This is a genomic window from Nocardia sp. NPDC005746 (assembly GCF_040630785.1).
GTDB lineage: Bacteria > Actinomycetota > Actinomycetes > Mycobacteriales > Mycobacteriaceae > Nocardia.
The window spans coordinates 1-56,394 of the sequence record NZ_JBEXYE010000007.1 but is presented as its reverse complement, the minus strand read 5'-3'; the positions used below and the strand labels follow the sequence as shown (position 1 = coordinate 56,394).

At 66.3% G+C, this 56,394-nt stretch carries 57 protein-coding genes and 1 pseudogene (1 of these 58 only partly in view); 33 read left to right on the top strand and 25 right to left on the bottom strand.

Annotation, left to right across the window (positions count from 1 at the left end):
- Positions 1–510 carry the 5' portion of an alpha/beta fold hydrolase gene (locus ABZ412_RS15295; RefSeq protein WP_357281024.1) on the bottom strand. The gene continues 429 nt to the left of window position 1, outside the view, so the window shows 510 of its 939 coding nt (coding positions 1–510); it begins with the start codon at positions 508–510; its stop codon lies off the left edge, out of view.
- The gene (locus tag ABZ412_RS15290) at positions 507–1,877 is read right to left on the bottom strand and encodes an NAD(P)-binding domain-containing protein (RefSeq protein ID WP_357281021.1); all 1,371 of its coding nucleotides are present in this window, start codon (positions 1,875–1,877) and stop codon (positions 507–509) included. Before ABZ412_RS15290 ends, ABZ412_RS15295 begins: the two co-directional genes overlap by 4 nt.
- 103 nt (positions 1,878–1,980) lie before the next feature.
- Between ABZ412_RS15290 and ABZ412_RS15285 the strand changes: the two genes are divergently transcribed.
- From ABZ412_RS15285 to ABZ412_RS15265, 5 genes are all read left to right on the top strand, one after another.
- Positions 1,981–2,631: a TetR/AcrR family transcriptional regulator gene (locus tag ABZ412_RS15285; protein ID WP_357281019.1), complete on the top strand. Its 651-nt coding sequence runs from the start codon at positions 1,981–1,983 to the stop codon at positions 2,629–2,631.
- Between the two features lie 9 nt (positions 2,632–2,640).
- Complete coding sequence (locus ABZ412_RS15280) at positions 2,641–3,093, top strand: flavodoxin family protein (RefSeq protein ID WP_357281016.1); 453 nt, start codon at positions 2,641–2,643, stop codon at positions 3,091–3,093.
- Between the two features lie 115 nt (positions 3,094–3,208).
- On the top strand, positions 3,209–3,877 hold the full coding sequence (locus ABZ412_RS15275; protein ID WP_357097276.1) for a response regulator transcription factor: 669 nt from the start codon (positions 3,209–3,211) through the stop codon (positions 3,875–3,877).
- A complete protein-coding gene (locus ABZ412_RS15270) occupies positions 3,874–5,163 on the top strand; it encodes an ATP-binding protein (protein ID WP_357281013.1) in 1,290 nt (429 codons plus the stop codon). Before ABZ412_RS15275 ends, ABZ412_RS15270 begins: the two co-directional genes overlap by 4 nt.
- Complete coding sequence (locus tag ABZ412_RS15265; RefSeq protein WP_357281010.1) at positions 5,150–6,193, top strand: hypothetical protein; 1,044 nt, start codon at positions 5,150–5,152, stop codon at positions 6,191–6,193. Before ABZ412_RS15270 ends, ABZ412_RS15265 begins: the two co-directional genes overlap by 14 nt.
- A gap of 41 nt (positions 6,194–6,234) precedes the next feature.
- On the opposite strand, the gene ABZ412_RS15260 is transcribed toward ABZ412_RS15265, so the two are convergent.
- Positions 6,235–6,672 (bottom strand): MarR family transcriptional regulator, encoded by a 438-nt coding sequence (locus ABZ412_RS15260; protein WP_357281008.1) that lies wholly within the window; start codon positions 6,670–6,672, stop codon positions 6,235–6,237.
- A gap of 72 nt (positions 6,673–6,744) precedes the next feature.
- Between ABZ412_RS15260 and wrbA the strand changes: the two genes are divergently transcribed.
- From wrbA to ABZ412_RS15245, 3 genes are read left to right on the top strand one after another with little or no spacing between them, the layout of a single operon-like run.
- Positions 6,745–7,368, top strand: a complete 624-nt coding sequence (gene wrbA / locus ABZ412_RS15255; RefSeq protein WP_357281006.1) for an NAD(P)H:quinone oxidoreductase — start codon at positions 6,745–6,747, stop codon at positions 7,366–7,368.
- Positions 7,365–8,768 (top strand): MFS transporter, encoded by a 1,404-nt coding sequence (locus ABZ412_RS15250; RefSeq protein WP_357281003.1) that lies wholly within the window; start codon positions 7,365–7,367, stop codon positions 8,766–8,768. The genes wrbA and ABZ412_RS15250 overlap by 4 nt, the downstream gene beginning before the upstream one ends.
- Positions 8,769–9,404, top strand: a complete 636-nt coding sequence (locus ABZ412_RS15245; RefSeq protein ID WP_357281001.1) for a DUF3558 domain-containing protein — start codon at positions 8,769–8,771, stop codon at positions 9,402–9,404. It abuts the gene before it with no gap.
- A gap of 5 nt (positions 9,405–9,409) precedes the next feature.
- Here the strand turns inward: ABZ412_RS15245 and ABZ412_RS15240 are convergent, their stop codons facing one another.
- The gene (locus ABZ412_RS15240; protein WP_357280999.1) at positions 9,410–9,853 is read right to left on the bottom strand and encodes a toxin-antitoxin system HicB family antitoxin; all 444 of its coding nucleotides are present in this window, start codon (positions 9,851–9,853) and stop codon (positions 9,410–9,412) included.
- Between the two features lie 146 nt (positions 9,854–9,999).
- On the opposite strand from ABZ412_RS15240, the gene dapA reads away from it, so the two are divergent.
- Together dapA and ABZ412_RS15230 are read left to right on the top strand one after the other, a co-directional pair.
- The gene (gene dapA / locus ABZ412_RS15235) at positions 10,000–10,908 is read left to right on the top strand and encodes a 4-hydroxy-tetrahydrodipicolinate synthase (protein ID WP_357280997.1); all 909 of its coding nucleotides are present in this window, start codon (positions 10,000–10,002) and stop codon (positions 10,906–10,908) included.
- On the top strand, positions 10,905–12,995 hold the full coding sequence (locus ABZ412_RS15230) for a ribonuclease J (protein ID WP_357280994.1): 2,091 nt from the start codon (positions 10,905–10,907) through the stop codon (positions 12,993–12,995). Before dapA ends, ABZ412_RS15230 begins: the two co-directional genes overlap by 4 nt.
- Positions 12,996–13,252: 257 nt before the next feature.
- Here ABZ412_RS15230 and ABZ412_RS15225 read toward each other — a convergent pair whose 3' ends face one another.
- Together ABZ412_RS15225 and ABZ412_RS15220 are read right to left on the bottom strand one after the other, a co-directional pair.
- Positions 13,253–13,813: a hypothetical protein gene (locus ABZ412_RS15225; protein WP_357097261.1), complete on the bottom strand. Its 561-nt coding sequence runs from the start codon at positions 13,811–13,813 to the stop codon at positions 13,253–13,255.
- 19 nt (positions 13,814–13,832) lie between these two features.
- Entirely contained in the window at positions 13,833–14,222 is a 390-nt protein-coding gene (locus tag ABZ412_RS15220; protein ID WP_357280991.1) for a DUF4189 domain-containing protein, read from the bottom strand.
- 245 nt (positions 14,223–14,467) lie between these two features.
- Between ABZ412_RS15220 and ABZ412_RS15215 the strand changes: the two genes are divergently transcribed.
- The 4 genes from ABZ412_RS15215 to ABZ412_RS15200 all read left to right on the top strand — a co-directional run bounded on the left by ABZ412_RS15215 (position 14,468) and on the right by ABZ412_RS15200 (position 20,353).
- Entirely contained in the window at positions 14,468–15,085 is a 618-nt protein-coding gene (locus tag ABZ412_RS15215; RefSeq protein WP_357280989.1) for a TIGR03085 family metal-binding protein, read from the top strand.
- 160 nt (positions 15,086–15,245) lie between these two features.
- Positions 15,246–17,843 carry a DNA translocase FtsK gene (locus ABZ412_RS15210; protein ID WP_357280987.1) on the top strand — a complete coding sequence of 866 codons (2,598 nt, stop codon included), beginning with the start codon at positions 15,246–15,248 and terminating at the stop codon, positions 17,841–17,843.
- Positions 17,844–17,900: 57 nt separating this feature from the next.
- Positions 17,901–19,001 (top strand): DUF5919 domain-containing protein, encoded by a 1,101-nt coding sequence (locus ABZ412_RS15205; protein WP_357280984.1) that lies wholly within the window; start codon positions 17,901–17,903, stop codon positions 18,999–19,001.
- Between the two features lie 50 nt (positions 19,002–19,051).
- Positions 19,052–20,353: a lysine 2,3-aminomutase gene (locus tag ABZ412_RS15200; protein WP_357280982.1), complete on the top strand. Its 1,302-nt coding sequence runs from the start codon at positions 19,052–19,054 to the stop codon at positions 20,351–20,353.
- 39 nt (positions 20,354–20,392) lie between these two features.
- Here the strand turns inward: ABZ412_RS15200 and ABZ412_RS15195 are convergent, their stop codons facing one another.
- A complete protein-coding gene (locus ABZ412_RS15195; protein ID WP_357280979.1) occupies positions 20,393–20,605 on the bottom strand; it encodes a DUF397 domain-containing protein in 213 nt (70 codons plus the stop codon).
- Entirely contained in the window at positions 20,602–21,786 is a 1,185-nt protein-coding gene (locus tag ABZ412_RS15190) for a helix-turn-helix transcriptional regulator (RefSeq protein WP_357280977.1), read from the bottom strand. Before ABZ412_RS15190 ends, ABZ412_RS15195 begins: the two co-directional genes overlap by 4 nt.
- A gap of 68 nt (positions 21,787–21,854) precedes the next feature.
- On the opposite strand from ABZ412_RS15190, the gene ABZ412_RS15185 reads away from it, so the two are divergent.
- Positions 21,855–22,325, top strand: a complete 471-nt coding sequence (locus tag ABZ412_RS15185) for a hypothetical protein (RefSeq protein WP_357280974.1) — start codon at positions 21,855–21,857, stop codon at positions 22,323–22,325.
- Positions 22,326–22,776: 451 nt separating this feature from the next.
- Here the strand turns inward: ABZ412_RS15185 and ABZ412_RS15180 are convergent, their stop codons facing one another.
- Positions 22,777–23,169 (bottom strand): DUF4259 domain-containing protein, encoded by a 393-nt coding sequence (locus ABZ412_RS15180; protein WP_357280972.1) that lies wholly within the window; start codon positions 23,167–23,169, stop codon positions 22,777–22,779.
- Positions 23,170–23,587: 418 nt separating this feature from the next.
- Between ABZ412_RS15180 and ABZ412_RS15175 the strand changes: the two genes are divergently transcribed.
- Entirely contained in the window at positions 23,588–24,079 is a 492-nt protein-coding gene (locus ABZ412_RS15175; protein WP_357280969.1) for a DUF4334 domain-containing protein, read from the top strand.
- Between the two features lie 187 nt (positions 24,080–24,266).
- Here the strand turns inward: ABZ412_RS15175 and ABZ412_RS15170 are convergent, their stop codons facing one another.
- The 3 genes from ABZ412_RS15170 to ABZ412_RS15160 all read right to left on the bottom strand — a co-directional run bounded on the left by ABZ412_RS15170 (position 24,267) and on the right by ABZ412_RS15160 (position 26,975).
- On the bottom strand, positions 24,267–24,830 hold the full coding sequence (locus tag ABZ412_RS15170) for a S1 RNA-binding domain-containing protein (protein ID WP_357280966.1): 564 nt from the start codon (positions 24,828–24,830) through the stop codon (positions 24,267–24,269).
- A gap of 326 nt (positions 24,831–25,156) precedes the next feature.
- Positions 25,157–26,044, bottom strand: coding sequence for an LLM class flavin-dependent oxidoreductase (locus ABZ412_RS15165; protein WP_357280964.1), 888 nt, complete (start codon positions 26,042–26,044; stop codon positions 25,157–25,159).
- 271 nt (positions 26,045–26,315) lie between these two features.
- Complete coding sequence (locus ABZ412_RS15160; protein WP_357280962.1) at positions 26,316–26,975, bottom strand: GAP family protein; 660 nt, start codon at positions 26,973–26,975, stop codon at positions 26,316–26,318.
- Positions 26,976–27,163: 188 nt separating this feature from the next.
- Here ABZ412_RS15160 and ABZ412_RS15155 point away from each other — a divergent pair, with 188 nt between their 5' ends.
- Entirely contained in the window at positions 27,164–28,078 is a 915-nt protein-coding gene (locus ABZ412_RS15155) for a hypothetical protein (RefSeq protein WP_357280960.1), read from the top strand.
- Positions 28,079–28,489: 411 nt separating this feature from the next.
- On the opposite strand, the gene ABZ412_RS15150 is transcribed toward ABZ412_RS15155, so the two are convergent.
- Positions 28,490–29,143 (bottom strand): hypothetical protein, encoded by a 654-nt coding sequence (locus ABZ412_RS15150; RefSeq protein ID WP_357280958.1) that lies wholly within the window; start codon positions 29,141–29,143, stop codon positions 28,490–28,492.
- Positions 29,144–29,437: 294 nt separating this feature from the next.
- Here ABZ412_RS15150 and ABZ412_RS15145 point away from each other — a divergent pair, with 294 nt between their 5' ends.
- On the top strand, positions 29,438–30,076 hold the full coding sequence (locus tag ABZ412_RS15145; RefSeq protein ID WP_357280955.1) for a TetR/AcrR family transcriptional regulator: 639 nt from the start codon (positions 29,438–29,440) through the stop codon (positions 30,074–30,076).
- Here the strand turns inward: ABZ412_RS15145 and ABZ412_RS15140 are convergent.
- Entirely contained in the window at positions 30,073–31,338 is a 1,266-nt protein-coding gene (locus ABZ412_RS15140; protein ID WP_357280953.1) for an IS256 family transposase, read from the bottom strand. The genes ABZ412_RS15145 and ABZ412_RS15140 overlap by 4 nt on opposite strands.
- A gap of 320 nt (positions 31,339–31,658) precedes the next feature.
- Positions 31,659–32,174 carry a hypothetical protein gene (locus ABZ412_RS15135; protein ID WP_357280950.1) on the bottom strand — a complete coding sequence of 172 codons (516 nt, stop codon included), beginning with the start codon at positions 32,172–32,174 and terminating at the stop codon, positions 31,659–31,661.
- A 94-nt stretch (positions 32,175–32,268) separates the two neighbouring features.
- On the opposite strand from ABZ412_RS15135, the gene ABZ412_RS15130 reads away from it, so the two are divergent.
- Positions 32,269–33,993 (top strand): alpha/beta fold hydrolase, encoded by a 1,725-nt coding sequence (locus ABZ412_RS15130; RefSeq protein WP_357280947.1) that lies wholly within the window; start codon positions 32,269–32,271, stop codon positions 33,991–33,993.
- A gap of 198 nt (positions 33,994–34,191) precedes the next feature.
- Here ABZ412_RS15130 and ABZ412_RS15125 read toward each other — a convergent pair whose 3' ends face one another.
- Both ABZ412_RS15125 and ABZ412_RS15120 read right to left on the bottom strand, forming a co-directional pair.
- Positions 34,192–34,764: a hypothetical protein gene (locus ABZ412_RS15125; protein WP_357280945.1), complete on the bottom strand. Its 573-nt coding sequence runs from the start codon at positions 34,762–34,764 to the stop codon at positions 34,192–34,194.
- Positions 34,765–34,973: 209 nt separating this feature from the next.
- On the bottom strand, positions 34,974–35,840 hold the full coding sequence (locus ABZ412_RS15120) for a class II glutamine amidotransferase (protein ID WP_357280942.1): 867 nt from the start codon (positions 35,838–35,840) through the stop codon (positions 34,974–34,976).
- A gap of 493 nt (positions 35,841–36,333) precedes the next feature.
- Between ABZ412_RS15120 and ABZ412_RS15115 the strand changes: the two genes are divergently transcribed.
- Positions 36,334–37,410 carry a pentapeptide repeat-containing protein gene (locus ABZ412_RS15115; protein ID WP_357280939.1) on the top strand — a complete coding sequence of 359 codons (1,077 nt, stop codon included), beginning with the start codon at positions 36,334–36,336 and terminating at the stop codon, positions 37,408–37,410.
- Between the two features lie 123 nt (positions 37,411–37,533).
- On the opposite strand, the gene ABZ412_RS15110 is transcribed toward ABZ412_RS15115, so the two are convergent.
- Entirely contained in the window at positions 37,534–37,848 is a 315-nt protein-coding gene (locus ABZ412_RS15110) for a hypothetical protein (RefSeq protein ID WP_357280937.1), read from the bottom strand.
- Positions 37,849–37,994: 146 nt separating this feature from the next.
- Positions 37,995–38,948 (bottom strand): GlxA family transcriptional regulator, encoded by a 954-nt coding sequence (locus tag ABZ412_RS15105; RefSeq protein ID WP_357280933.1) that lies wholly within the window; start codon positions 38,946–38,948, stop codon positions 37,995–37,997.
- 99 nt (positions 38,949–39,047) lie between these two features.
- Here ABZ412_RS15105 and ABZ412_RS15100 point away from each other — a divergent pair, with 99 nt between their 5' ends.
- From ABZ412_RS15100 to ABZ412_RS15080, 5 genes are all read left to right on the top strand, one after another.
- On the top strand, positions 39,048–39,728 hold the full coding sequence (locus ABZ412_RS15100; protein WP_357280930.1) for an HD domain-containing protein: 681 nt from the start codon (positions 39,048–39,050) through the stop codon (positions 39,726–39,728).
- An 840-nt stretch (positions 39,729–40,568) separates the two neighbouring features.
- The gene (locus ABZ412_RS15095) at positions 40,569–41,573 is read left to right on the top strand and encodes a metallophosphoesterase family protein (protein ID WP_357280927.1); all 1,005 of its coding nucleotides are present in this window, start codon (positions 40,569–40,571) and stop codon (positions 41,571–41,573) included.
- A 270-nt stretch (positions 41,574–41,843) separates the two neighbouring features.
- The gene (locus ABZ412_RS15090; RefSeq protein WP_357280924.1) at positions 41,844–42,209 is read left to right on the top strand and encodes a hypothetical protein; all 366 of its coding nucleotides are present in this window, start codon (positions 41,844–41,846) and stop codon (positions 42,207–42,209) included.
- Positions 42,210–42,387: 178 nt separating this feature from the next.
- Positions 42,388–42,876 carry a hypothetical protein gene (locus ABZ412_RS15085; protein ID WP_357280922.1) on the top strand — a complete coding sequence of 163 codons (489 nt, stop codon included), beginning with the start codon at positions 42,388–42,390 and terminating at the stop codon, positions 42,874–42,876.
- A 179-nt stretch (positions 42,877–43,055) separates the two neighbouring features.
- Positions 43,056–44,033: a hypothetical protein gene (locus ABZ412_RS15080; RefSeq protein ID WP_357280920.1), complete on the top strand. Its 978-nt coding sequence runs from the start codon at positions 43,056–43,058 to the stop codon at positions 44,031–44,033.
- A 124-nt stretch (positions 44,034–44,157) separates the two neighbouring features.
- Here the strand turns inward: ABZ412_RS15080 and ABZ412_RS15075 are convergent, their stop codons facing one another.
- Both ABZ412_RS15075 and ABZ412_RS15070 read right to left on the bottom strand, forming a co-directional pair.
- Positions 44,158–44,658: a hypothetical protein gene (locus ABZ412_RS15075; protein WP_357280917.1), complete on the bottom strand. Its 501-nt coding sequence runs from the start codon at positions 44,656–44,658 to the stop codon at positions 44,158–44,160.
- A 109-nt stretch (positions 44,659–44,767) separates the two neighbouring features.
- Positions 44,768–44,983, bottom strand: a complete 216-nt coding sequence (locus tag ABZ412_RS15070) for a winged helix-turn-helix transcriptional regulator (protein ID WP_357281624.1) — start codon at positions 44,981–44,983, stop codon at positions 44,768–44,770.
- Positions 44,984–45,024: 41 nt separating this feature from the next.
- On the opposite strand from ABZ412_RS15070, the gene ABZ412_RS15065 reads away from it, so the two are divergent.
- Positions 45,025–45,792: a hypothetical protein gene (locus tag ABZ412_RS15065; protein WP_357280915.1), complete on the top strand. Its 768-nt coding sequence runs from the start codon at positions 45,025–45,027 to the stop codon at positions 45,790–45,792.
- A gap of 118 nt (positions 45,793–45,910) precedes the next feature.
- Here the strand turns inward: ABZ412_RS15065 and ABZ412_RS15060 are convergent, their stop codons facing one another.
- Positions 45,911–46,327 (bottom strand): hypothetical protein, encoded by a 417-nt coding sequence (locus ABZ412_RS15060; protein WP_357280912.1) that lies wholly within the window; start codon positions 46,325–46,327, stop codon positions 45,911–45,913.
- Positions 46,328–46,997: 670 nt separating this feature from the next.
- On the opposite strand from ABZ412_RS15060, the gene mraY reads away from it, so the two are divergent.
- Positions 46,998–48,074 (top strand): phospho-N-acetylmuramoyl-pentapeptide-transferase, encoded by a 1,077-nt coding sequence (mraY, locus tag ABZ412_RS15055; RefSeq protein ID WP_357280909.1) that lies wholly within the window; start codon positions 46,998–47,000, stop codon positions 48,072–48,074.
- Positions 48,075–48,884: 810 nt separating this feature from the next.
- On the opposite strand, the gene ABZ412_RS15050 is transcribed toward mraY, so the two are convergent.
- Positions 48,885–49,394: a hypothetical protein gene (locus ABZ412_RS15050; RefSeq protein ID WP_357280906.1), complete on the bottom strand. Its 510-nt coding sequence runs from the start codon at positions 49,392–49,394 to the stop codon at positions 48,885–48,887.
- Between the two features lie 9 nt (positions 49,395–49,403).
- On the opposite strand from ABZ412_RS15050, the gene ABZ412_RS15045 reads away from it, so the two are divergent.
- From ABZ412_RS15045 to ABZ412_RS15025, 5 genes and pseudogenes are all read left to right on the top strand, one after another.
- Positions 49,404–49,937, top strand: a complete 534-nt coding sequence (locus ABZ412_RS15045) for a hypothetical protein (protein WP_357280904.1) — start codon at positions 49,404–49,406, stop codon at positions 49,935–49,937.
- A gap of 694 nt (positions 49,938–50,631) precedes the next feature.
- Positions 50,632–50,760: pseudogene (locus ABZ412_RS15040) on the top strand (DoxX family protein); the annotation flags it as partial.
- A 73-nt stretch (positions 50,761–50,833) separates the two neighbouring features.
- Entirely contained in the window at positions 50,834–51,337 is a 504-nt protein-coding gene (locus ABZ412_RS15035; RefSeq protein WP_357280901.1) for a hypothetical protein, read from the top strand.
- Positions 51,338–51,459: 122 nt separating this feature from the next.
- A complete protein-coding gene (locus tag ABZ412_RS15030; RefSeq protein WP_357281623.1) occupies positions 51,460–51,921 on the top strand; it encodes a DoxX family protein in 462 nt (153 codons plus the stop codon).
- Between the two features lie 932 nt (positions 51,922–52,853).
- The gene (locus tag ABZ412_RS15025) at positions 52,854–54,008 is read left to right on the top strand and encodes a cytochrome P450 (protein ID WP_357280898.1); all 1,155 of its coding nucleotides are present in this window, start codon (positions 52,854–52,856) and stop codon (positions 54,006–54,008) included.
- Between the two features lie 122 nt (positions 54,009–54,130).
- Here ABZ412_RS15025 and ABZ412_RS15020 read toward each other — a convergent pair whose 3' ends face one another.
- Entirely contained in the window at positions 54,131–54,655 is a 525-nt protein-coding gene (locus tag ABZ412_RS15020; protein WP_357280896.1) for an integrase core domain-containing protein, read from the bottom strand.
- Positions 54,656–54,719: 64 nt separating this feature from the next.
- Between ABZ412_RS15020 and ABZ412_RS15015 the strand changes: the two genes are divergently transcribed.
- Positions 54,720–55,292, top strand: coding sequence for a hypothetical protein (locus tag ABZ412_RS15015; RefSeq protein WP_357280894.1), 573 nt, complete (start codon positions 54,720–54,722; stop codon positions 55,290–55,292).
- 329 nt (positions 55,293–55,621) lie between these two features.
- On the opposite strand, the gene ABZ412_RS15010 is transcribed toward ABZ412_RS15015, so the two are convergent.
- Positions 55,622–56,394 (bottom strand): IS701 family transposase (locus ABZ412_RS15010; protein ID WP_357280891.1); only part of this gene is annotated, 773 nt, incomplete at its 5' end.

Sequence of the window (56,394 nt, the reverse complement as noted above, 5' to 3'; positions counted from 1 at the left end):
CACGCCCGCGGCGGTGGCCTTGACCGAATTGATCGGCGAGACCGCGAGGGTGGAGGCGATGCCGTCGGTGAAGGGGCACTGCGCGATCGCCGCGACCAGTCCGGCCGGGCGTTTCGCGGCGGTGTGAATGACATGCCCGCCGCCGAAGGACGTGCCCCAGGCGATGATCCGGGCATTGTCGACCTGGGGCAGGTGCCGGGCGAACGACAGTGCGGCGATCCAGTCCGCGCGCTGTTCACGGGTCGAGAGCAGATAGCGGGGTGCGCCGTCGCTGTCGCCGAAGTGGCGGTAGTCGAACACCAGGCAGGCGTACCCGGCGGCGGTGAACCGCTCGGCATAGGCGCCCAGGCCCATGGCGCGGATCGCGCCGAGTCCGTGCGCCATCACCATCACCGGCGGGCGGGTGCCCGGGCGAGGCTCGGGCAGGTAGAGGGTCGCGGCGCAGTGGTCGCCGTTTCGGGAGGGGAAGCGCACGTCGTATGTGGTTGCGCCCGTGTGGTTTCCGCTCATCGCGCGACCACCTCGGCGGCGCGGCGGGCGGGGTGGTCGGCGGCCGACAGCCCGGCGGGCCGGCGGGCGCCGCGTTCACGCTCCAGGCGCAGATCGCGCATGTAGTCGTCGAAGTCGACCTGGATGGTGTGCCGTTTGGAGGCGACGTAGCGGCGCTGGATGCCGCGCCGGTGCGCGGCGATCTCACTGTCCATGTCGGCGGCGCTGGGCAGGTGGTACCGGCCCTGGAGGTGGTCGGCGATCAGCTGGGCCTGGCGTTCGGCGATCGGCATGATCGCGCCCAGCGGCTGCACCAGGCCGACGAAGTACAGGCCCGGCACCTCGGGATGGAACACGCGCCGGTACAGGCGGATTCGATTGTCACCGGACGGGTCGAGGAAGTCGTGGTCGAAGAACGGGAAGCTGATCTTGTAGCCGGTGCAGAACACCACCAGGTCGGCGGCCACCCGGCGGCCGTCGGTGAACACCACCTCGTCGCCGTCGAAGTGATCGATGTTCGGGACCGGCGTGATCGCGCCGTGCGCCAGCCGGTCGAGGATACGGCTGGACATGGTCGGATGCGCCTGGGCGAACTTGTGATCGGGCTCGGGCAGCCCGTAGCGGGACATCGGCCCGGTGGCCGCGGCCATCAGCCTGCGCGCGAACGGCCAGCGCAGGAACGACGGGAACCGCTCGGCGGCCCCGAGGCGGTCGTAGGGGCGGCCCCAGACGTACTTCGGGATCACGTGCACGCCGCTGCGGGCCGAAAGATAGGTCTGCTCGGCGTGATACGAGGCGTCCACCGCGATGTCCATGGCGGAGTTGCCCATCCCGAGCACCACCACCCGCTTCCCGGTCAGCTGCGCTTCCTCGGTGTAGGCGTGCGAGTGCATCAGCTGCCCGCGGAACTCGCCCGCGCCGGGGAACATCGGTTCGGGCAGGCGGGGATCCCAGTGGTGACCGTTGGCGACCAGCACCGCGTCGTAGCGCAGGGTTTCGCCGGTCGAGATCGTCACGTCGAAGCCGTGGTCGGCGCGCGGCGCGACGTGCAGGACGCCGGTGCGGAACCGGATCCGGTCGGCGAAGTCGAAATGCCGCACGTACGAGTCGAAGTAGTCGGCGATCTGATCGTGGCGCGCGAAGTCGGGCAGATGCGCGGGCATGGGGAAGTCGCTGAACTCCATGCGCTGACGCGAGGTGTTGATGTGCAGCGACTTGTAGGCCGCGGACACCCCGTTGGTATTGCCGAACACCCAGTTGCCGCCGACCCGGTCGGACAGCTCGTAACAGTGCACGTCGAGGCCGCGTTCGGCGAGCACCTTCACCGCCGCGATACCTGCCGACCCCGCGCCGATGACGCAGACCTTCGGACTCGAATTGATGGACATCGATCGGACTCCTTTATGACCAGTGGTCATATGACCACTGGTCACTGTAGGATCGAAACGGTCACGACGTCAATAGGCCGCAGGTAGTCAGAGGAGATCGGTGATGCCGACAGGGACATGGGATCGGCTGCCCGCGCCGCGTCGCGCCGCCGTGGTGGCCGCGGCCGAGGCCGAGTTCGCCGCGCGCGGATTCAGCGGCGGCAGCCTGAACACCATCTGCAAGGAGGCCGGCGTCTCCAAGGGCAGCCTGTTCCAGTACTTCACCGACAAGGCCGACATGTACGTCTACCTGGCCGAACTGTCGAGTGAGCGGATCCGCGCCAGCATGGAGGCGGTGGTGCGCGAATTGCGCTGGGACACCGACTTCTTCGGTTCCTTCGAAGCCCTGCTCGAGGCGTGGGTGCGCTACTTCTACGACCACCCGCTCGAACGCGCCATGACCGCCGCGGCCAACCTCGAGCCGGACCCCGTCGCCCGCACCGCCGTCCGTGAATCGGTCAACGTCCACTACCTCGCGGTCCTGCGTCCCCTCTTCGACGCCGGGGTCGCCACCGGCGCACTGCGCCCCGAAACCGACACCGAGGCGCTGCTGGCCCTGCTCCTACTGCTGCTGCCGCAGATCGCCCTCGCCCCGCACGTCCAGGGCCTCGACCCGGTGCTCGGCCTCGCCGAGGGCGATGCCGACCACGCCGTCGCCACCGCCCTGCGTCTGGTCCACGTCGTGGTCGACCCCTATCGCGGCCAGGGATCGTAGGCTCGCACCGTGCCCACACTGCTGATCGTTCACCACACTCCGTCGCCGTTCATGCAGGAGATGTTCGAGGCGGTGCTGGCGGGCGCGACCGATCCGGAGATCGAGGGCGTCGAGGTGATCCGCCGCCCCGCGCTCGGCGTCACCGCCAGCGATGTCCTCGCCGCCGACGGCTATCTCCTCGGCACCCCGGCCAACCTCGGCTACATGAGCGGGGCGCTCAAACACGCCTTCGACACCTTCTACTACCCGTGCCTGGATTCGACCAAGGGTCGCCCGTATGGGCTCTACATCCACGGCAACCAGGGCACCGAGGGCGCGGAACGCAGCGTCGAGAGCGCGACCACCGGGCTGGGGTGGGAGAAAGCGGCCGCGCCGGTGATCATTTCGGGCAAGCCCGAGAAGTCCGATATCGAGCGGTGCTGGGAGCTGGGCGCGACCGTCGCGGCGCGATTGATGGAGTGAGACTCGGGTGCCCCCGAATTCTGGTGTCTGACACATTCGCGGGTGGTCCGGTCATACTCGAGGGGGCGTTCTCCGGGAACGCTCAATATGAGTGTGGGAAGAGGTGACGGCCGCCGTGGAGGCGCAAGAGTCGGGGACACGCCGTATCGGGCTGGTCGAGGACCATGAATCGGTGGTGCTGGGGTTGTCGGCCATGCTGGCCCCGGAAGCCGATCTGGAATTGGTGATCACCGCGGGAACCGTCGCGGAACTGCTGGCGGCCGGGCCGGAACTGGATCTGGTGGTGCTGGATCTGCGGCTCGCCGACGGCTCCTCGCCCGATGACAATGTGCGCGCGCTGCGCGAGCGGGGGATCGAGGTGCTGGTGTTCACCGGGGCGGACAATCCGTTCCTGGTGCGATCGGCCGCCCGGGCGGGCGTGCTGGGTGTGGTGCGCAAGTCCGAGGACGCGGCGACCGTGGTCGCCGCGGTGCGCCGGGCCGCGCATGGCGAACAGGTGGTCACCACCGACTGGGCCGCGGCCATCGACGGCGACCCGCAATTGCAGGACGTCGGGTTGAGCCCGCGTCAGCAGCAGGTGCTGCAGCTGTACGCCTCGGGGGAGAAGGCGTCGCGGGTGGCCCGCATGACCGGGCTGTCCGAGCAGACCGTCAACGACTATCTGGGCCGCATCCGGCAGAAGTACGCCGACGCCGGACGCCCGGCCCCGACCAAGACCGACCTCTACAAGCGGGCCGTCGAGGACGGGTGGCTGCCTGTTCCGGAGCGGAGTCCGCGGGCATGACCGCCACGAGCGCCCTCGACTCGACGGCCGCTCCCCGGTCCATGCCCTCGCTCGCGGCGCTCACCCGGCGGGTGCGTGCCCGTGTGAAGGCGACCGAGGATCCGGCTACCGCCGCCTATGACCGCATCATGCGTCGGCTCGGCATCTCCATCGGCATCGCGGGCGCCATCATCGGCGGCGGCGAACTGCCGGAGGTCGCCGAACAGGGCCGCTACGCGTCGGTGTGGTGGTCGGTGGCCGCGATGGCGCTCGTGTTCGGCTGGTATCCGATCATCGGCGTGGTGTCGGCGGTATCGGGGACCAAGGCCATCAAGTTCGTGTGTGGTTGCGCCGCGGTCAGTTTCCTCGGCGCGCTCGCCACCATCCCGCTCGGGTTCGCCCCGCACACCGTCGACGCCACCAATATCTGGCCGTATCGGGTGACCGCGCTCGCGGTGAGCGCGGGCGTGCTGGCCTGGTCGGGCCGGACAACGCTGGTCTATCTGCTGGCCGCGTCCGCGTCGGCGGCGCTGGCCACCGTGTACACGGTCGGCGAGGTGACCCCGCAGCACATCATCGAGAACTTCCTGCGCTCGGCGGGATTGGCCGCCCTGTTCCTGTGGTGCGGTACCGCCGCCGTGGGCGCTGCGGCCCGCGTCGACCGCGAATCCGCCATCGCCAGCCGCCGCGCCGCCGCCCAGGCCGCCGCCCAGGCGCGCGACCGGGAACGCTCGCGCTTCGCCGCGCTCATCCACGACGCCGTGCTCTCAACGCTTTTGGAGGCTTCGCGCGCCGGCGCCGAATCCGATGTGGTGCGGCGGCAGGCCGAGCGCACCCTGGAACAACTCGACGAATACCGTGGCGCGGAACGCGATCCGGACCTGCTCGACGCCCGTTCGGCGCTGCTGTTCCTGCGCGCCGCGGTGCAGGAGATCAATCCGAGCATCCGCTTCGCCACCCGCACCTGGCCCGGCTTCGACGACCTGCGCATGCCGGTGCATTCGGCCAGCACCATCGCCGCCGCGCTCACCGAGGCCGTGCGCAACAGCCTGCGCCACGCCGCGGTCCCGGGGCGCGAGGTGCGGCGCACCGTGACCGCCACCGTCAGCGCGGGCAGCATCCGGATCGTGTTCAGCGACAACGGGGCCGGATTCGACCTGGCCGCCGTGTCCGCCGATCGGCTCGGCATCTCCATGAGCATCCTGGGTCGCATGCGCCAGCTGGCGGGCGGCTCGGCGTTCGTGGAATCCCAGCCCGGCGAGGGCACCACCGTGACCTTGGTGTGGGGTGGCGATGGCTCGCGCTGACGGCATCGACCTGGACCCCCGTTTCGGGCTGCGCGATCTGCTCGGGCTGCGGGGCAGTACCGCGTGGTGGTTCCTGCTCATCCTGGAAGCCGTCATCGCGCTGTACATGGCCCGCAATTTCGGGCAGGCCCCGCTGTGGGCGGCGCTGGCCGCACTGGTGCTGATGCTCAGCGCGGGCGCGCTGGTCACCGCGATCCCGGTCGACCCGCTGCCGATTCCGGTCGCCCTGTACGGGGCCGCCGCGCCGCCGATCGCGACCGCCCTGACCGTTATGACCCCGGTGCGCGATCTGCCGCACGAGTCGGTGTGGTCGGCATTCGCCTCGTCCTACGTGCTCGGAGTCCTGGTGCTGCGCGGGCGGGCTCGCACCGCGTGGGCGGGTGTCATCGCCGTGGCCGCGGTCCTGGTCACTCTCGGCTTGGGCGGTTCGCACCTGGATCCGGGCACTCTGATCGGTTCCATGGTCCCGGTCGGCACGATCACCGCCATCTCGGTCTTCACCGCCATCATGCGCCCCATGCAGCGCTCGCTGCGCATCCTGCGCGAGGACGCCCTCATGCGCGCCACCGCCGAGGCCACCATGGCCGCCGCCGACAGCGAACGCACCCGCCAGCTCGCCCGCCTGGACCGCGTGGCCCGCCCGATCCTCGAGCGCATCGCCGACGGCGCGCAGCTCACCGCCGCCGAACGCGAGGAATGCCGCCTGCTCGAGGCCGAACTCCGCGACGGCCTGCGCGCACCCCAACTGGTCACCGACGAACTCAGCGGCGCCGCCCGCGGCGCCCGCGGCCGCGGCGTCGAAGTGATCCTCCTCGACGACGGCGGCTTCGCCGGAGTCCCCGAATGGGTCCGCCGCCGCGTGATCGATGCCGCCACCAAGGAATTGGACGCGACCAACGCGGGCCGGGTGACTATCCGAGTCCTGCCCCTGGGCCGCCCGGTCCTGGCCACCGTCCTCGCCACCGCCCCCACCCAGGACCGCCGAACCGAGATCGACCAGGACGGCCGAGTCACCACCATGACCGACTAGGTACGAGAACCGTTGTATCGAGCGGGGGCGGTCCCTGCTCGTCACCGCTGCCTGCTGTCCACATTCCCTGTCAGGGTCGCCAACAGCGCGGGCAGTTCCGCCACGGTTCGCTCCGGCAGTCCGGCCACGGTCTCCTCGGCCAGATCCCGCCACAGCCGCTTCACCTTCTCGGTCAGCTCCCGCCCCCTCTCGGTGAGTTCGACGACACTGGCCCGCTTGTCATTCGGCGCGGGCGCCCGCCGAACATGTCCGGACGCTTCGAGTTTCTTCGTCATCAACGTGACACTGGGCGGCTCACACCCGAGCGCGCCACTCAACTGCGCCTGAATCATCGGCCCACTCCGAGCGAGCTCGAGCAACAGCGCCTCCTGCCCGGTATGCAGCCCCAGCGGCGCCAATAGCGCTGCGGCTCTTGCTCGGTGGCGCAGGGTCAGCAGGCGTATGGCCTGGTTGATGGCATCGGCTTGCTCGAAGTCCACGGGTCTCCTTGACAGGATAGTTATCCGCATAACATTATGCGGATAACTAATTCTAGCAATCCTGGAGTCGCCATGCTCGTGAAGGTCGCCGTCATCTACTACAGCGCGACAGGAACCGTCCACGCCCTCGCGCAGGCCGTCGCGGCGGGAGCCGAAGCGAACGGAGCCGAGGTGCGCCTGCGCCGCGTCGCCGAACTCGCACCCGCCGCGGCGATCGATCAGAACCCGCTGTGGCGCAAGCACGCCGATGCGACGCGATCGGTCCCCGAGGCCTCGCTCGAGGACCTGGCGTGGGCGGACGCGCTCGCGTTCGGGACGCCGACGCGGTTCGGCGCACCGGCCGCACAGCTCAAACAGTTCATCGACCAGACCGGCGGCCTGTGGCGCGAGGGCGCGCTGGCCGACAAACCGATCACGGCCTTCACCTCGGCCTTCAACCGGCACGGCGGCAGCGAGGCGACGATTCTGTCCCTGGCCAACGTGTTCTACCACTGGGGTGCGCTCATCGTGCCGCCCGGATTCACCGATCCGGCGGTCTCCGCGGCGGGCGGAAATCCCTACGGCACTTCGTATGTCACCGGACCGGACGGTAACGGGCCCGACGAGGCCGCGCTGGAGGCCGCCGCCTACCAGGGGACGCGATTGGCCCGGATCGCGGCGCGGCTGCACACCGGCGTCCTGGTGGGTCGGGAATGAACGCCTTCGCCGACACCAGTGCCGACACATCAAGGGATGGAACGCATTCCGGGCGCGCGCGGTTGATCCTGGCGCTGGTCTGCGCCTGCCAGTTCATGGTCATCCTGGACTCGTCCATCGTGAATGTCGCGCTGCCCTCCGTGCAGCGGGATCTCGGATTCAGCGCCACAGGCGTGGCCTGGGTGGTCAACGGCTATCTGCTCGCCTTCGCCGGGTTCATGCTGCTCGGCGGTCGCGCCGCGGACCTGTTCGGTCAGCGGCGGATGCTGATCATCGGGCTGACGGTGTTCTCCGCGGCGAGTCTGATCGGCGGCGTCTCCACCGCGGCGGAGCTGCTGGTGGCGGCCCGGTTCGCGCAGGGGATCGGGGCGGCGCTGCTGGCGCCCGCGACGCTGGCGGTGATCAACACCGAATTCACCGAGACCCGCACGCGTGCACGGGCATTCGGGGCGTGGTCGGCGGCGGGCGGGATCGGCGGAATGGCCGGTGCGCTGGCGGGCGGGGCCATCACCACCGGGCTGTCGTGGCGGTGGGTCTTCCTCATCAACGTGCCGATCGGTGTGGCCTTGACCGGACTGGCCCTGCTGTCGTTGACCGATGGACGCCGTGGCCACCGAGAATCTTTGGACCTCCTCGGCGCGGTCACCGGGACCGCCGGGCTCGCGGCCGTCATCTTCGGTGTCATGGGCAGCACCGATCACGGCTGGCTGTCGGGTATGGTCGCCGGTCCGGTCGCCCTGGGCGTCCTGTTGCTGATTGTCTTCCTCACGGTGGAAGCGCGTTTCGCCGCCCGGCCACTGGTGCCGCTGCGGTTGTTCCGGATTCGGCCGGTCGCCGTCGGCAACACCCTGCTGCTGTTGTTCGGCGCGATCGGCATCGCCATGTGGTACTTCACCTCGCTGTTGCTTCAGAACGTGTGGGGCTACAGCGCATTACGCACCGGGCTCGGACAGGCTCCCGCCGCGGTGACGTTCCTGGTGTTCGCGCGAGTGTCCGCCACCCTGCTCCCGCGAACCGGCGCCCGCCCGCAGATCCTGGCCGGAAGCGCCTGCCTCCTGGTCGGATTCGCCTGGCTGACCCGCGCCGGTGCCGGCAGCGGCTATCTCCTCGGCGTCCTCGGCCCGACGCTGCTCATCGCCGTCGGCATCGGCCTGACGTTCCCGACTCTCATGGCCGTGGCCACTTCGGACGCGCCGGACGGTGATGCGGGGATCGTCGGCGGCTTGGCGGGCACTGCCAATCAGGTCGGCGGGGCGATCGGCTTGGCGGTATTCGCGACGATCGCGGGCTCGGCGGCGGCCTACGGCCGGGTCTTCGTCGTGGCAGCCGGAATCGCGGTGGCGATCGCGGTGATCGCCACCGCGCTCATGAAAGCATCCGAATCGGAAAGGGTTTCCTGAATGTCCGCGAGAACCTCCGTCATCGGAGTCCTGGTCTCATGCTCGGCCCTGCTGCTCGCGGGCTGCGATGACGCGACGGTGGTCGACCGGCCATCGCCGAGCGTCACCGTCACCACGGCGAACGCGACCGTCGGCGCCGCGACCCCGAGCCTCACGGCCCCGGCCGGCCCCGATGTCGAAACCGCCTCGAAGGCTCCGACCCCGCTCCCGGAGTCGACCCCACCCGCCCTCTGGAATCCGTGCGGCCTGTCGGATGCCGCGATCTCGGCCGCGGGCCTGAACACCGCTTCCAAGACGAAGCTCGACAACCCCGGTGTGCCCGATTCACGGAGCTGCCGGTGGCAGAACAACGCGAGAACGGTGGAGCTGACCATCGTGTCGAGCCCCGACACGCTGGCGGATCTCCAGGCCGGTGGCAAGTACGTGCAGTTCACCCCGGTGACGCTGGGCGGCAGGCAGGCGGTCGCGTACCGCGCGGCCCAGGACACCCATCACCTGGGCTGTTATGTCACCACCTTCACCGGTGACGGCAGCGTCGCCTTCGTCGCCAAGACGCTGCGGGTGCAGCAGGACGGCTTCGACTCGTGCGCCGACGCGCGCACGTTCGGTGCGGCGCTGGCGGGCCAGTTGCCCTGACGGGATCAGGACTCGTCCCAGCGGCCGCCCTTCCTCATCTGATCGCGGAGGGCGGACTGGACGGTGGAGGACAGCCAGGAGTTGAGGGACACGCCGCTCTGGGCGGCGGCTTCCTCGGCGCGGGACTTGAGCTGTTCGACCAGGCGGAGGGTGACGCGGCTGATGTCGCCGGTGACCTCCTCGAAGGTGGGGTGCTCGTCGGTGGCTGCGGTCTTGCGCACGTCGACGTGGGCGTCGGTACCGTCGACGGAGACGTGGACGGTCCGGTCGGGGAGGGTGGCGCTCACCTCGGCGGCCAGCTCGGAGAGGGCGGACAGCAGGATGAGGCGGGCGGAGTTCTCGGTGGCGGCGGCCAGGGCGGCGGCGGTGGCCTGGGTTTTCTCGTCGCCGAGGGCCGCGGCGGCGATGAGGTTCTCGCGGAGTTGGGCGGTGTACTTGTTCAGATCCATGACACCAGTGTGACGTCATGGGTGGTGTCATTCAAGGAAACTTCTGACGCCAGAAACGGGCGCTCGAGTCGAATCGCCAACCTGCCGGGCGCGGTTCGGGTATAACGATGCAAAACCCGTTCCAGCGACGCTGTAGCCTTCTGACTATGACGAACGGTGAATCGACGCGAACCGAGCTGCGCGCGTCCGGCACAGTAGGTGTCGCGATGGTGACCCCCTTTACCGCCGAAGGCAAGCTCGACGTCGATGCCGGTGTCGCGCTGGCCGCCCGTCTGATCGACGGCGGCGTCGATCTGCTCGCGATCTCCGGAACCACCGGCGAGTCGCCCACCACCACCGAGTCCGAGAAGTTCGACCTGCTGCGTGCCGTCGTGGACGCCGTCGGTGATCGCGCCACCGTCATCGCGGGCGCCGGCACCTACGACACCGCACACAGCATCGAGCTCGCCCGCAACGCCCAGCGTGCGGGCGCCCATGGTTTGCTGGTCGTCACCCCGTACTACTCGCGCCCCAGCCAGGACGGGCTGTTCGCGCACTTCTCCGCCGTCGCGGACTCGACCGACCTGCCGGTCACCCTCTACGACATTCCGCCGCGCTCGGTGGTCCCCATCGCGACCGACACCATTCGCCGTCTCGCCGAGCACCCGAACATCGTCGCCGTCAAGGACGCCAAGGGCGATCTGGGCGCGGGCGCGGAACTGATCGCCGAGACCGGGCTGGCGTTCTACTCCGGTGACGACGTGCTCAACCTGCCGTGGCTCTCGATCGGCGCGACCGGATTCATCAGTGTCATCGGCCATCTCGTGCCGGACCGCCTGCGCGCCCTGATCGACGCCTACCAGGCCGGGGACGTCGCCCGGGCGCGTGAGATCAATGTCAGCATGGCCCCGCTGAACCGCGCCATGGCGCGCCTGGGCGGTGTCGCCATGACGAAGGGCGCGCTGCGCCTGCTCGGAGTCGAGACCGGAGAACCACGCTTGCCACAACTCATGCCGAACGGCGACCAGCTCGACGAGCTCGCCGTGGACCTGCGTGCCGCGGGGGTGATTGCGTGACCAGCCCCGCTCGCCGCCCCCGTCGCAGTGCCAGTCGCGCCGCCGGCGCCCCGGCTCCCGCTCCCGCGCAGCCCCCTGCCGCCGAGAAGCCCGCTGCCACCGAGAAGCCCGCTGCCGCCGAGAAGCCCGCTGCCGCGCCCGAAACCGTGAGTTCGGCTGCCGCGCAGCCGGAACCGGCGCAGGCCGCCCCGGCCCGCGCGGAAGCCGAGCCCGCCCGCGAGCGCGCGGTTCGCGGCCGCTCCTCGGACCGCGGCAAGGCCCAGTCCAGACCGGCCGACGAGGCCCCCCGTTCCCGTCAGGACGAATCCCGTTCGCGCCAGGACGATTCCCGCAACCGTGGCGACCGCAACCGCCGCGGCGGTGGCCGTTCCCGGCAGGGCGGCCGCGATCAGGCTCCGGCCCCGCGCGATCCGCACGCCATGGGCACCCCGCCGAAGGCGCCAAAGGGCGGCCTGCGGGTGTTCGCGCTCGGCGGTATCGGTGAGATCGGCCGCAACATGACCGTTTTCGAGTACGACGGCAAGCTGCTGATCGTCGACTGCGGTGTGTTGTTCCCCGAGGACCAGCAGCCCGGCGTCGACCTGATCCTGCCCGACTTCGGTCCCATCGAGGACCGCATGGACGACATCGCCGCGGTGATCCTGACCCACGGTCACGAGGACCACATCGGCGCGGTGCCGTTCCTGCTGCGCCTGCGCCGCGACATCCCGGTGATCGGCGCCAAGTTCACCCTCGCGCTGGTGGCGGCCAAGTGCCGCGAGCATCGCTTGCAGCCCAACCTGACCGAGGTCACCGAGGGCGAGCGCACCCAGCATGGCGCGTTCGAGTGCGAGTACTTCGCGGTCAATCACTCGATCCCCGACGCGATCGCGGTGGCGATCCGCACGCCCGCGGGCATCGCGCTGCACACCGGCGACATCAAGCTGGATCAGCTGCCGCTCGACGGCCGTCTCACCGACCTGGCCGGTTTCTCCCGCCTGGGCGACGAGGGCGTGGACCTGTTCCTGGTCGACTCCACCAATGCCGAGGTGCCGGGCTTCGTGACGCCCGAGCGCGAGATCGGCCCGGTGCTCGACAATGTGATCGGTAAGGCCAAGGGCCGGGTCATCGTGGCCTCCTTCGCCTCTCACGTACACCGCATCCAGCAGGTGGTGGACGTGGCGCAGCGCTACGACCGCCGGGTCTGCTTCGTGGGCCGGTCCATGGTCCGCAATATGCAGATCGCCCAGGACCTGGGCTACCTGGAGATCCCGGACAACCTGGTGGTGGATCTGGATCAGGCCGCCAACCTGCCGGTGCACAAGCTGGTGCTGATCTCGACCGGTTCGCAGGGTGAGCCGTTGTCGGCGCTGTCGCGCATGGCGCGCGGCGACCACCGTCAGATCAATATCCGCGCCGACGATCTGGTGGTGCTGGCCTCCTCGCTGATCCCCGGCAACGAGAACGCGGTCTTCGCGGTGGTGAACGGCCTGGCCCGCCTGGGCGCGACGGTCGTCACCCAGCAGAACGCGAAAGTCCATGTCTCCGGCCACGCTTCGGCGGGCGAGCTGCTGTACCTGTACAACGCGGTCCGTCCGACCAACGCCATGCCCGTGCACGGCGAGTGGCGGCACCTGCGCGCCAACGGCGCCCTCGCGGTGGCGACCGGCGTCCCCGAGGAGCGGGTCATCCTGGCCGAGAACGGCGTCGTGGTCGACCTGGTCGACGGCATCGCCACGATCTCCGGCCGGGTCCCCGTCGGCCAGGTCTACGTCGACGGCCTCTCGGTCGGCGACGTCGGCGAGTCCACCCTCTCGGACCGCCTGGTCCTGGGTGAGGGCGGCTTCATCTCCATCAATGTCGCCGTCGACTCCGCCACCGGCAAGGCCGTCAGCACCCCCGAGGTCAGCGGCCGCGGCTTCTCCGACGACCCCGAGGCCCTCTCCGGCGCCCAGGAACTCGTCGAGAACGAACTGCACCGCCTGGCCGTCGAGGGCGTCACCGACACCCACCGCATCGCCCAGTCCGTCCGCCGCGTCGTCGGCCGCTGGGTCGCCGAGAAGTACCGCCGCCGCCCCATGATCGTCCCCACGGTCATCGGCGTCTGACCCCAAAGGTCCAGCAGCGCAACAGAAATCGCCCCGACAGCAAGAAGCTGTCGGGGCGATTGCATTCTGCCGCCGAACGATCCGCCCGGAACGGCGACCAGCCGCGCCGCTGGCGTGAGGTCCGCCGCTGGCGTGAGGCCTGCCGCCGGCGGAGGCCCGCCGCAGGCGAACTTGCCTGCCGCAGGCGGCAATCCCGCCGCAGGCGATTACCCCTGCCGGAGGCAGTACCCCGCCTGGGGCGGGAACCACAAGAGTTTCTACTTATCCTGGCAGGCGGCCGAGTCGAGCTTGGCGGCCTTGACGATGCTGCAGGCGTAGTTGTGGTCGATCTTCCAGTCGGTGCCGTCGGCGACGAAGGAGACGGTCGCGTTCTGGACCGGCTTGCCGTCGATGGTGACGTCGGCGTCGGCCTTGAGCTTGCCCTCGGCCGGGTCGCCCACGTTGGTGATCTTGATCTTGACGTTGTTGGCCTTGGCGGCGTCGACCAGCTTCTGGGCGAGCTGCGGGTCCAGCCCGGCGTTCTCGATCCAGTCGGTCTTGGTCTTGGAGTCGATCGAGGGGTCGAACGCCTTGGTGACCTTGTCGTTCAGGTCCGCGACCGAGGGCTTGGGCAGGTCGGCCACGGTGGTGGGGGCCGGAGCCGCGCCGGTGACCTTGGCGTCGCCGCCGTCGGTGCTGCCGTCGAACTTGCCGGCGGGGGCGGCCGAGGTGGTGGCGGCGGCCTTGGTGGTGTCATCGGACTTGCTGCAGGCCACCAGGCCGAAGGCCGAGGTGGCCAGCATCAGCGCGGCGGTCGCGCGGAAAACGGTGTGCTTCAACGAAATTCTCCCCGTGATTTCAGAGCTGGTAACCGGTGGTGCAGTTCCAGTGAATGATGGTGGCGCCGGCGGAGTTCCGGTTGAGCGCCTGGTTCTTGGCGGCGATCCGCGAGGACGCGGCGCCGAAGGTGTAGTAGCCGTCGCGCGAGGAGTAGGCGACCGCGCCGCAGCCGTTCGAGAAGCGCGCGACGATCTTGCAGTCGTCGTAGGTGCACGAGCTCATGGCGGCGTTCTGCGCCGCGGGGCTGTCTGAATAGTCGTAGGAGTAGCCGATACGACCGGTCGACACCGACAGCGCGATGGCGCCGTAGTTGTAGTCCTGGTAGGCGTTGGCCGGAGCGGCGGTCCCAGCGAGCAGGGAACCGACGGCCGCGACCATCACGGCTGCGCCGCTGACGATCTTCTTCAAGGTGTTGCCCTTCTTGTGCTTTCGGGTCCACGACCCTATGGACCGAGGGATCAAGTTACCGATCCGGAAGTGTTGACGCCAACCGGCATCTGTGGTTTGTGCGGCGGCAGCGCGTTGCGGGCCGCCTCCGGCTGTGTTGTCACATCCGGTGCCAGATCATGATCAGCGGCGGCGCTTATGGGAGACCGTGTGGTTTCCTTAACGCCCCGGTGCGAACCCGGACAACCCGGACTAGGGTCCCCCTTATGAATATGGCCCAACGTGAGCGCCAGGCCCTGGTTCAGGCGATGGCCGAAGCCGGTCCCGACGCGCCGACCCTGTGCGGGGAGTGGACGGCCCGGGATCTGGCCGCGCACTTGGTCGTTCGTGAGCGTCGTCCGGACGCCGCTCCCGGCATCCTGCTCAAGCCGTTCGCCCCGTATCTGGACAGCGTGCAGCGCAAGGTCACGCAGCGCCCGTTCACGCAGCTGCTCGACGAGGTGCGCTCCGGCCCGCCGTTCTACCTGCGCCCGGTCGACGCGTTGATGAACACCACCGAGATGTTCGTCCACCACGAGGACGTCCGCCGCGGCGCGCCCGGCTGGGAGCCCCGCACCCTGTCCGCGGCCGACGAGGACCGGCTGTGGAAGGTGCTGACGGGCCTGGCCCGCATGGCCTATCGCAAGTCGCCGATCACCATCGCGCTGGCCACGCCGGACGGCCGTCGCACGGTGGCGCGGCAGGCCGGGGATCGCACGGTCGTGCTGGCCGGTCCGCCCTCGGAGCTGCTGCTGCACGCTTTCGGGCGCAACGCGGTCCGTCTGGAGGCGACCGGCGCGCCGGAGGATGTCGAGTTGGTGCACGCGCTCGATCGCAGCGTCTGATCTGCCCCGAGGGGTGGTTGGCACCCCGCTGACCCGGTCGTTTCCCGCCTGATCGCGGCGTCGACGGCGGTTTTTCGTTGTGATCGCCACAGTTTCTGATTCGGGTGGGCCGGGTGTTGCGGATGGTCCGGGTGGTGCTGTTGCGGCTAGCCTGGGACGCATGGCAGGTAAGGCCCGCACCGGAACGTCACGTACGCGAGCGGGGGCCACGCGGGGGCAGACTCCCGCGCAGTCCCGCGCGCGCACCCAACGCACCCCGGCCAAGGGCCGCGGCACGGCGGCACGCAAGGCTCCGGCCCGGCGTCCCGCACCCCGGCGCGCGCAGTCCAATACGGCCCCGCTGGCGGTGGTCCGGCGTGGTGTGACCAGCGGCTGGACCATGATGGCGCGGGGCCTGGGCGCGACGACGCGGGCGGTCAGCCGGGCGGGGGAGATCGAGCACGGCCACCGGCGTGACGGGATCGCGCTGGGCCTGGTGGCTTTCGCCTTCCTGATCGTGGCGGCGGTGTGGCTGTCGGCGGGCGGCCCGGTCGGGCACTGGGTCGATACCGCGGTGCGGGCGGTGTCCGGATCGGCTTCGGCGGCATTGCCGTTCGTGCTGGTGGCGATCGCGGTGATTCTGATGCGCACCGAGCCGCAGCCGGAGATCCGGCCGCGGCTGGTGCTGGGCGGGCTGATGGCGGGTCTGCCGATCCTGGGTTTGTGGCATCTGGCCGCGGGTTCCCCGTCGGACGCGCACGGTCGCGCGCATGCCGCCGGTTTCGTCGGTTATGTGGTCGGCGGTCCGCTCTCGGAGGGTCTGTCCGCGTTCCTGGCGGTGCCGCTGCTCATGCTGGCCATCGGTTTCGGCCTGCTGCTGTTGACCGGCACCCAGGTCCGGGATGTGCCCGAACGCCTGCGGGAGATCTTCGGCACCGGCGCCGGCGGCGACGAATACGACCGCTACTCCGATGACCCCTACGATCCGTCCAACTACGACGCGGACGGTTTCCCGCTGCACGCTCCCGAGGTGCGCAAGCGTCGCGGCCGCACCCCGTCGGAGAACTATCCGGCCGACGAGTTCGGCGGGTCGGACGCCATCACCGAGATCATCGGCGAGCCCCCGTTGCAGGACGCGAAGGAGATCGTCCAGCCGGAGGAGAAGCCGCGGCCCGCCCCGGCGAAGGCCAAGCCCCCCAAGCCCGTTCCCGCGGTGGTCGATCAGACTCCGCCGCCGCCGGAGCAACTGGAGTTCGTGACCGACCGCGAGGTGGACGGCGATTACACACTGCCGTCGCTGTCCCTGCTGACCGACGGCGATCCGCCGAAGAAGCGCAGCGCGGCAAACGAATCCATGATCGAGGCCATCACCGAGGTGCTGGTCCAGTTCAAGATCGACGCGGCGGTCACCGGTTTCGTGCGCGGCCCGACGGTCACCCGTTACGAGGTGGAGCTGGGCCCGGGCGTGAAGGTCGAGAAGATCACCGCGCTGGCCCGCAACCTGGCCTATGCGGTGGCCACCGAGAACGTGCGTCTGCTGGCTCCGATCCCGGGCAAGTCGGCTGTCGGTATCGAGGTCCCCAACGCCGACCGCGAATTGGTCCGCCTGGCTGACGTATTGAAGGCTTCCAGCACCCGCAACGACCACCATCCGCTGGTGATCGGCCTGGGCAAGAACATCGAAGGCGAGTTCGTCACCGCGAATCTGGCCAAGATGCCGCACTTGCTGGTGGCCGGTTCCACCGGTTCCGGTAAGTCCAGTTTCGTCAACTCGATGCTGGTCTCGCTGCTGTGCCGCGCCACCCCCGAGGAGGTGCGCATGATCCTCATCGACCCGAAGATGGTGGAACTGACGCCCTACGAGGGCATTCCGCACCTGATCACCCCCATCATCACCCAGCCGAAGAAGGCTGCCGCCGCGCTGGCCTGGCTGGTGGAGGAGATGGAGCAGCGCTATCAGGACATGCAGGCCAGCAAGGTCCGCCACGTCGACGACTTCAACCGCAAGGTGAAGTCGGGTCAGATCACCACTCCGCTGGGCAGCGAAAGGGTGTATCGCCCTTACCCGTACATCCTGGCCATCGTCGACGAGCTCGCCGACCTCATGATGACCGCCCCCCGTGACGTCGAGGACGCCATCGTCCGCATCACCCAGAAGGCCCGCGCCGCGGGCATTCACCTGGTGCTGGCCACCCAGCGCCCGTCGGTGGACGTGGTGACGGGTCTGATCAAGACGAACGTCCCCTCCCGCCTGGCCTTCGCCACGTCCTCGCTGACCGACTCGCGAGTCATCCTCGATCAGCCCGGCGCGGAGAAGCTGATCGGTATGGGTGACGGCCTGTTCCTCCCCATGGGCGCGAGCAAACCGACCCGTCTCCAGGGCGCTTTCATCTCCGACGAGGAGATCGCCGGCGTCGTCGACTTCGCCAAGACCCAGGCCGAGCCCGACTACCAGGAGGGTGTCACCGCCGCCAAGGCCGGCGAGAAGAAGGACGTCGACCCCGATATCGGCGACGACCTCGACCTCCTGCTGCAAGCCATCGAACTGGTGGTCACCTCCCAGTTCGGCTCCACCTCCATGCTCCAACGCAAACTCCGTGTCGGCTTCGCCAAGGCGGGCCGCCTCATGGACCTGATGGAAACCAGGGGAGTGGTCGGCCCGTCGGAAGGCTCCAAGGCCCGCGACGTTCTCATCAAGCCCGACGAACTCGACGGCCTGCTCTGGTCCATCCGAGGCGGCGGCGCCGAACCCGGCGCGGATGGCGCTGAGCCCGAGTAGGTTTGAGCGGTCCGCTCCGTATTGAAGCTCCTCCGTGGTGCCCCTAATCTGAATCTTGTGGCACGCGGGGGAGTTTCATGGGTCCGGAGCTGGAAGCGGCTGTGGCGCAGACCGGAACCGCGCTGGATCGCCGGATTGGGCGTCGGTGTCGCGACCGTCCTGCTGCTGGCGGTGCTGGCCCGCGGAATGCCGGACTACTGGCGCAATTTCGAGTTGAACACCGCGGCCGACTTGATCGGCGCCGTGTTCACCATCTTCCTGCTGACCCCGATCATCCAGCGGGTCGGCGAATCCCGGGTGCGTGAGCATCGCGAACTCGACTACCGGCGCTTCCTGGACCGCGCCCACCGCAGTATGAACGCGATCCGGATCGTCGACACCTTCTCGAACATGCTGGTCGAGCCGCATTCGGACCGGTTCGGGCAGATCACCCGGGATGCGTTGGCCCGCGGCGTGTCCGTGCGGGTGCTGCTGATCAACCCGTCGACCCTCGCGGCCGAGCAACGCGACCGGGAACTCGGTGCGGCCGAGGACCTGCAGCGGCAGCTGGCGCTCAATCTGATTTCCCTGCGCGCCCTGCAACGGGATATCGGCGAGCTGGAGCGCGCGCACCCGGGCCACGGTCCCGGGGCGGACTTCCAGGTCCGGCTCTACTCGTCGGGTCCCGACGTGACCATGTATCGCGCCGACGACAGGTGCCTCGTCTCGTTCTATACGATCGACGGCCTCTCCGGTGATTCGCGCCAGCTCGAGGTGTCGGTGCATTCCCCGCTCGGCAAGTTCGTCAACGACCGATTCCACGCCGTGTGGGGCCGGTCGGTTCCGCTGGAACACCTGATCGACGTGACACTGTCCGACGGAACCGGTGACCGGCGCAGGTCCTTGGTGAAATCGATTGTGGTGGACGATATTCGCTATCTGCAGGGTGCTCGCACGGATCGCTTCCTGGGCCGGGTCGGGACCGATCCGATTCGGGCGCGGCTCGACGACGGCAGCGACTACGAACTGTTCCTGGTCGTCGACACCGGGCTGATCGATCGGCTCACCGCGGTGGCGGGACGGATCTTCCGCGACTCGTCCGATGGCGACTTCCTGTGTCTGCGCCCGGTGGCATCGCCCGGGCAACCTCCCGGGGCCGAGGCCGCCGCGGATCACTAGGATCGGTGCTCGGTCGCTCGACATCCGTCGGGCCGTGCTGGAGGCATCGGATGTCGCTGGGCACCAGGGGGTATGGGTTTCGCGCGATCGGCGCTCGGGAGTTGCCGAGTATCGCCGCCCGCGCCGGGCTCGATGCCGCGCAGGCGCGGGAACTGGCGGCGGTGGCCGCGGTGCTGCCGTTCCGGACGAATCGTTATGTCCTGGACGAACTCATCGACTGGACGCGTGCGCCCGACGACCCGATCTTCCGGCTGACCATGCCGCATCCGCGGATGCTCGCCGACGACGACCGGGCCGAGATCTCGACCCTGCTCGCACACGACGCCTCCGCCGCCGACATCCGCCACACCGCCACCCGCATCCGCAAGGCGATGAACCCGCATCCGGAGGGCCAGCGCACCCTCAATCGCCCCGCGGCCGAGGGGGAGTCGTTCGACGGGTTACAGCACAAATACCGCAACACGGTGCTGTACTTCCCGCGCAACGGTCAAACCTGTCACGCCTACTGCGCGTACTGCTTCCGTTGGGCGCAGTTCGTCGGCGAGCCGGAGCTGCGCATGGCCGCCGCGGGTCCCGATGTGCTGATCCGCTACCTCGACCGCCATCCCGAGGTCAGCGATGTCCTGGTCACCGGCGGTGATCCGATGATCATGAGCGCGGACGTCCTGGCCCGGCACCTGGAGCCGCTGCTGGACCCGCGTCTGGAACAAATCACGTCGATCCGGATCGGTACCAAGGCACTCGCTTTCTGGCCGCACCGCTTCGTCAGCGATCCCGACGCCGGTCAACTGCTGAAGTTGCTGACCCGGATCACCGAGTCCGGACGCCACCTGGCGATCATGGCCCACGTATCGCACTCCCGGGAACTGGAGACCGACGTGGTGCGCCACGCGATCCGGCGATTACAGGCCACCGGCGCGATGATCCGCTGCCAATCCCCGATCGTGCGCACCGTCAACGACAGCGCTGATGCCTGGATCGCCCTGTGGCGCAACGAGGTCCGACTCGGCATGGTCCCGTACTACATGTTCGTGGAACGCGACACCGGCCCGCGCGACCACTTCGCGGTGCCCCTGGCCGCCGCGACCGCGATCTTCGCCGACGCCTACCGCGCGGTCCCCGGCCTGGCCCGCACCGTCCGCGGCCCGGTCATGTCGGCGACCCCCGGCAAGGTCGTCATCGACGGCGTCACCACGATCGCCGACCGCCGAGTCTTCGCGCTGAGGTTGCTCCAAGCCCGCGACGAGTCGCTGGTAGGCGCCCCCTTCTTCGCGAACCACAGCGACACGGCTCGCTGGCTCGACGACCTCACCCCGGCATTCGCGCCCAGGTTCCCCTACGATCAGCCTTGAATCACGTTGGGTTGGAGGCCATCTCGCCGGTCTGGGCGATCAAGCGTGGGGCGGGTCGAACCTCCCTGCCGCCACCGCCCCGATAAACGCATCCCACTGCCCAGCGGTGAAAACATGTGCCGGCCCGCCGGGATTCTTGGAATCGCGCACCCCGATCCGGCCCCCAGCCAGGAACGCGGCTTCGACGCACTCCTTGCCGCCGCCGCTCTTGCTGCTCTTGAACCAGAGTGCCTCGCGTAGTTCGTCGTTCACTGAAACTCCTTTGCTGCCTCGCGCACCAGTCGCCTGCTGCTCGTTTCGTCCAGCGCTACTCGCTGGAGAGTCTTGAACGCGGATGCGTAGCTGTCGACGATGTCGGACTTCTCCGTGTACATGTCGGTCGAGAACCCCTCTCCGTACACCGTCGGCGGCTCGGCCGGATCGCCCCGGTTGTCGAGCCTCGCCTCGAGGATCACGAACGGACCGGTCTGGCGCCCAGTTGGCATTCCGGCCGAGAACGGGAGGACTCGCAGCGAAACATTCGGCCGCGTGCTGGCCGTGGCGAGGTGCTCGAGCTGGTTGGCCATAACTTTCGGCCCTCCGATGACTCGGCGCAACACAGTTTCGCCGAGGATGACGTTGAACTGAATCGGGTTGACCTCGCGGGTGATCGCGCGCTGCCGTCGGGCCTTCAGTTCGAGTCTGCCCGCGAGCTTGCCTTCGTCGTCCTCCGGGTAGGCGTCACTGGTCAGGACCCGTGCGTAGGGGCGGGTCTGGAGCAGGCCCGGTACCAGGTCCGGCTGGAACGACGTCAGGATCCGGGCGTTGTACTCCATGTCGACGTACAGCCGAAAGTCTTCGGGGATAACCGAACCGAACTCGTGGTACCAGCTCTTGACCGCCGCCTGCTGCGCCATGGCCCGTAGCGTGACCGCCCACTGGTCATCGACTTCGTACAGACTGATCAGCTTGTCCAGATCATGTATCCGGATCTTGGCCGTCTCCCCGACTTCGATCCGCTGCAGCGTGCTGGTGCCCCACTCCATCACCTTCGCCGCCTGACTCAGCGTCAGCTTCGCCGCCTCCCGCGCTTCGCGCAGGTACCGCCCCAGCTGGCGGCGCGTGAGGGTACTCGTGTTCTCGGCCATGGGTTTCCCGTTCTGATGCCGTCGCAGTTCCCAGAGTTCACGGGCCTCGTTTTCAGGATCGGGAAAATCGTCCCACCGACTCCGGGAACGGCGCTGGGGAAACAGGAAACTCGATCTGGTTTTCCAGTTTTCAGTTTTCAAGGCGCAGGAACGCGCGTGAACTGGGTGGACCACGACGATCAGCCGAGAGGACGTCAGATGGCCACCCGCCTGCGCACCACCGATGCTTGGGTCCGAGACGACTGCGAAGACTCCCGCATCTGGCCGATCACCCGCCAACGCGCCGAAGGGATTCTGGCAATCCACGCCACCTGCGACCCTCCGTGTCCGCGCGTGGAAAGCGCCCGCAGTCATCTCGAAGGAGGTCAGGCCCCATGCCCGCACACGTGACAGGCGAGACTCCACTCGACCGTCAGCTGTGGCTGTACCGCGAACTCTACGGTCTTCCCTGCCGCATATCCGGCTCCCGAATCACCCTGTCCACCAGCGACGTCACCGCGATCAGCACCCCGTCCGCCCTTGCCGCCGCGATCGACGACGAGTTGTTCTGGACCAAGCAGACCACCCCCATCCTCGACGAACACCCCGGCACCGGCACCTTGATCCTCCTGGCCGCCCCCACCCACCTCGACATCACCCTCCCCGCCAACGATTTCCGCACCCGCGCCCACTGCGAATTCCTCCCGCCGGCCAGGGATCTCACCCTCCCCGCCCCACGCTGTCCCCGCAGAGCCGAGCCCCTCTGGTTCAGATACCCCCAGTGGGAAACCCTCCAGCCCCTCGCCACGGTCCTCCGCGCCCTCCGAATCGCCCTCCGCGAATCTCCCCGCACCTACCCGTCCTAGCCCGGGAGTCTCCGATGTTCGCCGAAATCGCCACCACGGCGATAACTGTCATCGCCCTCGCCCTCTACCTCTCCCGCCCCGTCCGCCGTCTCCTCCACCCGCTCCCACCGAACCCCCACTCGGTCGCCGCGATCCGGGCCCGCCTCGACGGTGAGAAGCGCGTAGCCGCAGCTTCGAGACGCGAGGCGGCCCGACTCTCCGCCGAATTCGCTTGATCCCGGTTCGTCACAGCCCTCGGAATTCGAGCGGGATGGTTCAGGAGCGCACTAGCTTACGTTTGCGCGCGCAGTGGCTTCGTCCGCGGCGCAACGTACGGAGGGGGCGAGTTCAGTTGGTGTCGTTTGTCATTCGGATCGGCCATATTCTTTTGGATCAAGAAGGGGACCGAGGCGAGGCAAAGCACTGGTTCCGGCAGGCGCGGGTGAAGTCTTCCTGAGGATTTGGCCACCCTCTAGATGTGTTGGTCTTGCTCACGGGTCGTGGCCAAAGCTATGGCACGGTCGAATGTTTCGCTGAGTACCGCGCGCCGTTGTGTCTTGAAATCATCGTCGGGCCCGAGTTCGTCGATAGTCTCGTCCCACACCCGCAGATACCGCTCACGCCACTCGCCGAGCACCGCCACCGAGGGGAAGCTCGCACCGACTCGCGCGGGCTCGACAATCCCGGTGAGGATCTCCAGCCAGGCGGGAACCATGTCCCCGCCCCACTCGTCGGGCTCCAAAGCCGTGTCGTCAGAGGGATCCTGGAATTGTTCGGCGATATTGCCGATGATGTGGTCGGTCAGCTCCCCGAGCCCGTCCGCAGCGGTATCGCTGTCGAAATTCCCCGGACCCCAGACACCCATGACAACCTCTCCGCCCGAACATTTTGGCGAGCCCAGCCTATCAACATCCCCATGTCCCAAAGCACGTCGATTCTGGAGTGTTCCAGCGCGCAGGCAGCGGGCGGAACCGTCCGCTTCGGCCGATGACAGCGTCGCGCTCAGTCGGCGTCGGTCACGTAGAGGAGTGCATTCGGTGTTTTGGACACACGCGCACGCGAGTTGAAGGCCGACAACCGAGAGTGCGAGGTGGGGCTCCTAGATGTGCCATCTCATGATGGTGGGTGCCAGCGGGTGGGCTCGTCACAGCAGTCTGAACCGGCGTCAATGACAACGCCGCAGGCCCGACTTCGCTTCGGCCGGGCTATCAGTTCGCCGGTAGATTGCTCCGGCGCATGGCGGTATCGTGAATGGAGCCTCCGCCATTGGATTGGAGAGCACCGTGAGCGACAATCCGGCCCGCGAGAAATTCTCCGAGCTCAAGAAGCGCGCCGGACAGCGTCTGGTGACCGGACCACGGCGTTTCCTCATCCCCGACGCCGACCTCGACGAGTTCTGGGCCTCGCTGGAGCCCGCGACCATCGGCTTCATGATCGGTGAATGGGAGGGTGGCGAGTTCGACACCGGCCATCGCGAAAACGGCACGCTGGCCCTGATCAACTGGTTCGGCAAGACCTTCCATTCGGCCACCGACGTGCAGCCTCTGATCTGCGTGGACGCCGACGGCAACAGGTATTCGAACACCGAGAACGGCGAAGGCAGCCTCTGGATGGAGGAGTTCCGTGGCGAGGTCACCGCGACGATGGTGTTCGACGGGCAGCCCGTTCACGACCATTTCAAGAAGATCGACGACGACGCCGTGATGGGCATCATGGACGGCAAGAACGCCCTCGACAACGGCCGGTACGCATACTTCTACCTCGAGCGGATCTAGGTGTGCCCTCTCCTGAGGTTGGTGCCGCCGGTCTGGCCGGCACCCTACAGCCGCACTGGGCTTGCCCTGACTGGGCTCGCCGCCGAGCACCGTCGCCCAGGCCCTGGAGGGCCAGGACGGGACCCTCGCCTACGACCCGCGTTACAGCGCTTTGTTCGACGCGGGTGGCCACCTTGGGTGCTCGGAGTCAGGGTTGACCTGCTGTCTGTCGGGAGAGGGACAGGCGGCGGCTTTCCTGATCGATTTGGGTGACGACGACCGTGACCTCGTCCCCGATCTGGACGATATCCTCTGGAGCCGCCGCTGGCGTCAATGTGAGGTCTCGAAGATGAACCAGCCCTTCGATCCCTTCAGAGACTTGGACGAAAACGCCGAATGGCGCCAGCTTGGTGACGTGTCCGTGTAGTTCTTGGCCCACGACGGTGCACGCGGCGAAGGCGTGGAAGGGATCGGGCTGTGTTGCGCGCAGGGAAAGTCTGGCTTCCGCGTTCCAGTCGTCGAATTGGAGGAACTTACCTGAAATGCGCTGCCCTACCTGAACAATATCGGAGGCCGCTTCGAAGCGTTGCCAGGACAGCTCTGGAATCGAGATGAATCCGACGCCTGGGTAGAGAGGATGCTCGGGGCCATCGTCCAAGGCAACGAAGACGCCGAAGCGCTCAATCGCCGTGACAGTGCCGGAGAGGATTTCGCCGCCCTGCAATGATTCCAGGAATGCCCAGAGTTCCGGGCTCTCGGCTCGCCAGTCCATGCTGGCCAGCCTGCCATGGCGCGCTCCGAACCCTCAACTGCCTCGCGGTTCGCCCCCGCAGTCGAACAGCACGGAACATACCCTTCTGCCGCTGCGCGCGGACCGGACCGGCCAGACCAGGGGGTTCCGACGGTCGATGGTCCGATCCGATCCAGGACCGGCGGAACGTCTGCTACTGCCGAATTGCGTATGTGCCCAATAGGACTCGTGTGGGTGGGTCCGGGCTCGACCGTACGATCTGTGGGTGTGACTGGATCTGTCCGATCGCGGCTGCCCGAGCCCACCCGATCACCAGCAGAGTCGCACCATGTTCGGTTTCGCGAGCGTCAGGACCGTGCGGCCACCACCTCGGTCGCCACCTCCAGGAAGTTCAGGTCGGTGACGGCCGGGACCAGGATGAACTCGTCGCATCCTGCCTGCTCCGCGCCGTCGAGAATGTCGGCGAGCACCTCGGGACTCGATGCCCGCGCCGAGCTGGCGACCCTCTCGGCCAGCTTGGGTCCGAGGAAGCCGAGGTAGCGAGCGGTGAAGGAGCGCAACGCTTCTGGTGCGTCGGTGACGCCCAGGGCGGTGAAGCAGCCACTCACCTTGCGCGGGGTCGTCGCACGACCGGCCTCGGCCCAGCAACGGTCGGCGAGCTCGCCCACCGCGGCGATTTCGTCGGCATTGCCCGGGATGCTGAAGCCGGAGATGCCATCGGCCCACCGCGCCGCCCGGCGCATCGCCTTCGGACCCATCGCGCCGGCGAGGATGATCGGTCCACCCGGCTGCACGCACGCCGGCCCGACCGGGTCCGCGCCCTCGAACGGTGGCTTGCCGTCGAGCAGTGCTTTCAGTTCGGCGACCTTGTCATCGAGCTGCTGGTGCCGCCGCGTGAAATCAGCGCCGAGAGCGCGGTAGTCGTGCTCGCGGCCGCCGACGCCGACGGCTACCTCGAGACGGCCGTTCGCGAGTTGGTCGAGCGTGCCGATCTGCTGGGCGACCATCGCCACCGGGTGCTGTGGCAGCACCCAGAGATTCGCCAAGACCTGCACCCGCTCTGTCACCGCCGCGCAGGCGCCCAGCGTCGCGACCATCTCCGGATTCGAAAACGTCACCCGCTCGCCCACCGAGACGCTCGAGAACGGGCCCGCGTCGATTCGCCGGGCCCAGTCGAGCGTCGTACCCGGTCCATACCCGGGAGCCATCTGCGGAAGTGCGACACCGATCTTCATACGGTGACCCTCTCAGAGTCACTCGTCCTCCGTCACGCGATCTCAATTCAGACAAGGGCCGGCCACCAACCGGCTGAGCGCGCACCCGCCCGCCAACTGTGCGCGACCATGCCGAATGCGGAGTGGCACATGGTGGAGGTGAATCCGGACAAAACCCCTCCAGGGCGTGCCACTCGGCGACGAGATGCCCTGCCATGCCGCATGGAGCGCTGTCCGAACGGCCACCGCGGACAGCCAAGGCACAGTCGAGCCCCCGCGGCCGCCGCCTCGTTCAGAGTCCGGCGATGCCCTTGCCGAGCACGACGGCGCCCATCATCAGCAGCACGATCGCCATGACCAGGTGATTATTGTCCTGCAACCACATTCGCGTCCGGTCGAGTGCGCCGCGCAGGCGATCAGCGGCGACCGCGTACCCGAACACCACGGCCAGCACGCTGATCGAGGCCAGCAGGACGAACACCGCCAGCGTGACGACCTTCGCGGCGTTGCCGAGTGCGCTCGACCCGATCGCCAGGCCCGCGGAGACGCACAGCAGCAGGTTCTTCGGGTTGACCGCCGATAGCAGCAGTCCCAACCCCGCGGCCCGGGTCACGGTCAACTGGTCGATCGCGCGCATCCATGCCGGCGGTGTGTGGTCGGCGCGGTCGAGCCACTGCTTGACAGCTAACACCAGTAGCAGAACCCCGAGTCCGACCTTGACCCACGACGCGGCCGTGGACGGTTGCCGGTCTCCCGCGATATCGAGTACTCCGGCGGCCACCAGGACAATTGCCGTCACCGCGACAATCCCGGACACCCAGCCGGCGGCGAACCCTACTGCCGCACGGGAGGCGTTCTTCGACAGGATCATCAAGATGGCCGCCACGATGGGAATCGGCGAAATCGCCACACCGACCGCGAGCGGCAGCAGCTCTCCAATGACTGTGCCCACACCAGCACGTTAAGCGCCCGCCGGTGTCTATTCGGCCACCGACACGGAGCGAGATCGCCGCGCTGCGCACGCCCGGATACGGATTGGAATTGCCTCCGTGGCGTTGGCTCGTCGCGGCCGGCTTCCGGGCCGGACATTCGCTCACCATGGCATCTTGCAGGGCGGGTGTGCCCGTAGGCTAGGGCGGCATGACGCTCGACCAGGTCGTCGCCGAACTCTACGGACTCCCGCCCACCGAGTTCGTGGCCGCCCGCACCGAGCAGGTGCGGCAGGCCCGCGACGCCGGGGACAAGGCCCTGGCCGCCGCCATCGGCAAGCTCCGGCGGCCGACGGTCGCCGCGTGGGCGCTGAATCTGCTGTCTCGTGAGGCGAGCGATGATGTCCGCGCACTGCTGGAGGTGGGCGACGCCCTGCGCGATGCCCAGCGTCGACTGTCGGCCGAACAGCTGCGCGCCCTCACCACACAGCGGCAAAAAGCGGTCAACGCCGTCACCCGCAAGGCCTCCGAGCTGGCCGCGGGCCGGGGCCAGCGCCTGACCGAACCCGTCCTGCGCGATATCGGCGCGAGTCTGCTGGCGGCCCTGGCGGATCAGTCGGTCGCCGACGGGCTCCGCGCCGGAACCCTCACCGCCGCAGCCACTTACGAGGGATTCGGCCCCGCGGCGCTGACCGCGGTTCCCAGCGATGGGCGCCGCAGCGTCGGCACGAGCTCGACGACAGCCGGTCCCACCGCGGCTCGCCCTGAGAAACCGACCCCGCGGACTCATCGGCGTGCTGATCCCACGGCCGCCGACGAGCCCGCCCCCGATCCGCAGGCCGAGGTGCGGCGCGAACTCGAGGAGATGCTCGCCGAAGTCGAATCCGCCCGCGCCGCTGTGACTTCCGCCCGATCCGGCCACGACACCGCAGCCGCCGATCTCGCTGATCTCGACGACCGCATCGAAGCCCTGCGTGCCGAGCTGACCGAAGCCGAACACCGCCACCGATTCACGGCCGCCACCGAGCGTTCGGCTCGCGAGGCCCTGCAGCGTGCGCAGAAACACCTGGACGGCGTCGAACGCCGCGTCGAACGTGCCCGGAAGCAATTGACTCCCGACGCCTGAGCAGACCCACGCCGTATCGGGCGCGGCAGCGGTCAACGCACGCGTTCCGTTGAGCCTGAACCACAGTGACCGCCGCCCGGCCGGCCTGCTCGCCGAGCAGGGGTAGGGCCAGAACACGTGCACCACATCAATAGCGGTGGCGACCCCGCGCGCACTGCTCGTGCCCAAGCGCAGCTGAGCCCCGCCCGAAACACCGAGCGGGCTCAATGAGTCTGTGCGCGTGGCGGTTTTGCCCGCAGGCACATTGTTCTTCCAACGGTGATGCTCCTCCGCTCGGGAATTCGACCCCATCGACATCCATATCTGTACGTCAAACACCCTGCTCAGCGTTCGGCCGAACAACTCTCACCGCGCCGCCTGCCGATCCAGCTGCCTGGCCAACGCACCGTAATGAAGTTGAGGACCCTGCCTTCAATGCGCATGTCTGCTTGGCTGATCCTGTGGCGGAGCTGTTCGGTATCGGAAGAGGTACGCGGCCGCGGGGTGGGTGTATGCGATGCCGCGGCCGATGGCATGGAGTTGGTCGCGGGTCGGATGGGGTGGGCGGCGTGGTTGCAGGTACCGGTCCAGGTCGGTGGTGGTGAGGGTGTAGCGCGAGTTGCGGTGCTGGATGGCGGCGGCCAGTTGGTAGTCGGGGTCGAGGTGGGCGAGTCCGGCGTCCGCGTGGCTGTTGTTGGCCAGTAGCCATCCGTGTGGCCGCAGGAGTTCTTTGACGTGCTCGGAGATGGGTCCTGCATAGAGTGAGATGGCTAGATCCCATGCGGCTGTGGGTAGTTCGCGCAGAGTTTGGGTGTAGTCGCCGGGGTGGAAGTTGATGCGGGGTTCTCCGCTGTAGCGTTTGCGGGCGCGGGCCGCTTCGATGGCGTGTGTCCGGGTGAAGGCTCGTTGTGCACGGTGGTCGGAGTCCAGATAGGTGACGTCGTCCCAGACATAGGACGGGGCCAGATCGAGGTAGCTGCCGGGATAGATCACGCGGCGGGCGCCGGTGTACTCGGCAACTGCGGTGTAGAGCGGAGTGCGGTCGCCGATGTGTGCGATGTAGTCGGTGAAGGCGTGCGGGGTCATTCTGGCCTCTCAGGTCAGAGTTCGACGGTCGACTGACCATCGGTCATACCACTGACCAACGGTCATTCGGGCGGTTCTGTTCCCACCCGGAGACGCTGAGACCCATCCCACGCCCGACGCACACGCGGCCACGGCGGCGTTGCTCGATGTCGGTCGCCGCCCAGCGCGCGGCGATACTCACGACATGACCAGCCCCGACCTGGTCGTGTTCGCTTCCGATCAGGCGATGCGGCACGCTGGAACCCGCGTCGCTGACCAACCGTCGGTCAGCCGTCCCAAGTCAGGAGCGACCCTGTGTCAGCGCACACCCCCGTTCAGCCCGCGGGCCGTTACCAGCCCCCGGACGTGCGCCGTCGCCAAATCCTCGACGCTGTCGCCGGCCTGCTACTCGAAGACGGCTACGAGGCGCTCACCGTCAGCAAGGTCGCCACTCGCGCCGGAGTTGCCAAAGGCACGGTCTACCTGTATTTCGACTCCAAACAGGAAATGCTCGCCGCGCTCCAGGCGCGAATGTGGGAACACATACTCGAGACACCGGCAGCCCTGCTGGACCGCGCAGACCTGACCTGGACCCAACGCCTCGACGGACTCGTCGCCGCCTGGGTCACCGCCGAACAGCAACACCGCGAGCTCTACCACCGCTTGTTCCATGAACTGGGCCCCGCGGGCGAAGAACCCCTCACGGCGGCACGGGACCTGCTGATCACGATCCTCCGTAACGGCCACACCGCAGGCGAATTCGACGTCTCCGACCCCGAATTGACCGCCGACTTTCTCACACACGCCTACGCAGGCCCCTGTCACCACAACACCCACAGCGACCTCACCCCAGCCATTCAAACCCTGTTCCACCGCGTAGTCGCGGCACACCCCAGCAGCCACAAAAACCGGGAGTATCGGTTTAACGGTGGATCCGACCTCGGTGTGGGTTAGTTCCCGGTCGGGTGGATCCGGCCTTCGAAGGTGATGGCAAAGGCGTTGAGTGCCGGTTTCCACCGCATCGCCCATCGTGCCCGACCCTTCCCGGTCGGGTCCAGGGAACGGGTCACCAAATACAGGCACTTGAGTGCGGCCTGCTCGGACGGGAAGTGCCCGCGGGCGCGGATCGCGCGCCGGTAGCGGGCATTCAAGGACTCGATCGCGTTGGTGGAGCAGATGATTCGTCTGATCTCCACGTCGTAGTCGAGGAACGGCACGAACTCGGCCCAGGCGTTGGTCCAGAGTCTGACGATCGCCGGATACCGGCCGCCCCATTTCGCGGTGAACTCGCCGAAACGTTCCCGGGCGGCGGCCTCGGTCGGGGCGGTGTAGACGGGCTTGAGGTCGCGGCTCATCTCGGCCCAGTGCTGACGGCCCGCGTAACGGAAACTGTTGCGCAGCAAGTGGATCACACACGTCTGGACAATCGTTTTCTCCCAGACGGTGTTGATCGCCTCCGGCAGGCCCTTGAGGCCGTCACAGACCGCGATGCACACATCAGCGACACCGCGGTTCTTCAGCTCCGTGAGCACCTGCAGCCAGAATTTCGCTCCCTCACCACCGTCGCCGGCCCACAACCCCAGGATATCGCGTTCCCCGGCGGTGGTGACCCCGATGACCACGTAGACCGGCCGGTTGGCTACCTGACCATCGCGGATCTTCACGTGAATGGCATCGATGAACAGGACCGGATAGACGCGGTCCAGCGGCCGATTGCACCAATCGGTCATCTCAGCGACCACCTTTTCGGTTATCGTCGAGATGGTGTCCTTCGACACCGAAGTCCCGTAGATCTCGGCGAAGTGCGCCGAAACTTCGCCCGTGGTAAGCCCTTTCGCGGTCAGCGACAACACGATCTCGTCCACCCCGGACAAGCGTCGCTGACGCTTCTTCACGATCTTGGGTTCGAACGAGGAATTCGTGTCGCGGGGAACGTCGATATCGACGGGACCGATCTCGGTGATCACCGTCTTCGTTCGAGTTCCGTTGCGGGAGTTGGGAGTTCCACGCCCGCCCGGGTCGTGCTTCTCATAGCCGACGTGCTCGGTCATCTCCGCTTCCAGATCGGTTTCGAGCACGGTCTTGGTCAGCTGGTTGAGCAGACCGCCCGGCCCGACCAGGTCGATGCCCTGTTCCTTGGCCTGCGCGAGCAGCTGCTGAGCCAGTTTCTTGGTGTCCACCGCGTCTTTCGCCACGGCGGCCAGTGTCTCCGACATCAATCGGTCCTTCCTGCCGAACCATCAGGTTCGGCCGATCGGACCGAGATCAAGATCCGCCGTTATTCCGACACTCCCCAAAAACCCGTGATTCGTCACTTGTTTCGGATGGCAACCGGCCATGACCCGCGCTGTCACGTTGCTGCCTCGCGGGCAGATCGAAGCATGGGCTGACCGCCCAAGGGGGGGCAGTTCCAGTTCGAGCCAGATCGAACGCACGCTATTGCCGCATACCGCACTGATAGGACCGGTCTTGAAAGGCAGTGGGCAGAATCCATTTCGGGTGTGTTCGGCGATTGCGGCGGCGAGGTGACCGACGTTCAGGCGTTGGGTTTGGGTGCCGCGCGCAAGGCCAGCACCTGTCCGGTAGCGGTGTGCTCACGCGTGATCGCCGCGACGCCGGTCCCGAACACGACGTCGAGACGTTCACCGTCCTCGTGGGTGATGCCCGCATAGTCGCCGTCGGTAGTCATGTTGAGTGGGGGATATGCGAGGGCCACCACCAGGGTTCCGCTCGGTAGATCGATGAGCCCTACCGGAGTTGTTCTGATGCGTGGCTCGCGTATTAGGGCCGCGGCGGGGATCGGGCCGACACCCGGTTCGGCAGGTGGCGATATCCACAGGGTTGCGTCCGCACCGCGATGGATCTCGTACTGGCCGCCACCGTGGGCTTCTTCGACGTACGCACGCATTCCGTCGAGTGTCAATGAGGTGCTGCCTTCACGGGCCAGTTCCGCGCCATGAACGTCCCAGCCGCCGTAACGTGCCTGTGAATCACACAGCAGCAGGAATAACCCATCGTGCAAGGGATTTCGAATCGAGCCGAGGTAGTCCACGGTTGGGCAGCTTACGAGGCGGCGGGCAGAGGTTCACGAAGGTCGGCCGAACGCACCATCATGCCGAGATGAGCGCGGCCTGAACCGGGGTGGTTTGCCGCTGCCCGGCCTGCTCGCCGACCGCACCATCGGATTCGGTTATCTTCCACGGATTTTCGGCTCACACGCTGTGCTGCGGGTAATCCGGGCGGGTGGATCAGGTTGTATGGCAGGGTGGGGCGGGCGTTGGGTTGTCGGTGTTCGGAAGGTGTCGTCAGTGGGTTTGGGTTTGGGGCGCAGTGGGCTTCGGCGCCTTCGGGTTGTGGCCTGCATGGTGGTGTTCGCGGGGTTGGTGGGGGTGCCGGCGGCCGAGGGGGCGGATCCCTATGAGGATTCGCTCGCGGAGGCAGCCGTAGCGCCTGTGCTGCAATGGGTGGACTGTGCCGAGGGGTTCGAGTGTTCGACTGCTGCGGTGCCGTTGGACTATCGCCGGCCGCAGGAGGATCGGATCGAGCTGGCGGTGATCAAACTGCCTGCCACCGATCCCGGTAGCCGGATCGGGACGCTGTTCGTCAACTTCGGTGGGCCGGGGCCGTCGGGGGTGGATCGACTGCGGGAGCGGGCGCGGTGGCCGTGGTTGTTCTCGGCGGAGCTGCGGGAGCGGTTCGATATCGTGTCGTGGGATCCGCGCGGGGTGGCGCGGAGTGCGGCGGCCCGGTGCTTTCCGAACACCACCGAGCAGCTCGCGTTTCTCGGATCCTTCCCGGACATGCCGGGTGACCAGGCCGGGGAGGCGGATTTCTATGGCCGGAACCGGGAGTTGGCCGACCGCTGCCGCGCGCTGGCCGGGCCGGTTCTCGACCACGCCTCGACCGCCAATACCGCGCGGGATCTGGAGCTGCTGCGGCGCGCGGTCGGTGACGCGCAGCTGACCTATCACGGTATTTCCTACGGGACCCTGGTCGGCGCGACCTACGCCAATATGTTTCCCGGCCGGGTTCGGGCCATGGTGTTCGACGGGTCGATGGATTTCGACGGCAGTGTGAACGGCCATGGCGGACAGGGTAATACGGTTCCGGTGGATACCCGCCAGAATGTGGCCGCGGGTATCGCCGCGACATTCGATGCGTTCCTGCGCGATTGCGCCGCGGCGGGTCCGAAGTGTGCGTTCTCGGCCGGTGATCCCGCACTGAAGTGGCCGGTGCTCGCGGAGCGGGCGCGGCTGGCGCCGATTCGGATGGCGGGAGAGATCTTCACTTATTCGTCGATAGTCAATGCGGCGGCGAACCTTTCGCGCCCGGACACCTATCCGCAGCTCGCGACGCTGTTGCAGACGCTGTTCGACGCGGGCACCTCGTGGCCGGGCGTTGTGCCCATCGCAGATCGAGAGTCCTATACCGGCAATCGCACCGAGGCCTTCTACACGACCCAGTGCGTGGACAGCGCCGTCCCCACCGATCTCGGCATCTACAGCCGCACCGCGATCACCGAGGATGTGCGGGTTCCGTACTTCGGCCGGATCGGCGTCTTCGACATGATGGCGTGCGCGTTCTGGCAGGCTCGTGACGCCGACCGCTACACCGGCCCGTGGAATCGCCGCACCGCCGCACCGATCCTGGTGCTGAACAGCAGATTCGATCCGGCGACGCCTTTGCAGGGCGCGGTCACCGGAGCCGCTCAGCTGGCGCGGGCGCAGGTCGTGACGATCGAGGGCATGGGCCACAGCAGCATGTATGTGGCCAGCACCTGCGCCGAGCGCGTCAAACGCGACTACCTGTTCAGCACCGAACTGCCGCCGACCGGAACCGGTTGCGCCGTCGACGCTGCACCGTTCAGCTGAGCGATCAGACGGGATGGATGCCGCCGCCGTAGTACACGGTGGCGGCATTCCTGGACGGTGGCGCTCTGATGCGCTTCGGCGGCCGTGAAAGCCGCTGCCTCGAGAATTGCGGCACCGAATGGGCGTGGCACGGAGATCTCTGCGACCACGCCCCGGCAGTGAAAGTGCTTGTGTGGGTGGGTCCGACGACGGTCGGGGCTATGGCACGAAGGACTCGGCCACCTGCATGCGGTCCGGATCGAAGGTGGTGGTCAGGGGTGGTTGGCCGTCGCGCTGGTCGATGCTGATCGTGGTGTTGTCGAGGAACTGGATGTGAGGGCAGCCGGATTCGGTCTTCAGCCACAGCAGGACACGGCGGGCGAACAGGCCATCGGGTTCACGGAGCCAGACTCGGCAGGAGGGGTCGATCAGGTTGTAGAAGGTTTCGGTGACGGCCTGTATACGGCCGTCGGGACTGGTCTGGGCCTGCACGATTCGGGTGAAGTCGTCGCTGGGTCGCGAGGAAGATGCAAGCAGCGAAATCAGCCAGAGGGGGAAGGTCGGGATGCCGAGCAGGGTGGCACAGACGATCCACAGCATGGTGTGGTTGCGAGCTAGCCGATGCGCGAAGGTGACCAGGAGGACGAACGCGGCTGTCCAGCACGCGAGTGTGGACCATGGTTGCAGGTGATCGAGCCGATAGTAGCGGTCCAGGTCCACACCCAGCATGGCGGATTCCGTCCCGAACAGCGCGAGAACGGCGATGGCCCAGATGATTCGCTGCTTGCGCAATGACCGAGCTGTCGGCGCCGCGTCTGTTTCGGTCGGAGAAAGATTCTCTCCGACTGCCTGTTTGGTCAACAGATGCCCCCTCGCCTGAATCGAACCCAACCCTCTCAGCCCGGTACACGGCCAGCCTATCCAGCATCCGCTCATGCCACTTGCGGGTCGGTCCGGAGCGGCCGGCAGTGACCGACCGGACCACGCCGCAGCGGCGATCGTCAGTGTGCGGTCTGGGAGGCAGCGGCGGTCTCGTCCAGGTCGGCGAGCGAAAGCAGGTGGCGGGGCGGGGAATCCCGAATAATGCTGGACCGCACGTGCAGATGCCCGGTGACATGGAGCAGTTCACCGGAGGCGAGGAGCCGCCATCCGGGGTCGTTGTCCATGCGTTCGGTGGCGATGACGACAGCGGGATAGTCGGTCAGCACGCCACTGCTGGCGCGAATGCCCCTATGACTCGTGTGGTCGAGCCGCTGATCACCCTGTGCGCCACCGGCGGCACGCTCGAGGACATACAGGTCGTGGGTGTCGGGATAGCGCAGGGCCCACAGTTCGGTCGCGGTGGTGAGAATCAGGTTGAGTGCGTAGAGCGGCAGCCGGTCGGCGATCCAGGCGACCGCGTCGGTGATGCCCGCGGTGACATCGCCCGCATGATGGTCGATCCGGGCCGTGATCAGGGCGAAGAAGCGCTCGGAGTCGGTGTCGCCGTGGACGAGGCGGCGATAGTCGCCGAGTTCGTGCTCCAGCTCGTCGAGCCCCTCCAGCACCCCGTTGTGTGCGAACAGGCGTCCGTGCTGCTCGAACGGATGGGTATTGCGCACGTTCAGCCCGCCCGTGGAGGCGAAGCGGACATGCGCGACGAAGGTTTCGGATTCGCGTTCGCGGGCCTCCTGAGCGAAGAGCCGATCCTCGTAGGCAGCGATCGGCTGCTTCTCCACCAGCGGCGCGCCCGCCGCGGTGAAGGTACCCAGGCCCACGCCGTCAGGTTCGCGGTGACTTTGCCGGGACAGGCTGTCGGGCGCCTTCAGCAACCAGAAGGTGGCGCGCACCCGCTGCGGCGCGGCCGAGAGTCCGAACAGGCGGCACATGACCAACTCCTCCCATAAGAAGCGAACACACGCGGACTGCACGACAGCACGGCTGGGCTCAGGGATGAAAAGGGCCATGTCATCCACGCCGTCGGTGCTCGAGCATCATCGTATGCCCGAGTATGTCGCCGTTGAGAACAACAAAGCTGCTCGATGGATCGTAAGGTCGGTCCGGAAAACCACGGCGCCGCAATGGCCATCGCGGCCGTGGCCATCAGGCGCGCGCCGTGACCCCCTGGAAAGCACGGCGACCCCGCACTGCTGTCCATCGCCGAGATCGCACCCGACGTAGGCATCTCGGCGGGTGAGGTTGTGGGGCGAGAATTCACCGCGGCCGGCGGCGAGACCACATTGAACGACTTCCGGCTCCGGCACGACCTGAGGGCCTGACCAGTAGCAGGTCGGTCGGTCACGGACCCTAGCCGCGGCCCTGTGTGGGATCGCGTGCAGAAAAGGTCTGCGGTGCGCGTGTTCCTGCTGCAACCATAGGTGGGTGAGCACGCCTGCACCGCGTCGCCGGCTGAATCGCGTCACTGGGGGATTGAGACAACCCAGGCCAACTGCGCCGCCGCCAAGCCCGCTGAGCGGCGCGGGCAGCAGGATAGTCAAGGCTGCAACCTGGGATGGCTGGTTGAAACTCGGCGCCGTCGTCACAGCGGTCGGTGTCCTGATTGGCCTGTACTTCACAAATCAGACCTTGCGTGCCGCAGGTGCAGCGAATACCAGCGTGCGGCAGACACAGGTTACAGATAGGTTCACAAAGGCCGTTGAAGCGCTCGATAACACCGGGCTGAACGCCCGAATCGGTGGAATCTACTCCCTGGAACAACTCGCCAAAGACGAACCAAGTCTGCGATCTCCGATAGTCGAGGTTCTCGCAACCTTCATTCGCACAAAGACTCACGTCGATAAGAAGGAGCAATGCAATATCAGTGTTCCCGTGTCGACGGAAGTCCAAGCCGCAATGACCGTAATAGGGCGGAGGACGTTCAACGCGCCTGAGCCGGTCGATCTCCGCAACACGTGCCTGCCCTACCTCGACTTGAACAGGGCCAATCTCTACGGTCTAGTCTTCAAAGAGGCGAACCTGCACGGTGCAAGTATGCGGAAAGCTGCATACAATCCACCCATTGATCAGCGATCTTATATGGGGTCCGATATTGGGGTGTTCATCAACGTGGACCTAACCGACGTGGATCTTTGGATGGCCGATCTTCGCAACGTGACTTTCAATGCAAAGATGGATGGAGCGGTCCTGACTCATGCAAATTTGGGCGGTGCGGTCTTCGACTATTCACAGCTGACCAAGGCTGTGTTCTACGCGGCAAACTTGGCCGGAGCATGCTTTCAAGGCGGTGACATCAAAGGTGCCGGATTCAGTGTCGGATCATCCGTCTCGCACGATCTGGACGCTCGTAACCTGGACCAGGTTAGCTTCGTTTTTGTGCAGAACGACGAGACCACCACCTGGCCTGTCGGATTCCGGCCAACGATAGGTGATGGGAACTCCCAGCCGTGCTTCCCTCTTGAACTTCCACCTGAATTGAAGGATTCGCAAGGCAATCGCTAGAGCGGCTTCCTCAACCGGCGTGACCAGTCGGCCTGGCTTGACTTCGTCTAGAGAATGAGTGCGTGACAGCCCCAGCCGGCCCTACCTCGGCGTTGTGTCCGGACTTCGTGCTGGCGACCTCTTTCAGCCCACCACTGGCGCCGCGGCAACCGGCCAACCAGGCACGCTGACCGTGTCTTTGCGACCCCAGACTGCCTGTACGCCAAGCACTGTGCGTCCACCTGGAATGGTGACGTGTACCGCGTGGAACTGGTAGGGGAGTCGCGTGGTGCCAGGCTTGTTCCCGTCATCGATGTCGGATTTGCGCATCCATTTCGACAACGTCATCGGGTGCACCCCGAAGTCGGCCGCGACCTGTTCCAGGGTCACCCCGTCGTCACGGTTTCGGGCGACCCACACGACATCATCGCGGAACTCTTTCGGATACGGCTTGGGCACTGCAACATCCTCTCAGGCCCGCCTTCCGGCAAGCCATTTCGGTTGTCACCTACCCCTGCAGCAGCCCCATTCGGCCCAGCAAATGGCGAGGGTCCAGGCGGCAGTCTGCCTGGGTTGTTGCCGCTGTCGGTCGTGGGTTTTCGTGGTTATGTGTCGCGGTTGGTGAGGGTGGTGGTGAAGCGGTGTTTGTAGTCGGTGGGGGTGAGTCCGAGGTGGCGGGCGAAGGCGCGGCGTAGAGATTCGTCGCTGCCCAGGCCGCTGTAGCGGGCGGCGGCGGTGATGGTGTGTCCGTGCAGGATCAGTTGCTGGGCCAGGTCCAGGCGGACGCGTTCGATCCATCGTGCGGGGGTGGTGCCGAGTTCGGCGTGGAACAGGCGGGTGATCTGGCGGGGGCTCAGGGCGACGGTGGCGGCGAGGGTGGTGGCGCTGTGGTCGGCGGCGGGGTCGGCGTGGACGGCGTCGATGATGGTGCGCAGGGCCGGGGTGCGCGCCGGTGGGGTGTGCAGGGCGGTCGAGAATTGGGATTGGCCGCCGGGGCGTTGCAGGTAGACGACCAGTTCCCGGGCGACCGCGCGGGCGGTGTCGGGGCCGTGATCGTGTTCGACGAGCGTCAGTGCCATGTCGATGCCGGCGCTGACACCTGCCGAGGTGAGGTAGCGGCCGTCGCTGATGTGCAGCGCGTCGGTGACGACGTCGATGCGGGGGTATCGCTGCGCCAGGGTGCGGGCGTGTCGCCAGTGGGTGGTGGCGCGGCGGCCGTCGAGCAAACCGAGTTCAGCCAGCACGAACGCGCCGGTGCACACCGAGGCCACCCGGGACGCGGTGGCGGCCAGCGTGCGCGCGGCTTCGAGCAGCGCGGCCTCGATGCGATGCTCCACGAGATGGTCGGCCCCGGGGATGACGAGAGTATCGATCGGGCCGGCGTCCGCGGCGGCGGTCGTGGCGATGGTGATCTTCGACGAGGTGGTGACCGTGCCGCCGTCGGGTGAGAGCAGCACCGATTCGTAGTAGCGGTCGGCATTGTGCAGGACGTCGACCGGTCCGGAGACATCGAGCAGGGTGACGTGGTCGAAGACGAGGAAACCGACGCGATGAGTCATGTCCGAATCTGTGGTTTGTTTGTCATATTGGACATGGTGGGAGTGTAGCGGGCCGGGCACAGTGAAGAGGTCAACCACGATCGAAGGAGGCAGACAGCGGTGAGTGCGGAGACGATCGCGGGGGTGGCGATCCCCGACAGCGCACCCGCCCGGGAGGCGCCCGAGCTGGTGCGGGAAGTGGCGGCCCTGCCGTATGTGGACACCGCGGCGGCCCGGGCCGCGCGGGAGGTGGCCCGCCGCTACCATTCACCGGCGTTGTTCAATCACTCGGTGCGCTCGTTCTACTGGGCGGCGGCGCTGGCACAGGAGGAATGCCTCACCGTCGATATCGAGTTGCTGTATGTCGCGGCGATGTTCCACGACATCGGCTTGGTGCCCGAATTCGATTCGTACGCCGTCGATTTCGAAGACGCCAGCGGTCATGTCGCCATGGTGTTCGCCGCTGGCGCGGGCTGGTCCCCGGAGCGAGCGCGGCGCCTGCACGAGATCATCGTGCGACACATGTGGAATCACGTGGATGTCGAGGTCGATATCGAGGGGCATCTGCTCGAACGCGCCACCGGCATCGACATCTGCGGCCGGGAGAACCAACTGCTGCCCGAAAGCACCCGCGCGACGGTGCTGGCGCGATGGCCGCGGCGAGGCCTGGTCGAGGAGTTCACCCGCTGTTTCGAGCACCAAGCGGTCCGCAAACCCCGCAGCACAGCGGCGGTAGCACTCCGAACTGGGCTGGCGGCCAAACTCCGCGACAACCCGCTCGACACCACCGCCTTGCCGTAACCGGGCACCACTGAGCACTACGCGGCCCGCAGACGCTTAGACGAGTGGTTCCGAGGTCGGATGGGCTGTGGTGCGGGGCCCGAGGTGGCGAGCGTCGGCGCCACCTCCTGATCAATCCCGGGAAGTGATTCGTGGAGAGGTCGGGCCGGTTCTCCGCCGTTGTCGCCAGCGCCGCCACCAGAGCATGCAGGTCCTGCGTCGCAGCCACCTGCGCAGCCAGATAGTCGCGATGCGCGGTCAACACCCGCGCCATTGCCACGGTGCCCGCGAACACGTTTGCGATCTGGCCCAATCTCAGACCCAATTGCCGCAAGGCCAAAACCTGATACATCGACACTCCGGCAGCGAATCGGCGAGAACCGAACCCGCCGATCTGCGAGACAGCGTAAGCGCGTGTGCGCACTGGTCGGGTCACTTGTCTTCGAGCTGAAAACCTGGAGGCCGGTCACCTTTGTCGATCTGCTCGATGTAGTTCTCGGCGGTCCGGCTCTAGGTCGGGTCGTAACCCGGGAGCATCAGGTCGCCGTAAGTCCTCGGCGGTGCGTTGGTCAGCTCGCCACGCCTGCGCCGACGGCGAATATTCCGGAACACCCATCAGTACCCCGCTATCACTCCAGCAAGCACAGTAAGCGTCAGGAGAAGTCCCATCGTGATCGACCATAGCTCTGGGTTTCGAACCGTCCGGAACTGCCGCATGGCGTGCTGACCGAACCGGCCAGCGCGGGGCGCCGGCGGTCGGAACCTGGTGCGCCGCAGAACGTCCGCTACTGCAGAATGTCGTGCGGCCGCAACGGCGATATTTCATTGCTAGCCGACCGGGCTGCGTCTACGGTCGTCCGGGTGCAGCGCACTGTCATCATCGGCGACATCCATGGATGCTTCGACGAGCTGGTCGAGCTACTCGAAAAGGTCGAGCTCGCTGAGGACGACCTGCTTGTCAGCGTCGGTGATCTGGTCGACCGTGGCCCGAAGCCTCACCAAGTGGTCAGCTTCTTCCGCGAGCGCCCGAACTCGGTGGCCATCATGGGCAACCACGAACGCAAACACGTCCGCGGGATCTTCTCCTACGCCCAGGAAATCACGCGGCTGCAGGTAGGCGATGGATACGCCGACATGGTCGATTGGATGCGGACGCTTCCCTATTACTTCGAGAACGACCATGCCCGCATCGTCCATGCCGGTATGGTGCCCGGCATCCCGCTCGCCGACCAACGTGAGGAGATCCTCTGCGGCTCCACACGCGGTGAACGTGAACTCCAGACGCTGTTCCCCGACAGCGTGTGGCACGACCACTACACCGACGCCAAGCCAATCGTGTTCGGACACCACGTCACCGGCGATGCGCCACTGGTTCGAGGCACCCGGATTCTGGGCTTGGACACCGGTGCCTGCCACGGCGGCGCCTTGACCGCACTCAGTCTGCCGGACTTCGTGATTCACACGCTGCCGGCGCATACCGATCACTGGTCACAGGTCAGACGCCAATGGCAGCTGCCGATTCTGAAAACCAAACCGTGGGTCGACTACACCTGGCCGGAACTGAGCGAGGAAATCGCACGGTTCTCCTCCACATCGGACGCCTCCACCAACGCTTGGTTGAGCGCAGTCGAAGGATGGGCAGCCGGACTGCGTTCAGCGTTTCCAGCTCTTGTGTCCGCTGCCTACAAATCCGCAAACGGACTCGATGCCGACCAGCTGCGACAGCATCCTGCCGCGTTGTTCCTGTTTCAAGCCCGTCACAACAGACTCGACCTGCCGAGCTTGGCCAGGCAATGCGTCACTCCCCGCAGAACGATCGACCTCGCGACCGCATTGGATCTCGACGTGCCCGAATTTCCCCAGTAGCTGAGACATTCGAGCCATTTCACCCCCCGGCTACCGCGCACCCGAAACGCACTGTCATGGCGCCCATATCGCGGTGACCAAACCGGCCAGCGCGGGGCGCCGGCGGCCGGGACCCGGTGCGGTGCCGAACACGTGCTCATGCCGATATGCGTGCGAACAGGGCAAGCTGTGTCGACCGAGGTGGGCTGGCCTCGTCTACGCGAAAACTCCGTGACAAAACAGTCGGATGGATGCGTAACTTGACCCGTTCGCTCGACGGGAAGGATGGTCATGGTGACGCGGAAGAGTCCGCAGGAGAAAAAGATTCTCAGCTACGCAAAGGACCGACGCAACGACTACGGCGAGAACGACAAGGCATCGAGGAAGGCCATTCGACGGAACAAGCGGCTGCCGAACCGAGCCGACCGGCGGCATGGACGCCAGATCATGGCAGCCGCGATTGGCGCGGTCGAACCCGAGGTTTCCGATCGAGCGGAAAGCCGGCTTCGTTCAACGAGATCGGTATGGGAGAAACGCGGATGGCGGAAGTGGCCTGACATCCCCTTGGGTGAGATCGTGATCCGAAAACTGGAGCGGCGAGCGGCCTACGAAATCCGGGCGGCGAACATCGCAGGCACCCACCGCTGCACACACTGAATGTGACCCTCGGACATCCACTTCTGCCGCTACTCACGCGGTTCGGGTCCACGGTGGCGGGTCTGTCGGTGTCCGGAACCCGGTACGCCGCATAAGGTCTGCTACTGCCGATGGGAGAGCTTGCGATGGTCGCAGCCCGGCTCGGGCCCGAACCTGGTTGAAATGGTTGGATTCGGGGATGGACGGCGGTCACCTGGAATCAGGTCTTTCCAAGAGCGTCTGGACAGACGCGGACTTCTCGGAGATGGGCTGGCACAACGCCACCATCCACGGCCTGTGTGTACAGTCGACCGACGGCGTCCTGCCGCGGCTTCTCCTCGATCTCGACTACATCGTCCAGTGGGTTCATCCGGTCCCGCCGGCGACCTATTTCTCGTTCTGGTTGGCCCCGGTGACGCTTGCCTTCGAAAACGTTTGGGACCTCGAGGGTGTCCTGGACTTCAAGGGCACAACCCCGGACCTGAAGATCGATGTCTTGCATCGACCGGTAGCCGACGATGGACGGGAAGACTATCCGCTCTGGCACATCGAAGGTCATGCGTTCGATGTGCAGTTCCGCGCAACCGGCTTTCGCCAATACTTCCGAAAAGCTCCGACGTTGGCTTCTCGACAGGTGTTCTCGCGCATGGAAAGAGGCGGGTGCACATTCACCGAGGTCGGCTTTTGACCGCGATGGGGCCAGATGGCCTGTGCGCCAGATCCACTTGGCTCCGGGCGCTCATGCCGAGTTGCGGATGACCCTCTGAGTGGTTTGGGGCTCTGCGACTTTGGAGTCTCTACCGGACCCACACGATCTCTCCACACTTGGTCGACGGATCGGACACAACTGGTCGATACAGTGACCGCGTGTCTACTCGTGATACACCGTGGAATCGCTGGAGCCGTTTCGCATACCTATTGCAGGTCGTTGCCGTCGGCGCGCTGGCTCTCGCGTGGGCGGTGATCGGGATCGGACTGTTTTCGGGCCGGGGAGTGAATCCACGGTTCGAGCTCGGACCGGGCGACCGCTTCGAGGCCAACCTCGCGGTCTATTGGCCGTTCCTGTTGGTGATCAGCCCGCTGCTGGCCGTCACTGGCATGTTCGGGCTGTTGCCATACCGGTTCGCGCCTGGCGGCACCATTGTGGGTGGGGTAGTTGCCAGTGTCTTCGCTCAGTGGGTGGGAACCCAACTGTACTTGTCCGACTACAAGCGGGAGTTACCCGGACGCCTCGAAACGAGCTTCGGCGCTGCGTGCTTCGCAGTTGCCGCAGCGTTCGCCGCAGCTATCTTGCACTTGTACAGCAACCGATCCGGTCGGACGGGTGTCGCTTCGATTCGAGGCGGAGCAGGGCTGGCGGTCGCCATTCTCGTCAGTGCCTGGGTCACGATTCCGCCGCTGATCGCGGGCAGTGGCACTCCGTCGGGTGTCCTGGCTGGGTTCGTCACCGACCCCCATTGCGGCAGGAAAGTGTCGGACTGGACCGACGAGGGACGGGCGACCGTCTACAAGGGCGACGCGAGAACACAGTCGTATCCGCCGAAGGATATGCCCGACAATCGGTTCGGGGTCGTGGTCACTCTGCGGAACGGCACGGGTAGCGTCGAAACCACCCCGCCGACCGCGATCTCGTTCCGAGACGAGCTGCCATTTCGGTCGGGTCCGCCGGTAGCCGAAGTGCTGCTGTCTCGGGATGGTACAGGCAACCGGTTCGCGTTTACTCGTCTGCGCGATCCGAAGTGTGAGTCCGGGAGTAACCGGGTGGTTTCGGCGACCTACATCTATGACGACTACGGCAGAACGGACACGCCTCAGATTCGGGGCACGGTATCTCGTAGCGAGTAACACGCTGGCAGGGGTGTTTGATCGGCGTCGCTGATCTGGATGTCCGCACATGCCGACTTCGACCGCGTGCCATCGGAGGTGGTGATCGTGTGGGTTCCGGCGGTGGTCGGAACCCAGTCGACCGCTACGCGCTGCCGGTGCGCGCGAAGTAGGCCGACGCGCTGATCCACGGGAACGTGGTAACGCTTTCCACGATCCCCGCCAGTGGTCCGCAGCCCGGCTGTTTCGGTTGTGGCGCCGGGGTGCTGCCGGCCGGTGCGGGGAGCACGGTGACGGTCGTCGACTTGGACTGGGTGTCGCCGGAGACGGTGATCGTGTGCGTTCCCGCCGTGGTCGGGACCCAGTACACGACCCAGCCGTACCCCGAATGCGATGGGGCGCTTCCCCGGCTTCCGGCAATGCATTGGTTGTTGTCGTAGAAGCTCATCCAGAAGAACACATCGTCCGGGTCGCCCCCTGTCGAGACGTAGTACTGCTGTCCGACGTACAGGGTCTGACCGCTGCCGATGTCTGGTGCGTGGAAGTCAGCCGAGGCGGGTGCGGCCGTCAGGGTGGTGGCGACCGCGGCCGTCAGCCCGGTGACGGTCCACATGATCAGCTTCTGGATGCCGATTTTGGCGACCATGAACTCTCCTGTTCAGCACGTCCCGATGTCGGGACCGTCCAGAAGATAGCGCCGGGAAATGTTGAAGCGTAAGCGTTTCGGAATCCCGCAATTTTCACGTCTTGTGGTGCTACGCGAGTCGCCCGAGCCGACATGGTGCCGTCTGCGTCGTTCTCGACCCATCTGGCACCTGGTGCGTCTGCTTCGCGGCAGTCGATTCCTGGAAGTCGACGAGCGCCGCTCCGTGTACCTGCGCCCACTCCGTCAGCATCGCTATCGGTTCCTGGAGCGTCCGGCCGAGCGCGGTCAGGCTGTGCTCCACCCGTGGTGGCGCTTCCGCATGCATCCAGGACTGGCTGATGTACACGGCAGTAGGCTGCGATGGCCATGAGCACGCGTACCTCCGAACGGAACGACCTGCCCGACGAGCCGCCCATCCGGCAGGTCTTCCGGGAGGTCATCGCCGATCGTCTGACAGGCCCGCAGCCACCGCAGGCCGCGATGTTGTTCCAGTCCTCGGTCGACCCGTTCTGGACGAACGACAGATTCTTCCTCGCGGACTTCTACGGCGAGATCCTCCATCAGGACACCTGCCTGCCCCAAACCGCCCACGGCGTCCCTCTGCTGGCGGCCCTGGCCATCGACAATCGCGTGCCACCGCAGCAGCGTTTCCGGGTGATCAGTCTGCTGTTCAGCATCGCCACAGTCGAGGACCGCCACCTGGCCGAATACTGGCCCGACACACCGCCGTACGCGGATCCCGGGAACGAGAACCGAGCCCGCGAAGCGGTCCGGTCTTGCACCCCGGACCTGCTAGCTCGGTGGGCGGCTGAATGCCAGGCAGTCCGATTGGCACTCGCGGGCCTCGCCGTGGTGTTCCCCACCGCCCGCACGCTGCCCGCCTTGACCCCGCGGCTCGAGGGCTTTACCGAGCAGCACCCACAGGGCACCGACATCGGCGACTACGTGCGCTTCATCCTGGTACTGGCCGCGGGGAACGACGACCAAACCCTCGCGACTGTCGAATCACTCACCGCCGCCGGTTGGGAGGGCACGCCTCGCGAAGCACCGGCATCAGCCCGAACCCTCCATTTGCTCGGCCAGATGCTGGGCCGGGTCGGAATGGGCCTCACACGATCACACCCTGGAGAATGACGTGACGGTGGGCGTGAAAGATCAACGAGGCGTGCCCCTCTCGCCCTGCCGAACGCACTGAACTGCCGAAAGGCGTTCACGCCCACGGCCCGTGGATTACACGCGATGGGTTTGGCGCCTATCGCAGAAAGCCGGCCTCGTGGTCGGCAGCCTCGATTTGGTCATGAAAGCGTTTGTGAACCCAAGCGCGCTCACCGAGAAGGGTTATCTGCCCCCATCGTCCGGAGACCGGGCCGAGCCGTGTATTGCGAGGGATCGAGCCGATTAGGCGCACAGGCTTGGCGCCGCCGGACAGTTTGCTGCTCTCCAGCACATAGATGCCGTCGGGAGTGACTGCTACACAGCGGTATTTGATCCAGAACATCGTGAGCCCGGTGAGATAGGTGATCACGAACAGGGTGAAGCTCGGCGCGGACTGGTAGATGAACGCCTGCCGGATCACGCTCCCGGGAGGCAGGAACGGTGACGAATGCTCCACCAGATCCTTCCGAGGCCCCGGGTGATCGCGCTCGAGACCGTCCGAGCTGTCGGTCATGGACAGTTCCTTCCTGCCTACTTCGAAGCTCAGCGCGAACACTCGCCCCGCTCAACATCCTGACATGCCCCAACCCGGCCGGTCCGGCGTGGCGGCAGCGCGCCGGCCTGTAGTGCCGACCACAGAAGTAGGGGCAGAAGACTTGAAACTCTGATGCTTCAGACATGGATAGGGTGGCACCGACATCCCGAAACGTGAGGAAAGCCCATGAAAGCCGTTGCCAGCCAACGCATTCTCGCCGCCGCAGCCGGATGCGTGATCACCGCCGCTGCGGCTGGAACCGCGGGCGCCGCGCCGCTGGTCGTGCAGCCCGCTGCCGAAGGACCCGCCGCGCCCGTTGTGGCCGAAACCGGATCGTTGGAACGCGCCCTCGGCGGCGATGTGGGGTTCTCGGTGAGCCAGGGCTCGAGTGACATGTACTGGAACGTTGTCAAATTGGTGGTCTGTGACCTGCTTCGAGCCGGTCCGTTCATCTGCGCCCCCTACATCGGCCAAGGGGCGTTCTCGAGCGTGAAGCCCTCGGCCGTAGAAGGTTCCCGGGCGCGGATCACGGCGTGGGTGCCCCTGGTGACCGTGCGCTCATCCCGTCAGTCTCGCTACCATCCATACCGTTTGTGTTCGTGTCGGATTTGCCGGGCCGTGGGGCTCGGTAGCGGATCGGTGGGGGCGGATGAGACAGATCCTGTTTGCAGTGGCGATTGCCTTGGGGGTGTCGATCACCTTGACGCCCTTGCTGGTTCGCTGGTTCACTCGCGCGAAGATGGGCCAGGAGATTCGGCAGGAAGGCCCTTCGAGCCACCAGTCGAAGCGCGGCACGCCGACCATGGGCGGCATCGCTATCGTTGCCGGTATGTGGGCCGGTTATCTGGGATCGCATCTGATCGGGCTGCGCTACGACGCGCCGGGCGTGACGGCTTCGGGGTTGCTGGTGCTCGGATTGGCCACGGCGATGGGACTGGTCGGGTTCCTCGACGACTTCATCAAGCTCTACAAGCGGCGCAACCTCGGGCTCACCGCGAAGGGCAAATACATCGGCCAATTCGGTGCCGCAATCGTTTTCGGCATCCTCGCCCTGCGATTCCCTGACAGCACCGGGCTGACTCCGGCCAGCCGACACATCTCGATCATGCGTGACCTGGGCTGGCTCTCGCTCGTGCCTGTGCTGTTCGTACTGTGGGCCTGCTTCCTGGTCGTCGCCTGGTCGAACGCGGTGAACATCACCGACGGCCTCGACGGGCTGGCCGCAGGATCCATGGCCCTGACCTTGGGTGCGTACGTGTTGATTACGTTCTGGCAGTACCTCAACGCCTGCACCACTCGCCCCGGCGCAGGCTGCTACACCGTGCGTGACCCGCTGGATCTGGCGCTCATCTGCGCGGCGACGGCAGCGGCATGCGTGGGCTTCCTATGGTGGAACGCGGCACCAGCGAAGATCTTCATGGGCGACACCGGATCTCTCGCCTTGGGAGGACTGCTCGCGGGGCTGTCGATCACGACCCGCACCGAACTGCTGATGGTGGTCATCGGCGCTTTGTTCTGCGCCGAGATCCTCTCGGTGCTGTTGCAGATCGTGGTGTTCCGCAAAACCGGTCGACGGCTGTTCCGCATCGCGCCGATGCACCACCACTTCGAACTCAGCAGCTGGCCCGAAACCACCGTCTCCATCCGCTTCTGGCTCCTCGCCGGCCTGTCCGCGGCCGCCGGCCTGATGCTGTTCTACGGCGAGCACCTCTCCGCCACAGGCTGACCCGGTAAACGCCCTCATCTGCCGCGTCCCGCGCTGACCGAATCTGCCGGCGCCAGGCATCGGAAGCTCAACGGGCAGAGCGTCGTACGACCGCCAGTAGTGCACGACTCATGGCTCCCCTTTATGTCAACCCATGGATGCGGGTGTGGGGTTAGCCTGTTGGGCGGGCCCGGGTTGTGGCTTGTCCGAAGGGTCGGTGTGCGGGTTGGAGCCGGTCGCGCTGGAGTCAGTAGTCGTTCCCGATTGCCCTCCCGGGCCCGCCAATTCGCGTCTTTGTTGATCGGCGAGCATGCGGGCGTAGACGACATTGGATAGTCGCCGTTTGAGCGCGCGCATCGATTCCATCGAGGTCTTTCCTGCGGCTTTGCGGGTGTCGAAGTAGACGCGGCCCTGTGTGGGACGGCGGAGTTGGACCACGGCCATGATGTGCACGACGCGGGATCTTGCCGGTGTGATCGATGATTTCGAGCGTGGCCGAGCGTTTGTGTGGATCCATGCCGATGGTGACGGTCACTGGTGTCCTCCCTGGTCGACGGGTGTTTTCGGCGAGGGAGGGCAACGCTACTTCGACTCGGGCAGACCCCTTTCCAGCCACTCCTCGCGCGATGCCCGGCGAGCGGCATGCCACGAGAGAGCCACACCAATACTGCAGGTGGGCAGCCGATTTGGGAGCTTCTCACCGGGCACCTAGACCAGATCCTGGCCGGGATCAGGTTCTAGCGCCAGTCTTAAGTAGCCGAATTGAGTGTGTCGGTGGCTACCGGCCACGCAGTCGAGTCGTTGCTCGAGCGAATCCGGTTGAGCTGTGGGTCAGAGACGGGCAGGTCTGAGCGGCTCAATGACCTGGGCCTCGGAGCGGTCGCGCAGCTCGAGAAGCGCCTCGTCAAGGCTCGAGCCGAGCAGGTGGAGGGTGTTCATGCCGCGCGATTCCCACACCGGAAACTCCTCGTCGGCCTTGCGGCTTGCGACGTCCCAGAGGAGAAGGTCGCCGTTCTCGCTCCAGCCGAAGACTTCGAGTCGTTCGGCGAGGTCCCAGCTACCGTCGGGCTCGATCATCCAGTCGAATTCCTCCTCTTCGCCGTCGCGGAAGACCGTGTGGAAGTGCTCGGTGAGGTTCGCTGCACGGGCCCGCCCGTCTGCGAAACCGGGTTGGACTGGCGGGTAGATGAGCCACAGGCCGAACGTGCGGGCCCAGCCGCAGGAGCGAACGAACTCGCGGTAGCTCTGGGGGTACCCGCCGCCGTCCGGGAAACGGAACGAATCGAGTGCCTCGAAGTCAACATGCTCGGACGAGGGGGATTCAGGCGCGGGGACGCTCACGACTCGATTATGGTCGGGTTGCTGGAGTACGGCGGGAGGGGTGTGATTTTGGTGCAACGCTGGGTGACGATCTGCCTGCCGCCGGATGCGATCGATGACGTGGAAGCCGCGATTACGCGAGCTCTCGCTCCATTCGAGATGCGGCAAGGGTTCCCGGAGCGAGATATGTGGGACACGTGGCAGATTCGGGATGGCGGAGGGGGAGCCGGGTTCTACGTCCGACCGGGTCATGAGGACGATCCTCGGCTGATTCACGACGGCCCCAACCAATTCGGCATCGTGCTGCTCCCCACGCGAGGCGAGTGCGCGGGCGGCCCGAAGTCCTTGCTGAACGTCGCGGTACACAACCTGTCAGAGCCCGATGTGCTCACCCAGGACGGTTGGTGGGTCGAGTGGAGTGGCATTTGCCGACATAAGGATTGGGGCGAGACCACGTCCGGCAAGGACCAACCCGACTGCCCGATACCACCGGGCGGCATCGAAAACTACCTGGAGACACTGCCCGACGACACAGTGCTGGTCCGGGTCTGTTGCCACGGCTAGCAACGCACTCTCTTGCCGCATCCCGCGCTGACCGAACCGGCCAGCGAGAGGCATCGGAAGATCAACTGGCCGCGCCGATCCGAGGCTGGCGGAACGTCCGCTACTGCCAGCCTTTGAATTAGTAAGGCTAGCTGGATCCTCCACCGGATGCTGGCTGCTGGAATCTGGTGCACTGCAGAACATTCGGAAGTGTCCAGTTCCATTTGTCGTGTCTACTTCAACACCGAGCGTGCCATCACCGTGGCGTCGGCGACCGTACAACGCGTCCCTGGTGCGCCGCGGGCGTCGGCTGGCCGACATCAACTCACCGATCAGAACCTCTGGACCCCGGCGCGCCCATGCTGCGCATTTGTCGTCCAGCAGCTCACAGACGGGCAGTAGCTTAATGCTTCCCGAGGGTCAGCGTGTACCTAATCGAGAACGTGACCGGGGTGGTGCTGCTGGCGCTGATCTTCATCCTGAGCTGGTCAAAACCGACTCGCGAATGGGTCGGACCGAATACTGAAATCGGCTGGCCCGCCAGCAGACGCACTGTTATACCGCCTACCGCGCTTCGATCCGGCGTGGGGACCACGCGGGGACGGCGCTCGCAAGTAAGGTCGAGTGCTGCATCGGGTACCGATATCGGGAGCGAGTGCTGATGGCAGGAACGCAGCGGTGGTAGCGGACGCTCGGCCCCGACGGCCCGGCGGCGGTGATCTGCATCCGGGCGGCGGTCGGGCTGGCGTTCCTCAGCGAGGAGATCCAGAAGTTCCTCCACCCTCACATGCTGGGCCCGGGCCGCTTCGACAAGATCGGAATACCGGCGGCGACGTTCAGTGCGCCGTAACGCTGGCCCGGGGAGTGCAGCGGTGACCGGGCGATCGGGTCGCCGCCTGACAGTCGCTGAGGCCCTCGTGGTCGCGACCGTGGTGGTCGGCGGGCTGTTCGGATCGCTGCTGGATCGTGCGCTGGTCGCCACGCCCGCGTGGCGGGATCTGGGGGTGGTGGCGTGGGCCGATTACAGTCGGCATGCAGATCTGGGGCCAGGTGAGGTGGTGTACCCGGTCGTCGGGATTCTCTGGTGGGGCCTGGTTTTCGCGGCCGTGATCGCCTGCCGTCGGGATCGGTCGGCATCGCGCGCGGTCCGGGTGCCGTTGTACCTGGCAGTGGTGGCGGTGCTCGGGGCGATCGTCTCAACCGTGATCGCCGCCCCGACGATGCAGCATGTGGGCTCGGTCGCCGACACCGACACCGCCGCGTTGCAGAACGCGTTCGACACGTTCACTATGTGGGGTGTCTACGCGCGGGGCATCTGCTTCGCTGCCGGATTCCTGTGCAGCGTATGGGCGCTGGTCGTCCTGCTACTCAAACGTCCTCTGCCAGCACCGCACTCCTCGGACGTCGGCACGACCGAATGACACCAGTGGCAATCAGCTTTCGACCAACTGGATGAACACGCTCGATCCGACGTGTATCGGGTGACGATATCGGGAGGCGAGGACCGATGACGCGAACGCAACGGTGGTCGTGGCCGCGGATCTTGGGCGCGGACGGCCCAGCGGCGGTGATCTGCATCCGGGTGGCGGTCGGGCTGGTGTTCCTCAGCGAGGGGATCCAGAAGTTCCTGTACCCTCACACGCTGGGTCCGGGCCGCTTCGACAAGATCGGAATACCGGCGGCGACGTTCTTCGCCAACCTCGACGGTGTCGTCGAAATCGCTTGCGGCGCTATGATCGCCATCGGCCTGCTGACCCGGCTGGCGGCGGTGCCGCTGCTGATCGACATCAGTCTGGCGATTGTGCTGACCAAGCTGCGCGAGCTGCGCCCGGGCGGATTCGGTGGCGTGCAGGGCTTCTGGGGCATGGCCCACGACGCCCGCACCGATTTCGCGATGCTGCTCGGCTTGATCTTCCTGCTGTGGGCCGGCCCTGGCCGCTGGTCACTGGACGCGGTGATCGCACACCGTGCTCAGCTCACTCGCAGCAAGGCCATGAACCCGTAGTCCATGTGCAGACGCTGGTGGCAGTGCAGCAGCGACGCGCCGTTCGTTACGGGGTTACGCGCATCTGCCGCATACCGCGCTGACAGAACCAACCATCGCGCAGTACCAGCGCAACGACCGAGCCCCCACCCGGATCACCGAATGGCGGCTCAGCAGAGTCTCTACCAGCAGCAATACACGCGCTGGCCTACTTCTTCGCAGACGCTAATCCGCTTCGGGACTCGACCCTGTTGACGTCCAATATCTGCACGTCAAAACGCCCTGTTCGGAGCTCAACACACGTTCCGAAGCCGAATAAAGTCTTGACGCGACTCGTCGATCCAACCGCCGCCGGCCCCGCCTTGAGACCGCCCCTCCGACTCCATCGCCTCGCTGGCTCTAATGAACTCAAGTGCGCGCTCATGCCGAGTTGAGGGCGTTCGATCCGGCCGCCGACAGCATCAGGGTGTGAGCGTTCGTTCGCGAGACGCAAGGTGTGGGCTGTCCGGAACCCTAGTGCGATGTGGAACCTTGGAACCGCGCTTCGATCCGCACTGCGGAGAGAGCCGGTTTCGAAGGCGAAGGCTCCTCAGATCGTGGCAGAAGGTCGGCAATCGACGCCGCGACATGTTCATGTACGCGCGCCTGGCAACGGGACCTCGCCGAGGCGGATCGGGTTTGCGCCGGTTAGACCACGGTCAGACCTCAATGACCGGTTGCCGGCGGTCGCGGGTGATCGTGAACCGATTTCACTGCTGGCACAGTGTTCGATAGGCCCCGGCGGTGCCGGGGTACTCGCCTCGTGGTCGGCCTCCACGGCCTCGCTTGTAAAATTAGTCGATACTATGCTTGATCTGCGTTTGTACGCATAGTCAGTGGATGAATCCGCTCGAAAACATCTGATGAATCGCTCACCCTCTCTATGAGAGGACCGTCCGATGGGTTTTGCAGAGATGCGCCGGTTCCGGCGTGATCCGTTGGGTTTCCTCGAGAATCTGCGCCGGACCAGCCCGGTAGAGGTGTTCGGGCTGCCGTGGGGCGGGTGGTGTGTCGGCGATACGAGTCTGGCGCTGACGGTGTTGAGTGACCGCGCTTTCAATACGGGGAAGTCCGGGTTCTTCGGTTCTATGCTGCCTTCGCGGTCTGCTCAGGTCGATTTCGGCCGCGCGGTGCGCGCGATTCTGCGGACGCGTACGCCCGAGTATCGCGAGTCCCTGGCGGCGGCGGTGATCGAAATGCCCTCCGTCACCCGCTGGCCCGCCGCGGGGGTCGAGCTGGTGTATCGGTGCACCGCGGACGTGTTGCTGCACCCCGATGGTTCTCCCGAGTTGCGGCAGTTACTGGAGCGAAATGCACGCGTGGGCGCGCTTCGCCCGGCCCGAATGGCGCAGCGGGCGCGGGCGCAGCTGCTGCGCGCCAAGCTGTCCACCGCGCTGAACGAGCAGATCCGGGACCGGCGCAGCGCCACCGGCCGCACTGCGGAAGCCGAACCACGGGATCTGCTCGATGCCGTGATCGGTGCCTGTCCCGACGGCGTCGCCGATACAACGGTGGCGCAGCTGTATGTGCTGATGTTCCGGTCCATTGTGGGACCGCTGGGCTACTCGCTCGCGTGGTCGGTGCTGCTGGGCAGTCTCCACTCTCCCGGCTCACCATGGCCTTGGCCCGTCGACTGGGTGGTACGTGAGGCCCTGCGGCACCGGCCAGTCTCCTGGATGGTCAGCCGTCCCGTTCCCTATCCCGGCGAGTTCGGGGGGATCGCCTTCCAGACCGGCGACCTGCTGTCCATCAGCCCCTATCTGCTCCATCACGACAACAAACACTGGACCAGACCAGAGGCATTCCAACCCGACCGCTGGATTCGACCGAGCGAACACGGCCCATTTGTGCCCTTCAGTTCCGGCCCCTTCACCTGCGCCGGCGCCGCGGTCGCCCACGATCTGGTCACCGATGCAGCCACCACCCTCATCGAGAACACCTCTCTGCGCGTCATCGGCGGCGGTGATACCCGCCCGATCGTGACCAATGCCGCGACCCCCAGGCCGTTCACCCTGCGGCGTACCCCACAAGCCCTATCCGCGCCCGACCGAGCCCCAGGAAGGAGGTGACATCATGATCAAGGCATTGCGGTTCATCATCACCAACAAGCCGACCCGTTCCTGGAACCCCGCTGAATACGGATGATTCTGCTACCGGCTGGATGGCTCGACCAACGCCAACCAGCTCTCGGTCATCGGTGGAGCCCCCGATGCATCGCGTTTCCACCGGGGGCTTTGGAGTGAATGAAACGTCCCGAGATCCCCCACCTGTATCTGTATGGCGGGGACTCGGGGCACCGTCGTGGTGGGACAAGATCGTCGACTACGTCGAGGGCGCGGTGTGGCCCAACGCCAAAACCGACACCGCATATCGAGCGGTTTTCAGCTGCTGGCAGCCGTGAAGGCTGAGCCGGGTACCTGGTCGTCGATGGCCTGATCGTGTTGTAGATGACCCGGAAGCGGTGAACCTCCATGTCCAGGGCATCGCCGTCGGCGATCACGTCACGGAACAAGCGCTCGTATTTCAAGGTGCCGAAGAACCGCTCGATCACACCGTTCGGCTGGGGTGATCGCACCCGCGTGCGGATGTGTCGCAGCAGCGGGGCCGGTCCGGCGAACGCGGTCTTGAACACATCACCGAAAGTGTCTCGCGTCAAGGAGTTGGCAGGATCTCGATGGCCATGAGGTTTACGCCCCGTCCGTGCTGAACGCACCATAATGCCGAGGACAGAGCATGAAACTCCCTGGCGTGGACCATCTAGAGCTGTAAGAATCCGACCAGTGGGCAACTCTTTCGCGTTTCCAGCGTTCCGGACATTCGAGATCGCCGAAGCGCTGTATGTGGTCAACCAGCTGCTGGAATTGGCCAAGCCCAGCGAGGTCGAGGTCGATTTCGACATCCGGGTCACTTCAGCCGACACCCTTGACCGCTTGACGGCAATGCTGCCACAGGCCGACTGGTGGGCCGATCGACCAGATCAGGACCCCTCTGCCCCGGTCCCGTCGTCGGAAAAGGGCGACGATCCATACGCGAGCCTGCCGATACACCTCCAACACTGGTGTCTAGAACCGGAATCGGTCGAAGCCGTGCTGGAGGCCGCCGGTGGTGAGATGGTGGCTGCCCGATGGGATTTCAATTCCTGGCCACCCATACCCGAACTCAGGCTGGGCCACACGTGCCGGTGTGCCTTCATCACGGTGAGCTTCAACGCACGCAGCATCTATCCGGACGTGCCGAGCTCCGACCACACCCTCTACATCCACGCCGAGCAGTTCCATCCCGAACGAGCCACCTGGCTGGCCTCGCAAGTCGGGCTGAAAATCCTCGGAGAACCGCAGATGTCGGCGCTTTGATCCTCTGCCGACGATCCGCTCATGCCGCTGACCGCGCTGACCGAACCGGCTGCGGGCGATCTACCACCGAACCCAGGGTGCCCGGCATGTTCGGTGCCCTGGACTTGCGGACCGGCCAGCTGTACTGAGTTGCGCGACATCGCGGTCGGGTCAACGGTCCGGGGTCCGGATCACCGACCCAACGTTGCTCGACGCGGAACTAGTACTCCAGCATCACTTCGTGATGTTTGCCTGTCTTCGCTGGTAGTGGGCTTGTTTGGCGCGGTGTTGGTGTCTTCGTCGCCAGGTCGACCAGCGATATGCCATGGTCAGGTTGTGTGTCGGGATGATCAGGTGTGCCAGGAGACACTTGATTTCGCCGAGTGTGAGTGGAATGAGGCCGCTGCCAATGCTTTTGGGGAGACAGCGGCCGTGACAGCGAGGTAGGTGTGGGCGAGCATGGCCAGGGTAATGTGTCGGTACCAGGCGTCATAGCGACGGACTTGATAGTGGTCGAGCCCGACTTCGGTTTTCGCGGTCTGGAAACAGTCCTCGACCGACCAGCGGGCGCCGGCGACCCGGATGAGTTCCTCGTCGGCAGTGCCGACCGGCGCACCACACAGGTAGTAGGCGATTTCGAGCTCGGCCTTGGCGTTTCGAGTCAGCGACCGGCGGGCCAACAGCCAGCGCCGCCACCCGGGACCGGCTTCGCTGACCGAGGGCAGTGTGGCCACAGCCCAGTCGAACAGTCGGGGGCCTTTCGCGCCGTCGCCACAGCTCAGACGCTTCCACGCCTCGGGGGGTGCGTCCGCGACGACCTGATCGGCACGCCAACTGCCCGCCAGTGACACGATCGGGGCGCTGCTGGGCACGGCCACCACATATCCGATCCGTCGGCGTTCGAGCCAGCGCCGGAACTTCGAATCACCGCCGTATGCCTCGTCGGCGGTGACCCACCGAGCGGGGACACCGGCATCCAGAGCGCGAGCCAGCATTCGTTGTGCCAGAACCTGTTTCGTCGCGAACTCGACCTTGTCGGGCACCCCGGCGTCGCGGCAGCGATCCCGATCAGCGGTCCACGACTTGGGCAGATACAACTCCCGGTCGATCAACGTACGGCCCT

Bases quoted from the DNA above. Each gene is read 5' to 3' on its own strand.
- ABZ412_RS15290 (WP_357281021.1), bottom strand. From the start codon at position 1,877: ATGTCCATCAATTCGAGTCCGAAGGTCTGCGTCATCGGCGCGGGGTCG.
- ABZ412_RS15285 (WP_357281019.1), top strand. From the start codon at position 1,981: ATGCCGACAGGGACATGGGATCGGCTGCCCGCGCCGCGTCGCGCCGCC.
- ABZ412_RS15270 (WP_357281013.1), top strand. From the start codon at position 3,874: ATGACCGCCACGAGCGCCCTCGACTCGACGGCCGCTCCCCGGTCCATG.
- ABZ412_RS15265 (WP_357281010.1), top strand. From the start codon at position 5,150: ATGGCTCGCGCTGACGGCATCGACCTGGACCCCCGTTTCGGGCTGCGC.
- wrbA (WP_357281006.1), top strand. From the start codon at position 6,745: ATGCTCGTGAAGGTCGCCGTCATCTACTACAGCGCGACAGGAACCGTC.
- ABZ412_RS15250 (WP_357281003.1), top strand. From the start codon at position 7,365: ATGAACGCCTTCGCCGACACCAGTGCCGACACATCAAGGGATGGAACG.
- ABZ412_RS15245 (WP_357281001.1), top strand. From the start codon at position 8,769: ATGTCCGCGAGAACCTCCGTCATCGGAGTCCTGGTCTCATGCTCGGCC.
- ABZ412_RS15240 (WP_357280999.1), bottom strand. From the start codon at position 9,853: ATGGATCTGAACAAGTACACCGCCCAACTCCGCGAGAACCTCATCGCC.
- dapA (WP_357280997.1), top strand. From the start codon at position 10,000: ATGACGAACGGTGAATCGACGCGAACCGAGCTGCGCGCGTCCGGCACA.
- ABZ412_RS15215 (WP_357280989.1), top strand. From the start codon at position 14,468: ATGAATATGGCCCAACGTGAGCGCCAGGCCCTGGTTCAGGCGATGGCC.
- ABZ412_RS15210 (WP_357280987.1), top strand. From the start codon at position 15,246: ATGGCAGGTAAGGCCCGCACCGGAACGTCACGTACGCGAGCGGGGGCC.
- ABZ412_RS15200 (WP_357280982.1), top strand. From the start codon at position 19,052: ATGTCGCTGGGCACCAGGGGGTATGGGTTTCGCGCGATCGGCGCTCGG.
- ABZ412_RS15185 (WP_357280974.1), top strand. From the start codon at position 21,855: ATGCCCGCACACGTGACAGGCGAGACTCCACTCGACCGTCAGCTGTGG.
- ABZ412_RS15180 (WP_357280972.1), bottom strand. From the start codon at position 23,169: ATGGGTGTCTGGGGTCCGGGGAATTTCGACAGCGATACCGCTGCGGAC.
- ABZ412_RS15170 (WP_357280966.1), bottom strand. From the start codon at position 24,830: ATGGACTGGCGAGCCGAGAGCCCGGAACTCTGGGCATTCCTGGAATCA.
- ABZ412_RS15165 (WP_357280964.1), bottom strand. From the start codon at position 26,044: ATGAAGATCGGTGTCGCACTTCCGCAGATGGCTCCCGGGTATGGACCG.
- ABZ412_RS15155 (WP_357280960.1), top strand. From the start codon at position 27,164: ATGACGCTCGACCAGGTCGTCGCCGAACTCTACGGACTCCCGCCCACC.
- ABZ412_RS15150 (WP_357280958.1), bottom strand. From the start codon at position 29,143: ATGACCCCGCACGCCTTCACCGACTACATCGCACACATCGGCGACCGC.
- ABZ412_RS15140 (WP_357280953.1), bottom strand. From the start codon at position 31,338: ATGTCGGAGACACTGGCCGCCGTGGCGAAAGACGCGGTGGACACCAAG.
- ABZ412_RS15120 (WP_357280942.1), bottom strand. From the start codon at position 35,840: ATGTGCCGCCTGTTCGGACTCTCGGCCGCGCCGCAGCGGGTGCGCGCC.
- ABZ412_RS15105 (WP_357280933.1), bottom strand. From the start codon at position 38,948: ATGACTCATCGCGTCGGTTTCCTCGTCTTCGACCACGTCACCCTGCTC.
- ABZ412_RS15090 (WP_357280924.1), top strand. From the start codon at position 41,844: ATGGTGACGCGGAAGAGTCCGCAGGAGAAAAAGATTCTCAGCTACGCA.
- ABZ412_RS15085 (WP_357280922.1), top strand. From the start codon at position 42,388: ATGGACGGCGGTCACCTGGAATCAGGTCTTTCCAAGAGCGTCTGGACA.
- ABZ412_RS15075 (WP_357280917.1), bottom strand. From the start codon at position 44,658: ATGGTCGCCAAAATCGGCATCCAGAAGCTGATCATGTGGACCGTCACC.
- ABZ412_RS15070 (WP_357281624.1), bottom strand. From the start codon at position 44,983: ATGCATGCGGAAGCGCCACCACGGGTGGAGCACAGCCTGACCGCGCTC.
- ABZ412_RS15065 (WP_357280915.1), top strand. From the start codon at position 45,025: ATGAGCACGCGTACCTCCGAACGGAACGACCTGCCCGACGAGCCGCCC.
- ABZ412_RS15060 (WP_357280912.1), bottom strand. From the start codon at position 46,327: ATGACCGACAGCTCGGACGGTCTCGAGCGCGATCACCCGGGGCCTCGG.
- mraY (WP_357280909.1), top strand. From the start codon at position 46,998: ATGAGACAGATCCTGTTTGCAGTGGCGATTGCCTTGGGGGTGTCGATC.
- ABZ412_RS15045 (WP_357280904.1), top strand. From the start codon at position 49,404: ATGGTCGGGTTGCTGGAGTACGGCGGGAGGGGTGTGATTTTGGTGCAA.
- ABZ412_RS15025 (WP_357280898.1), top strand. From the start codon at position 52,854: ATGCGCCGGTTCCGGCGTGATCCGTTGGGTTTCCTCGAGAATCTGCGC.
- ABZ412_RS15020 (WP_357280896.1), bottom strand. From the start codon at position 54,655: ATGGTGCGTTCAGCACGGACGGGGCGTAAACCTCATGGCCATCGAGAT.